This is a genomic window from Bacillus aerolatus, assembly GCF_009183655.1.
Taxonomy (GTDB): Bacteria; Bacillota; Bacilli; order Bacillales; family Domibacillaceae; genus Pseudobacillus; species Pseudobacillus aerolatus.
The window spans coordinates 1-51001 of sequence record NZ_WEIO01000015.1; the positions used below are offsets into that span (position 1 = coordinate 1).

The 51001-nt window shown below is 43.0% G+C and carries 53 protein-coding genes, 2 tRNA genes and 3 rRNA genes; 4 read left to right on the top strand and 54 right to left on the bottom strand.

What is annotated here, in order from left to right; all coding sequences use genetic code 11:
* The 16 genes from F9802_RS17845 to spoIIE all read right to left on the bottom strand — a co-directional run.
* Positions 1-117 (bottom strand): 16S ribosomal RNA (locus F9802_RS17845); the annotation flags it as partial.
* A 335-nt stretch (positions 118-452) separates the two neighbouring features.
* A complete protein-coding gene (gene lysS / locus F9802_RS17850) occupies positions 453-1940 on the bottom strand; it encodes a lysine--tRNA ligase (protein WP_152154402.1) in 1488 nt (495 codons plus the stop codon).
* A gap of 36 nt (positions 1941-1976) precedes the next feature.
* Positions 1977-2975, bottom strand: a complete 999-nt coding sequence (dusB, locus tag F9802_RS17855) for a tRNA dihydrouridine synthase DusB (RefSeq protein WP_152154404.1) — start codon at positions 2973-2975, stop codon at positions 1977-1979.
* Between the two features lie 2 nt (positions 2976-2977).
* Positions 2978-3202, bottom strand: a complete 225-nt coding sequence (locus F9802_RS17860) for a helix-turn-helix domain-containing protein (RefSeq protein WP_152154406.1) — start codon at positions 3200-3202, stop codon at positions 2978-2980.
* Positions 3154-3681, bottom strand: coding sequence for a 2-amino-4-hydroxy-6-hydroxymethyldihydropteridine diphosphokinase (gene folK / locus F9802_RS17865; RefSeq protein ID WP_152154408.1), 528 nt, complete (start codon positions 3679-3681; stop codon positions 3154-3156). Before folK ends, F9802_RS17860 begins: the two co-directional genes overlap by 49 nt.
* A complete protein-coding gene (folB, locus tag F9802_RS17870) occupies positions 3674-4045 on the bottom strand; it encodes a dihydroneopterin aldolase (protein WP_152154410.1) in 372 nt (123 codons plus the stop codon). Before folB ends, folK begins: the two co-directional genes overlap by 8 nt.
* A gap of 4 nt (positions 4046-4049) precedes the next feature.
* The gene (gene folP / locus F9802_RS17875) at positions 4050-4865 is read right to left on the bottom strand and encodes a dihydropteroate synthase (RefSeq protein ID WP_152154412.1); all 816 of its coding nucleotides are present in this window, start codon (positions 4863-4865) and stop codon (positions 4050-4052) included.
* Positions 4866-4968: 103 nt separating this feature from the next.
* Entirely contained in the window at positions 4969-5895 is a 927-nt protein-coding gene (gene cysK / locus F9802_RS17880; RefSeq protein WP_152154414.1) for a cysteine synthase A, read from the bottom strand.
* A gap of 146 nt (positions 5896-6041) precedes the next feature.
* Positions 6042-6932: an Hsp33 family molecular chaperone HslO gene (hslO, locus tag F9802_RS17885; protein ID WP_152154416.1), complete on the bottom strand. Its 891-nt coding sequence runs from the start codon at positions 6930-6932 to the stop codon at positions 6042-6044.
* A gap of 18 nt (positions 6933-6950) precedes the next feature.
* Complete coding sequence (locus F9802_RS17890; RefSeq protein WP_191992040.1) at positions 6951-7715, bottom strand: type III pantothenate kinase; 765 nt, start codon at positions 7713-7715, stop codon at positions 6951-6953.
* A 139-nt stretch (positions 7716-7854) separates the two neighbouring features.
* Positions 7855-9852: an ATP-dependent zinc metalloprotease FtsH gene (gene ftsH / locus F9802_RS17895; RefSeq protein ID WP_152154420.1), complete on the bottom strand. Its 1998-nt coding sequence runs from the start codon at positions 9850-9852 to the stop codon at positions 7855-7857.
* A 114-nt stretch (positions 9853-9966) separates the two neighbouring features.
* Positions 9967-10521 (bottom strand): hypoxanthine phosphoribosyltransferase, encoded by a 555-nt coding sequence (hpt, locus tag F9802_RS20020; protein WP_225435393.1) that lies wholly within the window; start codon positions 10519-10521, stop codon positions 9967-9969.
* 12 nt (positions 10522-10533) lie between these two features.
* Entirely contained in the window at positions 10534-11913 is a 1380-nt protein-coding gene (gene tilS / locus F9802_RS17900; RefSeq protein WP_225435394.1) for a tRNA lysidine(34) synthetase TilS, read from the bottom strand.
* An 84-nt stretch (positions 11914-11997) separates the two neighbouring features.
* Positions 11998-12963, bottom strand: coding sequence for a protein kinase domain-containing protein (locus tag F9802_RS17905; RefSeq protein ID WP_152154422.1), 966 nt, complete (start codon positions 12961-12963; stop codon positions 11998-12000).
* Positions 12935-13669 (bottom strand): vWA domain-containing protein, encoded by a 735-nt coding sequence (locus tag F9802_RS17910; RefSeq protein WP_152154424.1) that lies wholly within the window; start codon positions 13667-13669, stop codon positions 12935-12937. Before F9802_RS17910 ends, F9802_RS17905 begins: the two co-directional genes overlap by 29 nt.
* 86 nt (positions 13670-13755) lie before the next feature.
* On the bottom strand, positions 13756-16251 hold the full coding sequence (gene spoIIE, locus F9802_RS17915) for a stage II sporulation protein E (protein WP_152154426.1): 2496 nt from the start codon (positions 16249-16251) through the stop codon (positions 13756-13758).
* A gap of 200 nt (positions 16252-16451) precedes the next feature.
* On the opposite strand from spoIIE, the gene F9802_RS17920 reads away from it, so the two are divergent.
* From F9802_RS17920 to F9802_RS17930, 3 genes are all read left to right on the top strand, one after another.
* Positions 16452-16525, top strand: a tRNA-Met gene (locus F9802_RS17920).
* 308 nt (positions 16526-16833) lie between these two features.
* Positions 16834-16905, top strand: a tRNA-Glu gene (locus F9802_RS17925).
* A gap of 333 nt (positions 16906-17238) precedes the next feature.
* Positions 17239-17649, top strand: coding sequence for a VOC family protein (locus F9802_RS17930; protein ID WP_152154428.1), 411 nt, complete (start codon positions 17239-17241; stop codon positions 17647-17649).
* Positions 17650-17895: 246 nt separating this feature from the next.
* Here the strand turns inward: F9802_RS17930 and F9802_RS17935 are convergent, their stop codons facing one another.
* The 25 genes from F9802_RS17935 to metG all read right to left on the bottom strand — a co-directional run bounded on the left by F9802_RS17935 (position 17896) and on the right by metG (position 42220).
* A complete protein-coding gene (locus F9802_RS17935; protein WP_152154431.1) occupies positions 17896-18336 on the bottom strand; it encodes a S1 domain-containing RNA-binding protein in 441 nt (146 codons plus the stop codon).
* 82 nt (positions 18337-18418) lie between these two features.
* A complete protein-coding gene (locus F9802_RS17940) occupies positions 18419-18817 on the bottom strand; it encodes a septum formation initiator family protein (protein ID WP_152154433.1) in 399 nt (132 codons plus the stop codon).
* 16 nt (positions 18818-18833) lie between these two features.
* A complete protein-coding gene (gene yabQ / locus F9802_RS17945) occupies positions 18834-19445 on the bottom strand; it encodes a spore cortex biosynthesis protein YabQ (protein ID WP_152154435.1) in 612 nt (203 codons plus the stop codon).
* Positions 19442-19741 (bottom strand): sporulation protein YabP, encoded by a 300-nt coding sequence (gene yabP / locus F9802_RS17950; RefSeq protein WP_152154437.1) that lies wholly within the window; start codon positions 19739-19741, stop codon positions 19442-19444. The genes yabQ and yabP overlap by 4 nt, the downstream gene beginning before the upstream one ends.
* 122 nt (positions 19742-19863) lie before the next feature.
* Positions 19864-20124 (bottom strand): RNA-binding S4 domain-containing protein, encoded by a 261-nt coding sequence (locus F9802_RS17955; RefSeq protein ID WP_152154495.1) that lies wholly within the window; start codon positions 20122-20124, stop codon positions 19864-19866.
* 23 nt (positions 20125-20147) lie between these two features.
* Positions 20148-21611: a bifunctional methyltransferase/pyrophosphohydrolase YabN gene (locus F9802_RS17960; RefSeq protein ID WP_152154439.1), complete on the bottom strand. Its 1464-nt coding sequence runs from the start codon at positions 21609-21611 to the stop codon at positions 20148-20150.
* 35 nt (positions 21612-21646) lie between these two features.
* Positions 21647-23233, bottom strand: a complete 1587-nt coding sequence (locus F9802_RS17965; protein ID WP_152154441.1) for a putative polysaccharide biosynthesis protein — start codon at positions 23231-23233, stop codon at positions 21647-21649.
* A 365-nt stretch (positions 23234-23598) separates the two neighbouring features.
* Entirely contained in the window at positions 23599-24135 is a 537-nt protein-coding gene (gene spoVT / locus F9802_RS17970) for a stage V sporulation protein T (protein ID WP_152154443.1), read from the bottom strand.
* A gap of 171 nt (positions 24136-24306) precedes the next feature.
* Complete coding sequence (gene mfd / locus F9802_RS17975; RefSeq protein WP_152154445.1) at positions 24307-27822, bottom strand: transcription-repair coupling factor; 3516 nt, start codon at positions 27820-27822, stop codon at positions 24307-24309.
* Positions 27823-27933: 111 nt separating this feature from the next.
* Positions 27934-28164, bottom strand: coding sequence for an anti-sigma-F factor Fin family protein (locus F9802_RS17980; protein WP_152154447.1), 231 nt, complete (start codon positions 28162-28164; stop codon positions 27934-27936).
* A gap of 68 nt (positions 28165-28232) precedes the next feature.
* Positions 28233-28799: an aminoacyl-tRNA hydrolase gene (pth, locus tag F9802_RS17985; RefSeq protein ID WP_152154449.1), complete on the bottom strand. Its 567-nt coding sequence runs from the start codon at positions 28797-28799 to the stop codon at positions 28233-28235.
* Positions 28800-28957: 158 nt separating this feature from the next.
* Positions 28958-29581, bottom strand: coding sequence for a 50S ribosomal protein L25/general stress protein Ctc (locus tag F9802_RS17990; RefSeq protein WP_152154451.1), 624 nt, complete (start codon positions 29579-29581; stop codon positions 28958-28960).
* A gap of 242 nt (positions 29582-29823) precedes the next feature.
* Positions 29824-30783, bottom strand: coding sequence for a ribose-phosphate diphosphokinase (locus tag F9802_RS17995; RefSeq protein ID WP_152154453.1), 960 nt, complete (start codon positions 30781-30783; stop codon positions 29824-29826).
* A 16-nt stretch (positions 30784-30799) separates the two neighbouring features.
* Complete coding sequence (gene glmU / locus F9802_RS18000) at positions 30800-32173, bottom strand: bifunctional UDP-N-acetylglucosamine diphosphorylase/glucosamine-1-phosphate N-acetyltransferase GlmU (protein WP_152154455.1); 1374 nt, start codon at positions 32171-32173, stop codon at positions 30800-30802.
* 331 nt (positions 32174-32504) lie between these two features.
* Positions 32505-32798, bottom strand: coding sequence for a septation regulator SpoVG (gene spoVG / locus F9802_RS18005; protein WP_041101893.1), 294 nt, complete (start codon positions 32796-32798; stop codon positions 32505-32507).
* Between the two features lie 492 nt (positions 32799-33290).
* Positions 33291-33665: a RidA family protein gene (locus F9802_RS18010; RefSeq protein ID WP_152154457.1), complete on the bottom strand. Its 375-nt coding sequence runs from the start codon at positions 33663-33665 to the stop codon at positions 33291-33293.
* A 12-nt stretch (positions 33666-33677) separates the two neighbouring features.
* Positions 33678-34511: a pur operon repressor gene (gene purR / locus F9802_RS18015; RefSeq protein WP_152154459.1), complete on the bottom strand. Its 834-nt coding sequence runs from the start codon at positions 34509-34511 to the stop codon at positions 33678-33680.
* A 67-nt stretch (positions 34512-34578) separates the two neighbouring features.
* On the bottom strand, positions 34579-35448 hold the full coding sequence (gene ispE, locus F9802_RS18020) for a 4-(cytidine 5'-diphospho)-2-C-methyl-D-erythritol kinase (RefSeq protein WP_152154462.1): 870 nt from the start codon (positions 35446-35448) through the stop codon (positions 34579-34581).
* Positions 35449-35617: 169 nt separating this feature from the next.
* Entirely contained in the window at positions 35618-35794 is a 177-nt protein-coding gene (locus F9802_RS18025) for a small, acid-soluble spore protein, alpha/beta type (protein ID WP_152154464.1), read from the bottom strand.
* Positions 35795-36330: 536 nt separating this feature from the next.
* On the bottom strand, positions 36331-36585 hold the full coding sequence (gene veg / locus F9802_RS18030; protein WP_049666021.1) for a biofilm formation stimulator Veg: 255 nt from the start codon (positions 36583-36585) through the stop codon (positions 36331-36333).
* A gap of 183 nt (positions 36586-36768) precedes the next feature.
* Positions 36769-37647, bottom strand: a complete 879-nt coding sequence (yabG, locus tag F9802_RS18035; protein WP_152154497.1) for a sporulation peptidase YabG — start codon at positions 37645-37647, stop codon at positions 36769-36771.
* A gap of 272 nt (positions 37648-37919) precedes the next feature.
* Positions 37920-38795, bottom strand: coding sequence for a 16S rRNA (adenine(1518)-N(6)/adenine(1519)-N(6))-dimethyltransferase RsmA (rsmA, locus tag F9802_RS18040; protein WP_152154466.1), 876 nt, complete (start codon positions 38793-38795; stop codon positions 37920-37922).
* On the bottom strand, positions 38792-39349 hold the full coding sequence (gene rnmV / locus F9802_RS18045; RefSeq protein ID WP_152154468.1) for a ribonuclease M5: 558 nt from the start codon (positions 39347-39349) through the stop codon (positions 38792-38794). Before rnmV ends, rsmA begins: the two co-directional genes overlap by 4 nt.
* Positions 39350-39356: 7 nt before the next feature.
* Complete coding sequence (locus tag F9802_RS18050; RefSeq protein ID WP_152154470.1) at positions 39357-40127, bottom strand: TatD family hydrolase; 771 nt, start codon at positions 40125-40127, stop codon at positions 39357-39359.
* A gap of 89 nt (positions 40128-40216) precedes the next feature.
* On the bottom strand, positions 40217-42220 hold the full coding sequence (gene metG, locus F9802_RS18055; protein ID WP_152154472.1) for a methionine--tRNA ligase: 2004 nt from the start codon (positions 42218-42220) through the stop codon (positions 40217-40219).
* A gap of 439 nt (positions 42221-42659) precedes the next feature.
* On the opposite strand from metG, the gene F9802_RS18060 reads away from it, so the two are divergent.
* Entirely contained in the window at positions 42660-42944 is a 285-nt protein-coding gene (locus F9802_RS18060) for an AbrB/MazE/SpoVT family DNA-binding domain-containing protein (RefSeq protein WP_152154474.1), read from the top strand.
* Positions 42945-42981: 37 nt separating this feature from the next.
* Here the strand turns inward: F9802_RS18060 and rsmI are convergent, their stop codons facing one another.
* The 13 genes from rsmI to F9802_RS18125 form a co-directional block, all read right to left on the bottom strand.
* Positions 42982-43857, bottom strand: a complete 876-nt coding sequence (gene rsmI, locus F9802_RS18065; protein ID WP_152154499.1) for a 16S rRNA (cytidine(1402)-2'-O)-methyltransferase — start codon at positions 43855-43857, stop codon at positions 42982-42984.
* Complete coding sequence (locus F9802_RS18070) at positions 43850-44125, bottom strand: GIY-YIG nuclease family protein (RefSeq protein ID WP_152154476.1); 276 nt, start codon at positions 44123-44125, stop codon at positions 43850-43852. The genes rsmI and F9802_RS18070 overlap by 8 nt, the downstream gene beginning before the upstream one ends.
* Complete coding sequence (locus F9802_RS18075) at positions 44109-44855, bottom strand: tRNA1(Val) (adenine(37)-N6)-methyltransferase (RefSeq protein WP_152154478.1); 747 nt, start codon at positions 44853-44855, stop codon at positions 44109-44111. The genes F9802_RS18070 and F9802_RS18075 overlap by 17 nt, the downstream gene beginning before the upstream one ends.
* A 156-nt stretch (positions 44856-45011) precedes the next feature.
* On the bottom strand, positions 45012-45380 hold the full coding sequence (gene yabA, locus F9802_RS18080; protein WP_152154480.1) for a DNA replication initiation control protein YabA: 369 nt from the start codon (positions 45378-45380) through the stop codon (positions 45012-45014).
* 13 nt (positions 45381-45393) lie between these two features.
* Positions 45394-46221: a PSP1 domain-containing protein gene (locus F9802_RS18085; protein WP_152154482.1), complete on the bottom strand. Its 828-nt coding sequence runs from the start codon at positions 46219-46221 to the stop codon at positions 45394-45396.
* On the bottom strand, positions 46214-47215 hold the full coding sequence (gene holB, locus F9802_RS18090) for a DNA polymerase III subunit delta' (RefSeq protein WP_225435395.1): 1002 nt from the start codon (positions 47213-47215) through the stop codon (positions 46214-46216). Before holB ends, F9802_RS18085 begins: the two co-directional genes overlap by 8 nt.
* A 12-nt stretch (positions 47216-47227) precedes the next feature.
* Positions 47228-47668: a YaaR family protein gene (locus F9802_RS18095; RefSeq protein WP_152154486.1), complete on the bottom strand. Its 441-nt coding sequence runs from the start codon at positions 47666-47668 to the stop codon at positions 47228-47230.
* 15 nt (positions 47669-47683) lie between these two features.
* Complete coding sequence (locus F9802_RS18100; protein ID WP_152154488.1) at positions 47684-48013, bottom strand: cyclic-di-AMP receptor; 330 nt, start codon at positions 48011-48013, stop codon at positions 47684-47686.
* A 118-nt stretch (positions 48014-48131) separates the two neighbouring features.
* On the bottom strand, positions 48132-48779 hold the full coding sequence (tmk, locus tag F9802_RS18105; RefSeq protein ID WP_152154490.1) for a dTMP kinase: 648 nt from the start codon (positions 48777-48779) through the stop codon (positions 48132-48134).
* Between the two features lie 20 nt (positions 48780-48799).
* Positions 48800-50233, bottom strand: a complete 1434-nt coding sequence (locus F9802_RS18110; RefSeq protein WP_152154492.1) for an aminotransferase class I/II-fold pyridoxal phosphate-dependent enzyme — start codon at positions 50231-50233, stop codon at positions 48800-48802.
* 57 nt (positions 50234-50290) lie between these two features.
* A complete protein-coding gene (locus tag F9802_RS18115) occupies positions 50291-50482 on the bottom strand; it encodes a sigma factor G inhibitor Gin (protein ID WP_152154494.1) in 192 nt (63 codons plus the stop codon).
* Between the two features lie 148 nt (positions 50483-50630).
* A 5S ribosomal RNA gene (rrf, locus tag F9802_RS18120) occupies positions 50631-50746 on the bottom strand.
* Positions 50747-50877: 131 nt separating this feature from the next.
* Positions 50878-51001 (bottom strand): 23S ribosomal RNA (locus F9802_RS18125); the annotation flags it as partial.

Sequence of the window (51001 nt, forward strand, 5' to 3'; positions counted from 1 at the left end):
CTCACCCGTCCGCCGCTAACTTGAACTGGAGCAAGCTCCAGTTCAAGTCCGCTCGACTTGCATGTATTAGGCACGCCGCCAGCGTTCGTCCTGAGCCAGGATCAAACTCTCCAAAAAGATGTTTGACTTGCTCATGTTTTAAAAATAAGAATTAACTTACTGGCATGTATTTTGTTCAGTTTTCAAAGATCAATTGTTTCTCAGTCGTTTTTTTGCGACCTATTTAATATAACAAATCTCACTCTCGGTGTCAACAACTTTTTAAATTCTTTTTTGATAATTTAATGTCCGTTGTTAGCAACGAATATAAATATACCATCTCTTCTTCTTGTGCGCAAGATCTTTTTCTAAATTAATTCTGCTAATTCATAAAATCATTAATTTCAAATTTTCTGTGTTTGTTTTCCGTTATAAAAACAGCAAAGGACCGCCCGAGGCGATCCTTATCAAAGCTATTCTTTGTGTCTCATTAGTGGGAAAAGCAGCACGTCGCGAATGGAAGGAGAGTTTGTTAACAGCATAACGAGACGATCGATCCCAATGCCAAGTCCTCCAGTTGGCGGCAAACCATATTCTAATGCTTCTATAAAATCTTCATCCATTTCGTGCGCTTCATCGTTTCCTTGCTCGCGCTCTTTTAATTGCGCTTCAAACCGTTCGCGCTGATCGATTGGATCGTTCAACTCTGTAAATGCATTCGCATGTTCACGGCCGACAATGAACAATTCAAAACGATCTGTGAAACGCGGATCTTTATCGTTTTTCTTAGCCAGTGGAGAAATTTCAACTGGGTGACCATAAATGAAAGTAGGTTGAATAAGCTCTTCTTCCACTTTTTGCTCGAAAAACTCATTGACAATATGGCCATATTGCATTGTTTCTTTATATTCAATGCCGTGCTCTTTTGCCAGTTCACGGGCTTGTTCATCAGTCATCTCCTGCCAGAAATCCACACCGGTAAATTCCTTCACAGCGTCTACCATATGCAGGCGGCGCCACTGCGGTTTTAAATCAACTTCGTATTCCCCATATGTTACTGTTGTGCTGCCATGTACTTCTTGTGCTATGTGGGCTACTAAGTTTTCAGTCAAGCGCATGATGTCTTGATAATCTGCGTAAGCCTCGTACAATTCAATCATTGTAAATTCCGGGTTATGACGGGTAGACACACCTTCATTGCGGAATACGCGGCCGATTTCATACACTTTTTCCATACCACCAACGATTAAACGTTTTAAATGCAGCTCAATCGCAATACGCATGTAAAGTTCCATGTCCAGCGCGTTATGGTGCGTGACAAATGGGCGCGCGGACGCTCCACCTGCCAGTGAATGCATCATTGGAGTTTCTACTTCTAAATAACCTTGTTCATCTAGATATCGTCTCATTGCCTGAATAATGCGGCTGCGGGCGATAAACGTCTGCTGGCTGTCCGGACTTGTAATTAAGTCTAAGTACCGCTGGCGGTAGCGCTGTTCAACATCTTTCAATCCGTGGAACTTATCAGGAAGTGGACGCAAAGCTTTCGTTAAAAATTCAAAGTGATCGACTTTAATTGAAAGTTCTCCTACTTTTGTTTTGAAAACTGTACCGCTTACGCCGATGATGTCGCCAAGATCCGTCATGTTGAAAATTTCATACGCTTCGTCTCCGACGGCATCTTTACGGACGTAAATCTGGATTTGTCCAGTCAAATCTTGAATGTGGGCGAACCCAGCTTTTCCTTTCCCTCGCTTCGTCATGACACGCCCGGCAATTTTTACTTCCGCTTCTTTTTCTTCCAGCTCCTCTTTTGACAGCTGGTCGAATTCAGCGAGAATGCTTTGAGCTGTGTGCGTACGTTCGAAGCGTTTGCCAAAAGGATCAAGCCCTTTATCTCTTAATGTTTGCATTTTTTCTCTTCGGACCAGCAGCTGGTCGTTTAATTCTTCGTGGCTCATTCCATTCACTCCTATTTCTATGATCGCCCTTACAAGTTATCCGGCCTGGACAGCCGCTTCTTTTTCTTCCACTTCCTGAACAAAGTTGGACAGCAAGTTGACTAGTTCTTCTCTAGTATCGCATAAATTGATGTCTTTGCGTACACGGGCGTTGCCGCGAATGCCCTTTAAATACCAAGCAGCATGCTTTCTCATCTCGCGCACGGCAATATTTTCGTTTTTCAAAGCAATTAAGCGATCAAGGTGCAATAAACAAACATCTATTTTTTCACGTGCTGTAGGCTCTTCCATCAATTCACCTGTTTCCAGATAGTGCACTGTGCGATAAATCATCCAAGGGTTTCCGAGAGCAGCGCGGCCAATCATGACTCCATCCACTCCTGTTTCCTCGAGCATCCGCTTAGCATCCTGCGGAGTTTGTACGTCTCCATTGCCGATGACCGGGATATTGACTGATTGCTTCACTTCTTTAATAATGTCCCAGTTGGCATGGCCCTCATACATTTGTACACGAGTCCGGCCGTGAAGAGCGACTGCCTGCCCGCCTGCTCTTTCTACCGCACGAGCATTTTCTACAGCATAAATATGGTCTTCGTCCCAGCCCATGCGCATTTTTACTGTAACTGGTTTATCGACTGCCTCTGTAACAGCGGACACCATTTCATAGATTTTATTCGGATCGAGCAGCCATTTCGCTCCCGCATCACATTTCGTAATCTTCGGCACCGGGCAGCCCATATTGATATCAATAATATCGGCATTTGTGTTTTTGTCCACGAAGCTTGCCGCTTGTACTAAAGATTCTCTTTTGCCTCCAAAAATCTGCAGACTGAGCGGGTTTTCTCTTTCATCAATATAGAGCATGTCCATCGTTTTTTCGTTTTGAAAAACAATTCCTTTGTCACTGACCATTTCAGCGCAAACGAGGCCGGCACCAAATTCTTTTACCGTCAGACGAAATGCGGAGTTACAAATACCTGCCATTGGCGCCAGCACAACCCGGTTTTTCATTTCAATATTTCCGATCTTTAACATATTCATCCCCTTTCTATTTTTTTATCCGGCGGACGCAGTTCATCAGTTGATATGTGCAAGGCTTCTGATATGTCTTTCAGCAAGTCATCAGTTAATGCACGACTGCCTCTTTCAACTTCACCGAGCACAGAAACGGATATTCCCAGCTGATGAGCAAGTCCTTCCTGGGTAAAGCCTTTCAATTTCCTGAAAGCCCGGATTCGTCTTCCCCATTGATCTGTTTCCACAGGCGGACACCTTTCCTTTCTTGAACACTTGAAAGTGCGTCTTCAAGCGGTATATCAGTCCCTGGAAAGCAAATAGTTGAATCTATCTCTACTAAAGGTATAAGCACAAAAGCACGTTCGCACATTCTTGGATGTGGAACAATAAGTTTCTCTGATTTAATATTGTCTTGATTATACAATAAAATGTCAAGGTCTATTATTCTTGGGCCCCATTTGAATTCCCTTATCCGGCCAAGCTGCTGTTCGATGGACAGACACAACTCAAGCAGCGCTTCCGCTGATAGAGAGGTGGCCAGTTGAACAGCCATGTTTAAAAAAGCAGCTTGATCTGTATAGCCGACAGGGTCCGTTTCATAAATGGAAGAAAGCTTTTCTATTTTAATTTCCTCATGTGAGCGAAGCGAGCGGAGCGCTAGTTGTAAGTTCGCATCCCTATCTTCTATATTCGTACCGAGTGATAAAAAAGCTTTATTATTCATCTTCTGTCCTTCTCCTCGTTATTTCGACAGCCACATGATCGTAATGACCGGGAATCGGGGGATTCGGCTTGATTACTTTTATTGTACAAGCCAATACTGCAGGGAACTTTTTTAAAAGCGCAGAGGAAATGTGTTCAGCAATTGATTCGATTAGCTTGAACGTCTTATGCTCTGCAAATTCTTTGCATACTTGATAAACTTCCCCATAGTTAACCGAATCCTCCAAGTTGTCTGACTCTCCTGCTTTTTTTAAGGAAACTTCCAGCACAGCATCTATCCGGAATCGCTGGCCAAGTTGGTTTTCTTCTGGAAAAACACCGTGGTACCCGTAAAACTCCATGCCCGTTACATAGATTTTATCCATCGTTTCACCCTTTTCCTATTAAGGCATCCATCATTTTAGCCATCCGGCTGATTGGTTTAACATCATGGACACGGAGAATATGACAGCCTCTTTCAATACCGAAACAGCAGACAGCTCCTGTCCCTTCCATTCTTTCTTCCACCGGCAAATTGAGTACATGGCCGACGATTCTTTTTCTGGAAGCACCTAGCAGTACCGGGAATCCGAGAGCAGCTACTTTGTCTAAATGTTGCAGCATTAGTAAGTGCTGCTCCATATCTTTCGCAAAGCCGATCCCTGGGTCAAGAATAATTTGCTTTTCAGGCACGCCCGCTTTTATAGCAATATCAATGCTTTCATACAAATCGATCAATACATCGCGGATGAAAGATTCATAATTCATGTTATCTCTATTATGCATTAAAATGATCGGGACTTTTTTCTCGGCAGCCACTGCTGCGATTTCGGGATCTTTCTTTGCTCCCCAAATATCGTTAATAATGTGGGCTCCAGCTTCAACAGATTGCCGCGCTGTTTCAGCTTTATACGTGTCGATCGAAATAGGAACAGTTGTATGTGCAGCCACTGCTTGAATCACGGGCAGTACCCGTTCCAGCTCTTTTTCCAGCGGGATGGCAGAATAACCGGGGCGCGTTGATTCACCGCCGATATCAATAATGTCGGCTCCCGCCTCAATCATCTTTTGCGCATGATCAATAGCTGTACCTGTTTCATCAAATTGTCCGCCGTCGGAAAAAGAATCCGGCGTTGTATTTAGAATACCCATAATATATGTCTTTTTCGTAAAATCCAGATTGTATGGTCCTGCTGAAACGTTCATGGTTCTACTCCTTCCACCTTTCATTCTTTTCTATTTTAACATGACTGAACCGCGCAAAAATAAAAAAACAGGCTGATTTTCTCAGCCTGTTTTTTCAACTGTTTCATTCTCCATCAAAATCGTAAAGTGGAGTACTTAAATAACGCTCCCCATTACTAGGGATGATCGCCAGTACTTTCTTTCCTTTTCCGAGCTTTTCGGCTACTTGCAATGCAGCAGAGATCGCTGCTCCGGAAGAAATTCCGCCTAAAATTCCTTCTTCACGCGCAGCTTTGCGTGCCGTTTCAAACGCGTCTTCGTTTTCAATCGTAATGACTTCATCGTATATTTTCGTATCCAATACTTTCGGAACAAAGCCTGCTCCGATTCCTTGAATTTTATGAGGGCCTGGTTTCCCGCCGGAAAGAACAGGGGAATCTTTCGGCTCTACTGCATAAATTTTAATGTCAGGAAACTTTTGCTTCAACACTTCGCCGGCTCCCGTGATCGTACCGCCAGTACCAATGCCGGAAATAAACGCATCGAGCTGGTCCATCTGCTCAGCAATTTCTTTTCCCGTTGTTTTCCGATGAATTTCCGGGTTCGCTTCATTTTCAAATTGTTGCGGCATAAAGTAGCCATTTTCTTCAGCAAGTTCTTTTGCCTTACGAATCGCTCCGTTCATTCCTTCAGGGCCCGGCGTCAATACAAGTTCTGCCCCATAAGCACGAAGCAAATTGCGGCGTTCCATACTCATCGTTTCCGGCATAACAAGAATCGCCCGATAACCTTTTGCTGCTGCTATCATTGCCAGGCCAATCCCTGTGTTGCCGCTTGTCGGTTCAATGATTGTACCGCCTTTTGAAAGACCGCCTTGTTCCTCTGCTGCTTGGATCATCGCCAGCGCAATTCTGTCTTTTACACTGCTTCCTGGATTCATATATTCAAGTTTCAAATATACATCCGCACTATTCTCATTCACTAAGTTATTTAATTTTACTATCGGAGTCTGGCCGACTAGTTCAGCCACTGAATTTGCCACACGTACCATTTCATCCACCTCAATACCGAGTATTTTTATTGGTTATATAGAATTTACCAATATTCCTGTGAAAAGTCAATTGTTTTACTTCTTAATATACGGTTAAATTGCAAAAAAACCTGCAAAATATTTGAAGTTTGCAGGTTTTCTCTCTATTAATTTAATGAAGAATTAGCTTCTTCTTTCATTTGTTCAAGCTCATCTTTTGTAAAAACATATTTTTCGTTGCAAAAATGGCATTGGGCTTCTGCCTGTCCATCTTCATCAATCATCGCTTGTATCTCTTCTTTGCCAAGACCAATTAACGCGTCCCCGAACCGTTCTTTTGAACATGTACATTCAAAGCTGACTGGCATCGTTTCAAGAATCTTTACATTTTCTTTTCCTAAAATATAAAAAAGAATTTCTTCCGGAGTCATCCCTTTTTCAATCAGCTTGGAGATAGGAGTCATGTTCGTAATTTTTTCTTCAATAAGAGAAATGACTTCTTCTTCCGCTCCCGGCATGATTTGAATAATAAAACCTCCTGCCGCTAAAATCGAGTTGTCGGGATTAACGAGCACACCGACACCGACAGAAGATGGCAACTGTTCCGAAGCAGCAAAATAATACGTAAAGTCATCTCCGATTTCTCCAGAAACAATCGGCGTCTGGCCGCTGAAATGTTCACGAAGTCCGACGTCTTTTACAACTGTAAGCATCCCTTCTGTTCCGACCGCCCGCCGGACGTCAAGTTTGCCTTGTTCATTTAAATCAAAATGAGTTTGCGGATTTGTGACGTATCCCCGCACTTCTCCTTTTGAATTGGCATCTACAAGAATGACTCCGACCGGTCCGCCGCCTTCCAACTTAATGGTGATCTTTTCTTCACCTTTCATCATCGCGCCCATCATAACACCAGCTGTCATCGTCCGGCCAAGTGCAGCAGAGGCTGTCGGCCACGTATAATGTTTTCTTTGGGCTTCATTCACTGTTTGCGTTGTGTCCGATGCATACGCACGAACTTGACCATCAAAAGCTAATGCCTTTACTAGATAATCCTTCATGGAAAAGCTCCTTTCTTATCAAAGGTTGCGTTTATAAATAAGGCATAAGCCTTTAAGTGTTAGAAATGGATCAACTATATCAATAACTTGGGATTCTTTTCCGATTAACGGTGCAAGCCCCCCTGTTGCAATCACGGTCGGCTGTTTTTGGCTGTGTTCCTTCATCCGGTTAACAATCCCTTCCACTTGACCGACGTATCCATATAAAATACCGGCCTGCATCGCGGACACCGTATTTTTACCAACAATATGATCAGGCCTGATGATTTCAATGCGGGGGAGCTTCGCTGCTCTTGAATAAAGGGCTTCCGTAGAAATTGTGATTCCCGGAGCAATTGCACCACCCATGTAATGACCGTCTTCATCAATGTAGCAATAGGTAGTAGCTGTCCCAAAGTCTACAATAATCAGCGGGCTGCCGTATTCGTGAATACCGGCAACTGCGTTGACAATACGGTCTGCTCCCACTTCGCGTGGGTTTTCATATTTAATATTTAATCCGGTTTTCATTCCCGGACCGACGATCATCGGTTTTACACGAAAATACTTTCGGCACATTTCCTCAAGCGAAAACATAATAGGCGGCACGACCGAAGAAATGATAATGCCCGTAATCTGGTCAAGAGAAATTCCAACGTGCTGAAAAAGATTTTTGACCATCATGCCATATTCATCTTCTGTTTTATTGCGGCTTGTTTCAATCCGCCAGTGAAATTTTAACTCATCCTCTTCATAAACGCCCAATACAGTATTTGTATTCCCTACATCCAACACAAATATCAAAGCTCTCACCACACTCATCTAAACTTTTTATTGCTGCCATTCATCATATCACATAAAAGCGGCAACATCATTATGACATGCTTCCCGAAAACAAGCATTTTTAACGAAAAAAAACGCCGATTTTTATCGGCGTCTCTCGTTAAGCTTTTGGATCATCTTCCTGATCAAGCCGCTCTGGTGCTTTTTCTTCTAAAGGAAGCTGAATTTCTTTCGTTTCAGAAATTTCTTCTTTCTTCTGAACATTGACTGTTACTTGCTCGTCTTTAGAGATTTTGATCTTTCCTGTCTCTTCATCTGATTCATATTTACGCTCAGGCAATGAGCCATGATCAGCGAGATGTTTAATTTGGGCAGCATCCAGTGTTTCAATGTCAAGAAGCGTGTTTGCGATCAACTCAAGCTTGTCGCGGTTTTCAGTTAAAATAACTTTCGCACGTTCATAACAACCCTTAATAATTTTTTGAATCTCAAGGTCGATTTCATACGCAATCGCATCTGAATAGTTCTGTTCATTGTTAAAATCGCGTCCGAGGAAAACTTGGCCTCCGGAAGTTTGGCCGAACTGGAGCGGTCCAAGCTTATCGCTCATCCCGAACTCCGTCACCATCCGGCGGGCAATGCCTGTTGCGCGTTGGAAGTCGTTGTGAGCGCCAGTCGACACTTCACCGAAAATAATGTCTTCTGCTACACGCCCGCCAAGCAAGCCTGTGATTTTATCGAGCAGCTCCGGCTTCGTCATAAAGTAGCGGTCTTCTTTCGGCAGCATGACCGCATAACCGCCAGCCTGGCCACGTGGAACGATCGTAACTTTATGAACCATTTCTGCTTCATCAAGCACAAGACCAATCACTGTATGGCCCGCTTCATGGAAAGCGACAATTTTTCTTTCTTTTTGGGAAATGACGCGGCTTTTTTTAGCTGGACCGGCAATAACCCGGTCGGTTGCTTCATCAATATCACGCATATCAATTTTCTTCTTGTTACGACGGGCAGCTACAAGCGCTGCTTCATTTAACAAGTTTTCAAGATCTGCACCTGAAAATCCAGGTGTTCTCATCGCAATCGCTTTTAAATCCACTGCTTCATCAAGCGGTTTGTTGCGTGCATGAACATGCAACACTGCTTCACGCCCATTAACATCCGGGCGGTCAACCGTAATCTGGCGGTCAAAACGGCCTGGGCGCAATAAAGCAGGATCTAAAATATCAGGACGGTTTGTAGCAGCGATAATAATAATTCCTTCATTGGCGCTGAATCCATCCATTTCAACTAAAAGCTGGTTCAATGTTTGCTCACGCTCATCATGTCCACCACCGAGGCCAGCACCGCGCTGACGGCCAACGGCATCAATCTCATCAATAAAGATAATACACGGTGCGTTCTTTTTCGCATTTTCAAACAAATCACGTACACGGGAAGCACCGACACCGACGAACATCTCAACGAAGTCAGATCCGCTGATCGTAAAGAACGGAACGCCCGCTTCACCTGCTGCTGCTCGCGCAAGTAACGTTTTCCCGGTACCTGGAGGACCTACTAAAAGAACACCTTTAGGAATCCTTGCACCTAATTCAGAGAATTTGCGTGGGTCTTTTAAAAATTCAACGACTTCAACTAATTCCTGCTTCTCTTCATCTGCACCCGCCACATCTTTGAAGCGGACTTTTTTCTTTTCATCATTGTACAAACGGGCTTTGCTTTTTCCGAAATTCATGACTCGGCTGCCCCCGCCCTGAGCTTGATTCAACAGGAAGAAGAACAGAAGGAAAATAATCAAGAACGGAATAATCGTTGTGAAGAAAGATACCCAGCCGCTCGTTTCTTTGGCAGGAAGAATCTCTACTTTCGAACCTTTTGCTGCTTCGTCAATTCGGTTCAGCATGTTCTCGCTGTTCATCACGTAAGTAAGGAAAAACTCTCCTTCTTTTGCACCCTTGAGCTGACCGCGAATCTCATAAACTCCTCTTTCAGGCTGCAGTGAAAATGTATCCACCTGATCTTTTTCCAGATGGGAAACAAATTCGTTGTACGTTATATTCTTATTTGGTTCATTATTGTTGTTAAAATAACTGACAACTCCAATAATGACGAGAAAAACTAATAAATAAAATATGGTATATCGAAAAATCCGGCTCATCCCTTACCTCCTCCCACGGTAAAAATACTGTATTCAATACTATCATAGAAAATCTTGGTATTACAACTATTTGACATGCGGTTCGGCCTATTCATATATACTGCTCAACCTTTCTTATTCCTTGTCCGCTTCCGCATATATTTCAGGCTTCAGTATGCCTATATAAGGAAGGTTCCGGTATTTCTCGGCAAAGTCGAGTCCGTAACCTACAACGAAAGCGTCCGGCACATTGAATCCGACAATATCAGCTTTGATTTTTGCCTTTCTGCCGGTCGGTTTATCCAAGAGAGTGACGATTTTAATCGATTTCGCTTTTCTGTATCGGAAAAGCTCGACGAGATAGCTTAGCGTCAGCCCGCTGTCAATAATGTCTTCAATAATTAATATATCTCTTCCTTCAACCGACGTATCAAGGTCCTTCACAATCTTTACTTCTCCTGAAGAAGTAGTGGAGCGGCCATAGCTTGAAACATCCATGAAGTCCATTTCTAAATAAGTGTCCACACGCTTCAGCAAATCAGACATGAAAGGCATAGCTCCTTTCAGCACTCCAATAACAAGGGGGAATTTATCTTTGTACTCTTCTGTAAGCTCAAAGCCGAGCCCTTTAATTTTCTCTTGAATTTCTTCTTCTGTAATCAGCACTTTCTCGATATCCTGATTTAACAATTTGTTAGCCTCCTAGAAGTGATTGCGTATATAAATTAAAGTTAAATGGCTGCCAGTAGAGCCAGCTTGTTCATGCCTGGATTTCTTCATTCCCGGCACCCAAAGCAGTTCTCCCTCGCCATCTGTTATAATTGGCCACTGATCGCGCTTTGAGAGAACGATTTTTTCATCGATGAATAAATCCTTCAGTTTTTTCGAACCGTTCATGCCTTTTGGCTGAATTTTATCTCCTCGTTTTCTCGTGCGGACACAAAGCGGAAGTTTCACCTTTTGGTTAAGAACCATATATTCGGTTTCAGCCATTGCTTCCGGCTTATTCCTCGCCAATATAAATTGTCCTCCATACGGCCAGGAAATCCGGTCTCCTACATTCAATTCAAAAGCATATTCCTGCTTTTCTGTTGTGCTAAACCTAAAGACACACAGGTGATACTCCCGGCAGACTTTCAGCCCATGCGGCAAGTCCAAATTCCATGAAGGCCTGCCTTCTTTTAAAAGCTGTAAAATTTGCTGAATATGTACGAAGGAGAAGGGGGTTTTCCCTTTATAAAGATAGTTTAATATTAGATGAATCCCTCTTCTTTGTAAAGACAAAGGCATTGCATGGAAAGCCTCAATTTTGATCAAAGATTTAGTACCGTCTTTTTCCCATACATTATTCATTTTCTCTTTCGTTAATTCCTCTAAAAGTTCGTTATCAGCATTCATTTCTTCACTAAAACGCTGAAAATGCTCGTGAACCTGGGGGTTTTCCTTTTTCAAAAATGGAAGGAGATGACGGCGAAATCGATTGCGCGTATAATCCGATTTCTCATTGCTTGGATCCCGGCGCGGATTCAGCTCATGATAACTGCAATACTCCTCAATCATGTCTTTATCAAGAGAAAGGAGCGGGCGAATAATTTCCTTTTTTCCAAAAGGCCTTCGAACAGGAATGCCTCCGCGGCTGCCCGCTCCTTTTGCCAGTTGCATCATAATTGTTTCCACTTGGTCGTCCCCGTGATGAGCGAGCGCCAATTTGTCAGCCGAAAACTTTTGCATGCCTCTTTCGAAAAATTCGTAGCGGATGCGACGTGACACTTCCTGCAATCCCCCGCCGTTTTCCTCCATTTCCTTCGCTATATTGATCCTCTCTGCATAAAATGGAATACTTCTTTCTTCACAAAAGTGTTGAACAAACTTTAATTCTTTATAAGACTCTTCCTTTCTAAACATGTGATCGAGATGAAGAGCGAAAATTTCAATGCCTAATGACTCTCTCCTGTCCGCTAAGTAAGAAAGCAGCGATAACGAGTCCGGTCCCCCTGACACTCCAACAGCAATTTTCTCTCCTTCTTTAATTAACTGATGGCGATTAATAAAACTTTTGACTTTTACTTCATATGCCAGCATGTGTTCCTCTTTCTGCTCTTTTTTACTGACTATATTAACATTTCCTAAAGACAACAAACAAAAAATAATCATTTTAAATGTATATTAAATAAGCAGTTCAGCAAGTACATATAAGACATAAAGAGCAGCCACAAGTAAGACGGCTGTCATCGTAAGCAATCCCTGCTCTTTCCTCTGCTTCCGCTTAAGCGCGGTTCTTCCAGTCTTTTTGCGAGCTGCAGGTCTCGCTTTCAATGCTTCTTTCTTAATTGGCTCAGTCCCTAAAGCGGCGAGCAGCTCCTCGCGCATCATCCGGGCAGAGGAATACTCTCCTTGCAGCGCTTTAATTAAAACCGGAGCAAAAGCAGTAAGCTCTTTTTTTTGCCTCACTTTGTCTACTAACTGCTTCACTCCACTTTCGTTCCGCGGGAATCTTTCCGGATAAACAAGATTGACAGCCACCATAGCAGCGGCAAACAAATCATAGGACGGCTCCGCTTTTCGTGATCCAGCACGCCAGTATCCCCTGTCAAAAAACTCTGTGTATTCTTTGACGGCACGTCCCATTTTTGTCGTTCCGCCAACATCTATACAACGGAGGGCAAAAGGTGGTCCCGATACAATCAAATTATCTGGTTTAATATCACCAAAAATCCAGCCCGCTTCATGGAGCATATGCAGGTTTTCAAGCAGCTGCAAAAGCAATACACCAATCCACGACGAGCCCCTGGCCTGGATAAAAGCAGAAAGTGTCGGTCCCTCTATATATTCCATTACATAAAACGGCTGGACTCCATTGCGGCTTTCCCAGTCGTCAGCATCTAATAAAGAAGGCCCAAGGGAAGACCCCTGGACCTTAGCAAACGCCTTCAGAACGTTCATTTCAGCTGTAATGGATAGCTGGCTGCTGAATTTTAAAGCGGCTGTTCCGCCGCTCCCATTCACTAAGTAGACCGTACCCGCGGCTCCCTGGCCGAGCTTTCGTTCCACTAAATAAGCTTGTTTATGCCATTTTCCATGTATAACTGCTCCGCGGCCGACGCTAAACTGATTTTTCGATGTATTCATCATCTTTCGGCAACCAGCCTTTCCTGCTCCGCTTCGTCTTAAAGCGGGAAATAGCTTCCCGAATGGCCGGTCCGGTTGGCGTTAATCCACCAGGAGACAGTCTTGAAAACATGGTCGTAAGCGACTCCAATTTTGGCGTCCATTCAAGCAATTGTTCCGTTTCTTTTCTTTTCCCGGGAAATACGGATAAAGAAAATAAATTGCTGCCCATTCTCGCATTCATGCTTAATGATAAGTCGAGCAGTGCTTCTTTCACCGTCGGCAGCTTGTTTTTCATGCTCGCGCTCGTATCAACTAAGATCAATACTTCTAAGTTGGCTGTTTCTCCAAGTTCATCTACTACTTCCATCACTTCGCCGCGAGTTTCCGGCGGCAGCGCTTCCATTGTTGTCTCGTTATGCAAAATCTTTTTTAATTGTTCATTGACTACTCCTTGCAGCGTTTGGGTCATAGCTTGTCTCGTCACCATTTGTACGGTGTGCGAAAGCTGCTTTGCATAAACGGTCTGGCTAATGCCCCCGCCGGAAAGGGCAATTTGATCAATTTCCTGAAACCCCCGCTGATCCGCTGCCTCGTCGTCTACAATTCCGATAACATTTACTGTGATCCCCTGCTCCCGGGCCAGTGCTGCCATAGCAACCGGATCTTCCCCGTGATTTGAGCAGCCGTCTGTCAGCAATAAAATCTGCTTAATCGTACCTTGTTTCATCGTAACCCCTCCAACCTTAACGAGTTACCTTCATCCTCGCCGAAAAAGAAGGCATTTATACTTAGGGGAGGGGTAAATCCACCACTTCAGGAAATTTTCTTTTTCTTTTTTGAAAAACTCAAATGCATTGGTATGGAAGTCCACTTCGGCAAATTATGTTCCACCTTTGCTACAACTACAGTCATATCATCTTCAATTTCTCCAGATCTTGTTCTTATAACCTCTTCCATAAGCAAGTCGGCAATCATTTGCGGATCTTCTGTTTCAAGCTCTTTTATTTTCCGTTTCATCCACATATCATTATTTTCTACATTCCTCGGCCCTTCAAAAACGCCGTCGCTCATCATAATAATTAAGTCGCCGGATTTCAGCTGCTCACTCACTACATCCACTTCAAATTCCTGCAAAATACCGATCGGCAAGTTGCTCGCTTCCACCTTCATAATTTTACTGCCGCGTTTAATAAAGCTCGGGGTTGACCCAACCTTCAGAAAATTAGCCACCGCATCTTGTAAGTCAATAATGACTAAGTCGAGCGTGGAAAAAATTTCATCCGTCGTGCGCAAAGAAAGAATGGAATTCACCGATTTTATGGCTACTTTCTCTTCAATTCCTGATTTTAAAATTTGCTGAAGCAGCCGGAGCGTCTCATGGCTTTCATAATGAGCCCGTTCTCCATTGCCCATTCCGTCGCTGATAGCTACGGCATATTTTCCCGCACCAAGCTCGATCGTGGAATAACTGTCTCCAGACACTAACCCTCCGCCTTTAGCCGCGTGGGCTGCACCAGTTTCTACAGCAAACGCTTTTGCCGAACGGAAAGTCACATGGCAAACTCCGGCTGGCCCGCCTTCGCATTCTTCTTTATGAACGATTACGTTATCACCTAAAATATCTGAAAGCATAGGTGCTACTAGTTTTTGGCATTCACCATGGCTGTTACAGCTATAAGGAAGATTGATTTCAATATCTACATTACTTTTTTGCAAGCTATATATATCCACCTGCTCAATTTCCAAGCCAAACGATTCAATTGCTTCAAATATTTGTTCTTCCTGGTTGTGATGGTTTTCGCGCTCACGCTGAATCTCTTCCGCAAAATCGCTCATCACTTCAGAAACGCCGCGCAGTTGTTCCGCTACGAGTTTCCGGCTGTCATGTACTTGCTTTTTCAACTTTTGGTTCGCCTGGTAATAAGTCAACTGCTGCTGGATCGCTTCCTCAACCCGTTTGGGCCGGAAGCAGTGAGTGTCTAATTCCTTTGTAAGTTTTTGCGACAAACCTGCTTGTCCATCATCCAGTTCATAAAGCACATCTTTCATCAAATGGTACGTTTGGTGAAAGTTTGTCGTCCAGCATTGCTCTTTTTTAAAGCACGTCTGGCATGTTTTTTCCGTAACATGGCTCAAAAACATATCCAATTCGCGTTCTTCATAGTCATCAAGTGCATCTATATTGTATTGGGAGAAGCTTTTGGATAGAGCCTGAAACACGTCGGAAAACTGCTCTACCCGACTTGCTGTTACATCCCGCATCTTTCTTAAATACTGCTGCTGCTCATTTGAATATTCCGTTGTACCTGGGATGAGCTTAGACAGTTGATTAGTAAAGAACTTTGGTGTTAAAAACAAAAGTGCAATAGCTGCTATTGATTCATACAGCGTTTGCATGAGCGGTACTCCTTGATCTCCATACATTCCGGCCAGTAGTGTCGCAATAAGAAGCCCTCCTGCCGCCCCGGCTTTACGCCACTCTTTTAAAAGGCCTCCAAGCAAGCCGGCAAATGCAAGCAGACTCATTTGAAAAAAGCTTGATACACTCGCCAAACTAAAAATCAGCCCAGTCACTACCCCGACAGTCGATCCCACAGCTGCCCCGGAAATAAAGGAGAATATCAGCACTAAATACCTCGAAAAAATGTGTTCAATAGATAAACCGTACAACGTCCAGCCAATTGTGCCTGATGTAATAGATGCAAGCATAATAATTAAACTGACGATTTCTTCGGTTTTTAAAGTTTTTATTCGTTTTTTAAGTGATAAGAAGGGAATGGTCTGCATAAAAATAAGTGTGAGCACGAATGCCAGTGAGGATTCAATCACCGCCATTAATACATCATAAGGAACAAATTGCTGGCCGCTTTGAAAATAGGAAAATCCTGATTTCACCACCATAACGGTAAAGAAAACAAAAAACGGCAAAGATACAGTATCTTCTTTGTGAAAGTTTTTTAGTAAGCGATAGGAAACTAAGAAAATGACAATACAGGCAAAGGAATAACTTATTTGTTCAATAGACAGGGTTAACGCACCGGCAAGCAGGCCCATTAAAGCAAGCGGTGCACAATTTCGCCTTAGCATAAAGACGGCTGCAAAAAATGGCAGGGCGAACGGTGTCAAATGGGACAGGATTAGTGCGCGTCCTAACAAAAAGCCGATGAGTAACAAAACAAGTCCCTTTTCAATCATCAACACTTGCAAATGGGCGGAAAACTGCTTCAGCCCTTTGAACACTTCCACTTTTGTTTCCCCTAACCCTACATGATTGACCGGCTCCGCCAAACTTCTTTCCGCTTTCTCCATAGTTAACACTCCTATTCACGTTTCTTTGCTGCCATTATATAAAACTGCCATTTCAAAGTTTGTCAAAATGGGAGAGCTTGCCAAAAAAACCGTTCGACAATAAGAACAGCTGCTTCTTTTAAATACTATTAAAAAAAAGGATTGACATCTCTACATAATCTGAGTATTATAGTCATTGTGCTTGAATTACTATTTATTTTGGCGGCGTAGCTCAGCTGGCTAGAGCGTACGGTTCATACCCGTGAGGTCGTGGGTTCGATCCCCTCCGCCGCTATTAAAGAAAAGCGAAAGCGCCTGTTCAGCCTCGACAGGCATATGACAAGCGGGCGAAGTGGCGTTCTTCAGCCACATAGACTGATTGGCATATGACCCCGAGCGGCTAGGCGCTGCAGCTAGACAAGAAAAGCTGAGCCGACTGCTTTGGAGCGACAAGCATAAGACAGGCTGATGAAGTGGCGCTTTCCAGCCATGCAATCAGACTGACTTATGACCTCGAGCTCCAAGGAGGCAAAGCTAGACAAGAAAAGCGGGAGCACCTGTTTTAAGATCTTATTTCACAAAACACTGTGCTTCCTGTAAAAAGGCCCGTTGGTCAAGCGGTTAAGACACCGCCCTTTCACGGCGGTAACACGGGTTCGAATCCCGTACGGGTCATCGGCACAAAAAACCAGGTTTCCACGGATCCAAGCGGTCTGTCGGAGGTCTGGTTTTTTATTTTGGTCAATATTCGCCAGTTTTTTTAACGAATAAAAAAAGCGGCACTATTTGCCGCTTTTTCATGGAAAGCCTTCGATGTCTTTTACTTAAAACTTTTTGTGGAAGGAAGAAGCAGTTTGGTTTCATTATCCCTTATTTTTAATAAATTTTTTTCTTCATCTCACTGAAATACCATTTTAAAGTACAGAACTTATTTCCAATCTGGTTAAAAATTGACACCCCAGAGCACAGCGACTATATTTGTGATATTACCCAAAAGGAGTGGTTCATTTGAAAGGACAGGCTATACCTTATTTAACATTCAATGGCAATGCCCGGGAAGCAATTGATTTTTATGCGAAGGCATTTGAAGCGGAAGTACAAGGTATCCAAACGTTTGGGGAAGCTGATTTTCCGACCCCTCCTGAAGCAGCAGACCGTATTATGCACGCCCGCTTTGGCAAAGGCGACTTTCTTATTATGGTCTCAGACGCTTTTTTAGGACAGAGTGTCGAAACAGGAAACCATATCTCTCTCGCATTGACATTTGAAAATGAAGAAGAGATCCAAAGAGTGTATGATGCACTGCGCCAGGATGGCATGGTTCATATGGAACTGCAAGATACATTTTGGAATTCAAAGTTTGCCAAAGTTCAAGATCGCTTCGGTGTAATCTGGGATCTTGACTATCCAAAAGAATAACAAAAGCGCAAGCGCCTTGATCAGCCTTAGGCAAAAATGTTCTTTCCTCAATGTTAGCTGCAGGCGCTGGAGCTGGACGCCGATCCAAAACTCTCAAGATTATTCACACCTTGCAAATCTATAATTTCGTAGTCGATAACAAAAAGCTGCCTTAAAAGGGTCTGATGAACCTTTCAAGGCAGCTTTTTCCCTGCTGCTAAGTTTTTCTTGAAAATTAGCTTGGAGCTATAGTTAAATAGACAGCAATTAACCTCGTTTCGCTCCTCTTCCGCCACGGCGTGATTCCGTTTGGCGTTTCAAGGTGGACAGACGATCTTCACTATCCTTCAAAAAGCGGGCCATTTTTTGTTCAAAGTTCTCTTTCGGAGGCGCGTAGCTTCCTCCTCTTGGTCCTTTAGAGCGGTAATCATTGTTTTTCGGGCGGGAACGATAGGACTGCTGTTGCTGCGGCTGGTCTTTTGCTTTACGGATGGACAAACCGATTTTTCCATCGCTTTCCACATTAATGACTTTTACTTCCACTTCATCACCGACTTTTAAGTGGTCGTTGATATCTTTCACATAGTTGTCTGCAACTTCACTAATGTGCACTAATCCAGTCGAGCCCCCTGGCAGTTCAACAAACGCTCCGAATTTAGTAATCCCTGTCACTTTACCTTGTAACTTGCTGCCTACTTCGATTGACATAAAAAAAATGTTCCTCCTTAGAAATGATCAAGCTTTATCCTCTATTATATTACGTAAAAAAAAGGTGTCAATATACCCCTTCTTATTCTTTGTTCTTCCCGCTGTTTTCATCTGATTCAGGAATGTTAAATATAACCTCTCCTTCACGCGATAAAAGGTAGTTTTTTCTTGCCAGTTCGGCGATGTATTCATCATCTTCTAGTCGTTCCAGTTCTTCTTCATATTGTTTTTGCTGTTGCTTTAATTCTACAAGAGACGCTTCTGACTTTTCTTTTAGCAGCTTTTGTTCTTCCAGACGGGCAGTCTGTGAAAAAAGAGTAGACATAAGACCAACAGTAACAATAAGTGCTGCAATTGCAAAAGCAGCCAGTCTTCTGTATAGCTTTGTTTTATGCCTCGCCATAAATAAATCTTTTTTCGCACGGCTGAAGACAAAGGCGTTTTTCAAAGCAGTTACTTTTCGTTTGTTTAAACCGCTCATTTCCCTTCCTCCCGGCTCATTTTTTCCAGCGATTCGCTGTATTGATAGTTTTATTCTTGATAAATAAGAAAAATCCTGCCAATTTCTTATTTAAACTTGCAGCTTTTTTTTGTATCCTCGACGGAAACAACCGCCAAATAAAGATAACAGGCGAAAAAATAACCTTTCCTATAAATAATAATAGGTGAAGAGAGGTTTTGGCAAGGAACATCAATATTTTTCCGATAAAACTTATGATAGAGAGCACTGTTTTTATTAAAATCGTAACTGGCAAGATCAAGAGAAAGTAAACACACTTTTTTAGAAACAAGAAAATATTTACTATAATTAAGATAATCCGTTCGAGAAGCCGTAAATAAAGATACTTAAATAAAGCCTGATAAGCAGAAAAACCGCAAAGTAAGGCAAGGAAAATATATAAACGAATTTCACCAAAATTGATGCGGTACAAACAGTAAAAAATCAGCATGCCAAACGTACACCAGAACATAATATCAGTGAAAAACGATAGAACCCTTGAACGGTTCGGCCGCTTTAAAAACCGCTGATACGTGTCCAGCAGCATGCCAAACAAAAGTCCCATGGCCACCATTGCCGCCATCGTTTCAAATTGGACAGATAAACTCATTTAAACAGTTTGCTGAACAAGCCTTTTGATTTTTCCCCAGCTGACTGATCCGTATAAACAAGGCTGAAGATACGGCCTTTAATCGATACAAGTCCGCGATCCACATCCAGGTTTTTCATTTGCAGGTTTTCACCTTTGATGGCGAGCATGCCCATTACAGTCACAAGTAAAAATTCTTCACTGTCAAAGCTTTCTACTTGCTTTACTCCTGTGATTTCCATGACCTTTCTTCCTTGCATAACAACATCGTGGCCTTCAGCTGTGCGATTATTAATAGAATCATACATTTGATTCATGGCTCTCCTCCTTACTGCAAAGTACAAGCTTTGCCACTAAATGTATGCCCGTATAAGCTAAACTATGAGAGGGAGCTGAAAGAAAAAAGAAAACCTTTCATATTTGAAAGGTTTTACTGGTTTTACTCATTGATTCTTTCCTCTTTTAATAATTCATACATGCCTGCTGCTTCTTCTTTTTTCGTCGTTTCCTGCAACTTTTCTACCCGCACAGTGATAACACGCTGTCCTAACCGAATCGATAGCTCATCACCTGTTTTTACATTTGAACTTGCTTTTGCTGCTGTGCCGTTAATCGTAATTCTCCCCTGGTCCGCTACTTCTTTTGCCAGTGTTCTCCGTTTAATTAATCTGGATACTTTCAAAAACTTATCTAGTCTCATTGTCGACATGCTTTTCTCTCCCTTTACAATCCCATTTTCTTTGCTTCATCCCAATAATCATCAAGCTCATTCAGTTTAAATTCACTAAATGGCCGGCCGCTTTCTTTTACCCTTTTTTCAACATGAGAAAAACGGCGATAAAACTTCTCATTTGCTTTAGCCAGCGCTTCTTCCGGATGAATCGCATAAAAACGAGCTGCATTGACGAGTGCAAAGAGCACATCGCCAAATTCATCCAGCTGCTTACGGCCGTCTCCGCTTTGCACTTCATCAAGGAACTCCTGCCATTCTTCTGTTACTTTTTCAATGGCACCGCTTGGATCATCCCAATCAAATCCAGCTTTTGCCGCTTTCTTTTGAAATTCATGAGCGCGCATTAAAGCTGGCAGTCCTTTTTCCACCTCATCAAGCCGAAAAAGATCTTTATTTCCCTTTTCCTGCTTTTTAATTTCCTGCCAATTAGAAACGACATCTTCTGCGCTTTCTGCTTTTATATTCCCAAACACATGCGGGTGGCGGCGGATCATTTTCCGGGAAATAGACTCAATTACATCTTCGATTGAAAACATCCCTTCGTCTTCACCAACTTGGGCATGAAGCAGCACTTGCAAAAGAACATCGCCCAGCTCTTCAATCATGTGCTCATCATCTTCACGGTCAATCGCATCAAGTAGTTCGTACGCTTCCTCAATTAAATATTTTTTTAATGATTCATGCGTCTGCTCAAGGTCCCATGGACAGCCGTTTGGCCCTCTCAGTTCAGCAATAATTTGACGTAAAACAGAAAACTCCTTGTACGTATCTTCTTCTTTTTGAACAGGCGGCACATAAAGGGATGTAAGGTTGTTCAACTCCACTTGCCGGTCTAGCTCATACAGGGGCAGCTTCTTTACTTGTTGGCCAGTGCCGCCTGCTGCAGTAACGATAGTAACCTCATATTCATCAGGATACTTCTCCATCAGTGTCAGCTTCACATCGGAGGCAACGAAGGCATCATATACTTGGGCAATAACGACATGCTGAAAGATATTGATGTCTTCTTTTTTCAAAGCCGTGCCATCGAGAAACTGAAATCCTTCGATCGGATCTGCTCCAACAGAGGTGAACAAATCGTCGAGAAAGCTGTGTCCGCCAGCAATCGTGACTTTCAATTCTCTCGATCGGGCTTTTTCAAGCAGAAGCTGAACAGTTTTTTCTGCGACAATCGGATGGCCCGGAACTGCATAAATGATTTCACCTTGTTTCTGAGCGTATTCCGCCAACTTAGCCGCAATTTCTTCATAGACTGCTTCAAACTGATTATGCTTTTCGTAAATGCCGTCGAAGCTTTCAAAAAGAATGCCTTCCTTTTGAAGTTCAGTGACTACCGGATGATCGAGTGTCCGGGCAAAAATCGTGCTTGATTTTGTTAATAATCGATAGACGCCGAGCGGCAGCTGGTTAATATCGCCAGCGCCAAGGCCAACAATTGTAATCAATGAGATCATAAGCTTCTCTCTCTTTCCACTAAAGTTTGTTTCATTTAACTAACTCTTTTTCTCAACTTACTGCCGAAAGGAATTTGATGCAGTTCTTCTTCCGTGAATAGTTTTACTTTCGCTATCGTATAAATAAAAACAAACGCTCCGATGACGACGCTGCTTAACGCAATACCCGCCATCGCCAGCCGCCCATTTGCAACTGGTAACGAAATGTAATCAATCGCCCACCTCCATACTTGCAAGGCAGCTGTCATACACAAAGCGGCAAATACGGCTTTTCCGGCTGTTTCCCTTGTTAATAAAGCAGTTTTCCATTTTTTCCGGAGACTAGCTGTTAAAAAAACAACCATCCAGCAAAATGCTATCACTGTAGCCGCTGCCGCTCCGGTTGTTCCAAAAGCAGGAACAAACACCATATTTCCAATATACTTTAAAATAACACCCGTTAAAACGGCAAGAGCAGGAATAAAATCATTGCCGAGCCCTTGCAGAATGCCAGACAGTGTAAAAGTAAGAGAACCAAATAAAATAGCTGAGCAAAAAAGAGAAAGAACAAAGGATCCTTCGCTGTTTTCAAACAGCATCGCATTCACTGCATCCATAATATTTATCAAACCTGCAGCAGCTGCCAGGCCGAATGTAAAACTTACTTTTAACGCAAGTTGAATGCAGCTATCCAGTTCTTGGCGTAAATTTCTGCGATAAGCAGATGTAACTAGCGGGACGATCGTTAAAGCGAGTGAAGCGGCTACTGTTGTACCAAGCTGCAAAAGCGGCTGTCCGCGATCGTAAATACCTTTAGTAATTTTGGCTTCCCATTCACCAGCACCCGCTTTAATTAATTCATGATATAAATTCAATGAATCCATAAGCTGAAACAAGATGATCGCCATACCGGAAAGGCAAATAGCGGCACCTTGAATGAAAAGAGTCTTTGTTTCTTTTGTTTTTATCAAATTCCTCAGACGTAGCTTTTCCTTGTGGGTCGGTCCGCTCTTTCGCGTAAAATAAAATAAAACGGCCATTGCGGCCACGCCGCCGGCTAATGAACCGGCAAAAGCTCCCGTGCCTGCAGCATAAAGAGAAGCCCCTTGTTCAATGAGCAAATAGGAGAACAATAGGATAGCGCCGACCCGGACTGTCTGTTCAACCGCTTGGGACATTGCAGTCGGCACCATGTTTCCTTCACCCTGAAACATTCCGCGCCATACAGTTAAAAAGGGGATAAACAAAAAAGAAAAAGCCGTAATTTGAAGAAGCGGCTGCAAGGAGGAATCGCCCATTACATTGGATATCCATCTTGAGCCAAAAAAGACAGCTGCCCAGAGAAAAACGCTTATGCTGCCGGTTACGTAATAAGAAAGGCGAATCACTTCCTGTCTGCGCTGAGGATTCTCTGCTGACTCTGCTATTAGTTTCGAAATAATAACCGGAAACCCGTATGTCGCCAATGCAACCGCAATACCGTAAAAAGGGTACACTTGCTGATAAATATAAAAGCCGACATCTCCAACTATATTTTGAAAAGGAATACGGTACACGGCGCTTAAAATTTTTACAAAGATAGCCGCCATTGTTAAAATGACTGCTCCCCACATCAATGAATTCTTTTCCCTTGATGGCAACATACACCACCCTGCCCTTCTAAACAAGCTATAACCAACTTAATGCATTTACATAGAAAAGCGCAAGCGCCTTGATCAGCCCCGACAAGCAAATGTTCTTTCACCAAGGAAGTCCGTCTTTTGACTTCCTTGGTGAAAGGTTATTTGACCTCGAGGGGCTAGGCGCTGGAGCTGGACATAAGAAAAGCGGAGCCAACTGCTTTGGGGCGACAAGCATGTGTCAGGCTGACGAAATGGCGCTTTTCAGCCATACAGTCAGACTGGCATATGACCTCGAGCCCCAAGGAGGCGTAGCTGAACAATTAGAAAAGCGCAAGCGCCTTATCAATGAAAAAAGGAAGCAGCTTTTCTTCTGCTTCCTCTCCGTGTTAGCTGTCCATCTGTTTTGCTAAAAAGCTGGCAGCCGTTTCTGCTGACTTTTTTTCCACGTCTCCCATAGAACGGTCACTTGAAAAAATAACGACCACGCCAATCGGATCTCCGCCTGAAATAATTGGTGACAAAGTATAAGATTGAATTTTTTCTTCACGCCCGTCTACTAATGACACTTGCGACTGTGGATGATTCAGTACGCTTTGCCGCTCATCCATTGCTTTTTCAAGTAATTCGCCGATATTTTTATTTACATATTCTTTCTTAGATACTCCCGCCGAAGCAATGATTGCGTCGCGGTCACAAATTAAGACGGCACTGTTTAAGCTGTCATTCAATGCCTCTGCATACTCTTCGGCAAAATCGCCTAGTTCACTAATAGGGGAATATTTTTTTAAAATGACTTCTCCATCACGATCCACAAAGATTTCTAATGGATCTCCTTCTCTTATCCTTAACGTACGGCGGATTTCCTTCGGTATAACAACCCGCCCTAAATCGTCAATTCGACGAACTATACCAGTTGCTTTCATCTTATGCTGCCTCACTTTCGTCAGATGATTAATTGACAATGAATCAACGACGCCAAATCGATGTCACTGCCCTGTGTTGTTATTATCTTTCATCCGGGAAATTCTATACATTTCGTTGAGTTTTTTCTAATTTTTTGAATGGCAGCACACAAAACCGGATAAAAATGACTATTATTTTTTTGCCTGCTCTAAATTTTTAATAATGTCAAAAGCAATCGCAAACCATGTATCAATAGACATTTTTTTAATATCAATCGTCATTTTCAGCTTATTCTCGTCCATACCAAGCCCGATCGACCGGCCGTGCTTGTTGCAAACATTGAATACTTTCGAACCATCTATTTGCTTCGTTCCTTCTTCACCCATCAATATATAAACGGTATCTTTTTCTTGCTTAATTAGTTCAAGCTGCGTGGCCGCTGCATATACTTTCATTTCTGCCACTTTAAACAGATCTTCCACTTCACGCGGATAATCACCGAAACGGTCAGTCATTTCTTCTTTTAGTTCAGCTGCTTCTTCCAGTGATTCGATGCTTCTAAACCGCTTGTACATTTCAATTTTTTGACGGCTGTCTTTAATGTACGTATCGGGGATATAAGCATCGATGGAAATTTCTACTTCAAACGACGGAATTGTTTCTTTCGTTTCCGTTCCCTGCTTTTGTTCAATCGCTTCTTTCAGCATTTGCGAATATAAATCAAAACCGACAGAATCAATAAAACCGTGCTGTTGGGAGCCGAGCAAATTTCCCGCCCCGCGGATCGATAAATCACGCATCGCAATTTTAAAACCGGAACCAAGCTCGGTAAATTCTTTAATCGCCTGCAGGCGCTTTTCCGCTGCTTCTGACAGTACTTTGTCTTTACGATACATAAAATACGCATAAGCCACACGATTAGAGCGGCCGACACGCCCACGTATTTGATACAGTTGGGATAATCCCATCCGGTCTGCGTCATGAACAATTAACGTATTCACGTTTGGAATGTCTACACCCGTTTCAATAATCGTCGTTGTTACAAGAACATCAAACTCTCCCTCTAAAAAGCTTAAAATGACAGTCTCAAGCTCTCTTTCTGTCATTTGGCCGTGAGCATATGCCACTTTGGCATCCGGAACGAGCATAGCAATTTCATCGGCTTTTCGCTCAATGTCTTCTACACGGTTGTATAAGTAGAATACTTGTCCTTCCCGGGCAAGTTCCCGCTCAATCGCTTCCCTTATTAAAGTAGGATTATACTCTGCCACATACGTTTGCACTGGAAAACGGTTTTCCGGCGGTGTTTCAATTACTGACAAATCACGGACGCCAAGCATCGACATGTGAAGTGTTCGCGGAATAGGTGTTGCCGTTAACGTTAAGACGTCGACATTTGTTTTCAGCTGTTTAATTTTTTCTTTATGTGTCACTCCGAAGCGCTGTTCTTCATCGACAATCAACAAACCAAGGTCGCTGTATTGAATATCTTTCGATAAAAGGCGGTGTGTGCCAACAACAATGTCCACTGTGCCGCTTTTAAGACCTTTAATCGTTTCTGTCTGTTGCTTCCGTGAACGAAAACGGCTTAACAGCCCAATCTCGATTGGAAAGTCACGAAAACGTTCGCTCATCGTTTCGAAATGCTGCTGGGCAAGAATGGTTGTAGGTACGAGAAATGCCACTTGCTTCCCATCGGCAATTGCTTTAAAAGCAGCCCGGATGGCTACTTCTGTTTTACCATAACCAACATCTCCACAAAGCAGACGGTCCATCGGCCGTTCTTTTTCCATATCATACTTGATCTCTTGGATGGAACGAAGCTGGTCTTCCGTTTCTTCATAAGGGAAAGCGGCTTCAAATTCCCGCTGTATTTCAGCGTCCGGTGAAAACGCGTAGCCTTTTGCCGCTTCTCTTTCGGCGTAAAGCTTAATTAAATCATCAGCAATATCCTGGACAGACGATTGAACTTTGCTCTTCACTCGCTTCCATTCATTACCGCCCAATTTGTATACTTTCGGCTCTTTGCCTTCTGAACCGACATATTTCTGAACAAGTTCAATTTGCTCAACCGGCACGTAAAGCTGATCTGTTCCCTGATATTTAATATTTAAATAGTCTTTGTGTACGCCTTTGATTTCAAGCGTTTCAATACCTAAATATTTTCCGATCCCGTGGTTAACATGAACGACATAGTCACCAGGCTTCAATTCGGAATAGCTTTTAATCCGCTCAGCGTTAGACAACTTCTGACGCCGCTTATTTCTTTTCGGCTTTTTATTAAAAAGCTCTTGTTCTGTAATAATGACCAGCTTCAAAGCTGGAAATTCAAACCCAGCTGTCAGAGAACCACGGCTGACTTGTACAGCTTGTTCAATCACCACATTTTTGTCTAGTGAACTAGCGGCTTCAATCTCATAGTCTGCCAAAATGCGTTGGATTTTAGTTATCCTCTCTTCATTTTCACCGAGAAACACGACTGTCATGCCAAGCTTTTTCCAACGTTCCACTTCTGTGTGAAGCACGTTCATTTGTCCGTGGAAGTCTTGCATAGGCCGAGAAGAAAAATTAACAATATTCTCTGGCTGCGTGTGAGCTACTTGGCGTAAAAACAGGGAAAGATAGATAATCGGCTGGCGAATAGCGGTCACTGCTTCTGAAAATTGATAGGATAGCTTTACATCATGAACGATTTTTCCTTCATCCAGCAGGGATGTATACCATTCCGCTTCTTCCTGCTCAAGAGAATCATTCATTTCCCTGATCCGGCTGATTTCATCAAAAAACACAAGACCGTCATCCGGTAAGTAATCGGTCAGATTCATAGGTTGGTCGTACATTAAAGCAGTATACTTGGATAGACCTTCTATTGGCATACCTTGTTTCAGCCGATCTATTTCAAAACTGATGTTTTCTTTCATCAACTGCTGCGCTTCTGCCTTCTTCACTTTTTTCAATGACGCTTCTAACGCTTTTTCAAGCCGCTGGGATAAGGTCATAAGTTGTTCTGAGGCATATGGCGTTTCCGTAACAGGACTGATGTGAATAACGGTCTTGCTCTCAATCGACCGCTGATTTTCCATGGAAAACGTTCGAATAGAATCTACTTCCGTATCAAACAGTTCGATACGTACCGGGTGATCCATCGTCAGCGGATAAATATCAATAATGCCGCCACGCAAACTGAATTCTCCCGGTGCATAGACCATATCCGCACGTTGATAACCCATTTGTACTAGCTGGTTAATCGTCTCATCAAGATCAATCTCTTCTCCAGTTGTAATCGTTTTTTGCAAGCTAGCCCATTCACTTTTCGGCGGCAGCAGTTTGCGTAGTCCAGAAATAGGAACAATGTAAATACCTTTTGCTTGATGAACCATATGATTCAATACTTCAATCCGTTGGGCCCGCAATTCAGGGCTGGCAACACTGATTTCAGCTGCTATCAATTCATTTGCTGCGTATAAATATACTTCTTGCTCATCTAAAAACTGCAGCAAGTCATCGTATAGCTTTTGTGCCTGCAGCAAGTTGTAAGTGACTACCACGGTTGGCTTGTTCGTTTTCTCGTAAGCAGCAGCAATAAGCAATGCCCGGGATGACCCCGAAAGACCTGCAGCCAGCTGCTCTTTTAACCCCCCCGACAAGCCATCGAAAATAGACTGGATCTCGTTATTTTGCAAGAGAATCTGTTGTAAACTGTTCACGCTTTCTTCCTCCCCCTTATATTGTCCATTCAGCCAAAACCTTTCTTTTTCTGCTTGTCTGTACCGGCAATGTAAACAGAAAAATGCTTTGGATCGCTGTCCAAAGCTGCTTTAATGTATAAAATAATCATATTGGTGAAAGTCAGGATTTCTTTGAAGAGACTCCTGGCAATCTTCACATATTGTCGTAATGGTTATATTTCCTTCAGAGTCATATTGAACCATTTCCGTTCTTTCATGCTCCGTCAATGCATGAATGCCAAGCTGCCGAGTGGATATAACCGTTTGTTTGAGGCTCCCGACTTTCGTTCCGCAATGGCGGCAAACGTAATGAATGGACATGTGCTTCCTCCTTCGCTGCCAACTTCTATTATGTTAACGTTAGTATAGGCAAAGAAGAAAGCATTTATTCATGGCTGTATATTATACTCATTCATTACTTCAAGAAACGGCCTTTCCAGCCACGCTTCCACTGCATCTGCACTCTTTGAAATGACTTCTTTCATATTTTTCTGCTCGTCTATTGTAAATTTGCCCAACACATAATCGGCGATGTTCATAGGCACATTGGGGCGGTCAATCCCGATGCGTATACGGTTAAAGTTTTGAGTGCCAAGATGGGCAATGGTCGACTTAATTCCATTATGGCCGCCTGCACTGCCTTTTTGTCGGAGACGGATTCTGCCGACCGGCAAGTCCAAGTCATCATAAATAACGACAACATCCTCCACTTCAATATTGTAATAGCGCATTACTTCACCGATGCTCTCCCCGGATAAATTCATATATGTAAGCGGCTTGAGCAAAATGGCTTTTTCCGTTCCTTTTCGCACAGTCGTATAGACACCTTTGTGCTTTGCTTCTGTCAGCGGTGAGCCGAAACGCTCTGCTAGTTCTTCAATTACATCAAAACCGATATTATGTCTTGTGCCCGCGTATTTTGCTCCCGGATTGCCAAGACCAACGATTAATTTCATTTTTTGCACCTCAAATTTCTTCTTCATGAGTTAGTTTAAGTATAACGCACATGAATGAGAAATTATACGCTTAATTGTTCTCGTTTTTCTTTCTTCATGCGAAAAAAGAGGCCAGCTCGAGTGAGAAATTGAGCCGGCCTCTATAATTTAATTCATTCTTATTCTGCTTCAGATTTCTTATCGTCTTCTGCCACAGGAGCTTCTGCATTGCTTTCTTCTTCCGCAGCTTCTTCCACACGCGGAGTAAGAACAGAGACGATCATTTCATCATCTTCATGGTTGATCGTAAACGAATAGTTGCCTCGAACATCGCCGACAGATAAACTGTCCCCAATATTTAAGTTAGAAATATCTATTGTAATATTTTCAGGGAATTCACTGACTTTCGCCGTAACAGAAACCTCAAACAGTGGCTGCTGGACAACTCCGCCCTCTTTTGATCCCGGTGCTTCTCCTTCCAAGTCAACCCGGACGGCTGAAGTGATCTCCGAAGATAGATCCACGGCAAAAAAGTCAGCATGAACAATGTAATTTTTAATTGGATCCTGTTGATAATCGTGAAGAACGACGTTGTGTTTTTTTCCATCCATGTTTAAAGAAATAACACCATTGCGGCCCACTTCTTTGATGACTTTATAAAAATCGCCTTCATTTACAAAGACGGATTCCGCTTCCACACCTTTCCCATACACCACAGCAGGAAAATTGCCTTGTGCACGAAGCTGGGTTTTGCTTGACCGTTGAAAACCATCACGTTTTTTTGCTTCAAGTACTGAACTCATTAGAGAAACTCACCTTCCCATATCATAATTTTTGTCTATATATTTCGTCCTAAATTATGTATACCCTTATTGTTTAGTCTTTAAACATGAAAAAAAGGCCGAAACCGGCCTTTTTCTTTGTCTAGCTGCAGCGCCTTGCCCCTCGAGGTCAAATAACCTTCCCCCAATGAAGTCAAAGGGCAGACTTCTTTGGGGAAAGAACATTTGCTTGTCGGGGCAGAACAGGCGCTTTCGCTTTTCTATTAATCAAATAGTGTGCTGACGGATTGCTCTTCATGAACGCGAATAATCGCTTCGCTGATTAAAGGAGCTACGGACAGTTCTACAACCTTATCGATTTTTTTCTCTTGTGGCAGGGCAATGGAGTTAGTGACGACAAGTTCTTTAATATTAGAGTTTTCAATGCGTTCGATTGCCGGACCTGATAATACTGGATGTGTACAGCAGGCATACACTTCTTTCGCTCCGTTTTCAACGAGGGCATTAGCGGCAAGTGTAATCGTGCCAGCTGTATCGATAATATCATCAATCAAAATCGCAGTTTTTCCCTCAATATTTCCAACGATGCTCATCACTTCCGCTACGTTTGGTCTTGGACGACGCTTATCAATGATCGCGATTGGTGCTTTTAAGCGCTCAGCCATTTTACGCGCACGCGTCACTCCACCGTGGTCAGGGGATACGATAACAACGTCATCACCGCAGAAATTCTTTTCTTTAAAATAATCGGATAAAATCCGCACACCCATTAAATGATCGATTGGCATATCAAAGAACCCTTGAATTTGCGGCGCATGCAAATCAAGCATAATGACGCGGGTTGCTCCCGCAGTTTCCAGTAAGTTTGCTACAAGCTTCGCTGTAATTGGTTCACGGGCGCGGGCTTTGCGGTCCTGGCGTGCATAACCGTAATAAGGAATAACAAGGTTAATCGTTTTAGCAGAGGCACGTTTCAGCGCATCAATCATAATAAGCAGTTCCATCAAGTTTTCGTTGACAGGAGCACTTGTCGACTGGACAACATACACATCACAGCCACGGATACTCTCTTCAATATTAATTTGAATTTCTCCGTCGCTGAACTGTTTGACTGAGCACTTTCCTAATTCCACGCCAATAATCTCTGAAATTTCTTCAGCAAGCTTACGGTTGGAATTAAGAGAAAATATTTTTAATTTCGGGTCTAAATACTGGTTATGCATGGATGGACCTCCGCTTTTATTTTTTGTTATTTAACTTCTGAACGTAGTTTTCTTTATTTACCTGACGGGCACGGGCAATTGACAACGCTTCTCCCGGCACATCAGTTGTAATAGTGGAGCCTGCTGCAACATATGCTCCTTTTCCTACTGTAACAGGAGCGACAAGATTGGAGTTGCAGCCTATAAATGCATCGTCTTCAATTTTCGTTAAAAATTTATTTTTCCCATCATAATTCACTGTAATCGAACCGCAGCCGATATTGACGCCGCTTCCCACTTCTGCATCGCCAATGTAACTTAAATGTGAGGCTTTGCTGCCTTTGCCAAAGATGGCTTTCTTAATTTCAACAAAATTACCGATCTTTACTTCATCACCGATGTTAGAAGCCGGGCGGATATGAGCAAATGGTCCAATAGCAACGCGGGAACCGATTTCACTGTCAGCAGCAACAGAATGGCGGATAGATGTACCATCACCGATTTGGCAGTTGCTGATTTCGCTGTTCGGTCCTACTTCACAGTCCGTGCCGACCGACGTACTTCCAGCCAAAACTGTTCCCGGATAAATCACTGTGTCTGAACCAATAACTACGTCAGGGCCAATAAACGTATTTTCCGGACTGATTAATGTAACACCGCTGCGCATATGCTTTTCATTGATGCGCTCACGCATAATTTTTTCCGCTTGGCTCAATGCCACGCGGTCATTAACGCCGAGTGTTTCACTAAAGTCTTCTGTTTGATAGGCAGCCACTTTTTCTCCAGCTTTTTTCAAAATTTCAATGACATCCGGCAAATAATATTCACCTTGCGCATTGTCGTTCGATACTTTTTTTAAGGTTTCGAACAAGTAACGGTTATCGAAACAGTAAGTGCCTGTATTGATTTCTTTTACTTGACGTTCTTCATTCGTTGCATCTTTATGCTCGACGATCTTTTCGACCATTCCCATTTCATTGCGAATAATCCGGCCATAGCCATCCGGCAATTCTGTGTAAGCCGTTAAAATAGTTGCTTTCGCCTGCTGTTCCTGGTGATAGTTCACAAGCGCTTCCATCGTAGATGATTTAATGAGTGGTGTATCGCCGCATACAACGAGCGTACAGCCTTCTTTTTCTCCAAGATTACCTTCCGCCTGCATGACGGCATGAGCAGTGCCAAGCTGCTCCTGCTGCAAAGCAAATTCACTTTTGCCGCCTAGGTAGCCTTTCACTTCTTCTGCTCCGTGGCCGACAATTGTAACAATTTCTGTTGTATGTAAATCAGATATTTGATCAATCACATGTTCTACCATCGGTTTACCGCACACAGGATGCAGCACTTTGTAAAGCTTTGACTTCATGCGCGTGCCTTTGCCTGCTGCAAGAATGACAGCATAAATATTCGTCATTGAGGGTCCCCCTATAACTTTTTGTCCTTATTGAATATATCTTAAAAGGGCTTCCATTTCAAGACAGCTAAAAAAACGACAAATTATTGTCAAGAAGAAAGGAGTAGTTAGCGAGATAGAAGTTAACAAGAGGGGGGGACAGAATGAATAAAAGCGCAAGCGCTTTGATTAAAATGTTCTTTCATCAATGTCCGGCTGCAGGGGCTGGGTGCTTACGCTTGCTGTAGACATGCTCCATCAGCGAAGTTATCCACCATGCGATTATTTTGTAGTTTCTTAAGCAATGAAAAAAGAGCCATACATTTGAAGTAGGCTCTTGTTGCGATTAAACTTATGAAGCTCCTGCTTCTTCTAGTTCCACTTCTTCCAATTCCCCTAGACGGTGATACTCAGCTAAAACAGCATCTTGGATTTTACCGCGTGTGTTGGAGTTGATTGGATGGGCAATATCGCGAAACTCGCCATCTGGCGTCCGCTTGCTCGGCATCGCCACGAATAATCCGTTGTTTCCGTCTATTACACGAATATCGTGGATAACAAATTCATTGTCCAATGTAATTGAAGCAATCGCTCTCATTCGGCCATCCGTATTTACGCGTCTTAATCTCACATCAGTTACTTCCATTCTGTTCACCCCTTTTTTCCCCTATATAGAAAGCCTAAACTACTTATTCAATAATATTTCAAATATTCCTTCTTTTTTTCAAAAAAAAGTTATTTTATTTTCCCAAAACAAAAGCGCAAACGCGTACGCTGATTTCGCTCTCTCTGTCGGAGTCAAAGAACGACTCCTCGTCGAGAGCTATAAATCCGCTATTGCGCTGACCGAGCGCCTTCCGCTTTTCTATAAAGAAGTCTGCTTTTTGACTTCATTGAGGTAAGGTTATTTGACTTCGAGGGGCTAGACGCTGGAGCTGGACGTATGAAAAGCGGAGCCGACTGTCTTGGAGCGACAAGCATATGACAATCTGGCGAAGCGGCACTTTTTGCCGCACAGCCAGATTGGCATATGACCTCGAGCCTCAAGGAGGCAGAGCTAGACACAGACTCACTCAAATAGCAAATTTATCCGTAAATCAAGAGATTTATAATTTCCTAAACAAAAAAACACTCGTGATTATTTCACGAGTGCAATTACTTCGATTTCTACTTTTACGTCTTTAGGCAGTCTTGATACTTCCACGCAAGAGCGTGCTGGTTTGTGCTCTCCAAAGTATTGGCTGTACACTTCATTTACTGCTGCAAATTCTTCCATGTCAGCAATAAAGACAGTTGCTTTTACTACTGTATCAAGCGAAGCACCAGCTTCAGTTAAAACGGCTTGAAGGTTTTTAAACACTTGATGAGTTTGTTCTGTTACATCCCCGCCTGTTAATTCTCCTTCCGCCGTCAGCGGGATTTGACCTGAGCTGTAAAATAAGTTATTTACGATCATTCCTTGTGAATATGGGCCAATAGCGGCCGGTGCTTGATTAGTCGATACTGTTCTCATGTTAATCTCCCCTTATGAAAAATGAATATTTTTTGAGAAATAATTTCCTTCCACTACTGAAATAGCGGGTGTACGAACATTCACATCCTGCAACTTAACGAGGGATATGTAATCTTCCACAAGTCTTTCTTCATCATGCTCCGCTTCCACTAAAACGGCAATCCCTGCCACGGAAGCGTTAAACTCAGCCAGCAAACTAATCATCCCGTTAATTGTGCCGCCTGCTTTCATAAAATCATCAACGAGCAGCACTTTGGAGCCTTCTTTCAAGCTGCGTTTTGCCAGCACCATTGCCTGTATCCGCTTCGTAGAACCAGAAACGTAATTAATGCTGACAGTCGGCCCTTCTGTTACCTTGCTGTCTCTGCGGACAACGACGACCGGGACATTTAAGTGCGAAGCGATCGCATGGGCGATAGGGATCCCTTTCGTTGCCACTGTCATAATTGCATCAATTTCCATTCCTGCGTAAGCCGAGGCAAGCAGCTTGCCTACCTGGTGAAGCACTTGCGGATGACCAAGTAAATCCATCATGTACAAATAACCACCCGGCAGCAGCCTCTCCGGCTTTTCAATTTGCTCACAAAGATTATCAATAAATTTCCGTGCTTCTTTTTCACTGACTTTGGAAAAATATTTGACACCGCCGGCTGCTCCGGGGACCGTTTGCAGCGTACCGATTCCGCGCTGTTCAAATGTTTCTTTTACGATAGCTAAGTCTTCACTAATGGACGACTTGGCCGATCCGTACCGTTCAGCAAAGAAGGTCAGGGAAACGAGCTGCTGCGGGTGCTCTAATAAATAATGCGTCATATCAATTAACCGTTCACTACGACGAAATTTCATGATTGTTTCTACCCTCCCAAGGAGTACATCCGAATATTTAATTTTAAATATATCTTAATATACGGATTCAATCAACAGAAACTCCCTCTCCCAAAAGACGAACTGCATATACTTGATCACAAAATCCCCTTAATCCATTATAAACCCTATTCATTCTGGAGTCATGCTGAATGAGTCCAAAAACAGTTGGGCCGCTGCCGCTCATGAGTACTGCATCTGCTCCAAACCGCTCCATCTGCTCTTTAATTTGAGCAACTTCCGGATAAAGCTTTAATGTGACGGACTCCAACACATTTCCAAGATGTCCGCACATGTTAGCATAATCTTTTGTTTCAATTGCTTCCACCATTGCTTTTGTATTCGGATGACGAAGCCCATCAATTTTCAAGTTTTTATATACTTCGGCTGTAGAAACGCCGATCGTCGGCTTGGCTAGGACAACCCAGCAATTAGGCGGAGCGGGAAGACGCTGTACTTTTTCTCCTCTCCCTTTCGCAAGAGCTGTCCCGCCATATACACAAAAAGACACATCCGAGCCGATTTCTGAACCGAGTTTGGCTAGTTCATCGAGGCTTAATCCGAGATTCCACAATCGGTTTAAGCCTTTTAATGTAGCTGCGGCATCACTGCTCCCACCGGCCAAACCTGCAGCTACAGGGATAACTTTTTCAATGCCAATCGCAACGCCTGAGCGGATGCCGTGCCTTTCCTTTAACAGCCTCGCTGCCTGGAAAGCTAAATTGCGGCTGTCGTCAGGAACGAAGCGATTATGGGATATAATTTTAATTTCATCTTTCGAGAGCGGCTCCAGCTCAATCCGGTCTGCTAAATCCACTGTCGTCATGATCATTTCTACTTCATGATAACCGTCAGCTCGTTTATGCAGAACATCGAGTGTCAAATTAATTTTCGCCGGTGCTTTCATCATTATCTTCACAATAGGCCACCTACTTTGTGCACATTACAGTTTAGCTTATTTTATCATAAAGTCGAATACGATTTGTCAATATGGTGTCCCATCATAGAATTTTCTATTTAAAAAGAAAAAAAGAACCGGAAGAAGTTCCGGTTCTTTGGCGGCTTGTCATTAGAAGTTACATAAAGCGTCAGCGCTTGTTTGCGAGCTGGTTTTCTGCAAGTTCAATTGCACGCTTAACCATGTTGCCGGCATCTCGGGTCGTAATTCCGCCCCATCCTTCTCTTTGAACTGTTTCATAAAATCCTAACTCTTTCGCAAGCTCTTCTTTCAATTGGTCAGACATTATTCCTCGTCTTCTGCCCATTTGTTGTCCTCCTTTTGCCGCCGCACTTATAGCTTAACCAGCTCTTCTAAAACGATTAGCGGAAAATGAAGGGAATACAACAAAAGCGCAGAGCACCCGCTTATCGGCGACAAGCATAAGACGAGCCGGCTAGAAGGTTGTTCTTTAACCTTCTGGACGGATTGGCTTATGACCTCGAGCCGATGGTGCTCGGAGCTAGACGGCAACAAAAGCGCAGGCGCCTTGGTCAGCTCCGACAAGCAAATGTTCTTTCACCCATGTCCAGCTGCGCCTCCTTGGGGCTCGAGGTCATATGCCAGTCTGACTGCATGGCTGAAAAACGCCATTTCGTCAGCCTGTCATATGCTTGTCGCCCCAGAGCAGTCGGCTCCGCTTTTCTATAAAGAAGTCCGCTTTTTGACTTCATTGGTGAAAGGTTATTTGACCTCGAGGAGCTAGGCGCTGGAGCTGGCTATTTACAAAGTAATCCACAACAAGATTATTTTGTAGCTTCCTAAAAATACAAAAAGCAGTAAACAATAATGTTTACCGCCAAATTAAACTGCGCTTCCTGCTGCATCTTCAAATGTTAATTCTACTGTTTCTGTCAACACATCTGCATAACTGTATGACACTCTTTCGAACGCGTTCTCATCTTGATCCAGTTCTACTACAAAGACTGCCTGATACGTCTCAGCTAAAACCCCGGACCGCTCAATTGTTTTCCGGCGTCCTCCGTTAGCTTTCAACAGGAGTCTTTTTCCTAAATTTGAATCAAGAGACTTTTTAATGTCGGCTAATGTTTTTGGCATCCGCTTCCACCTCACTATCTCTATAATAACATGATTCAAATAGCAAGTCAAATAAATAAAATATTTTATCAACCAATACCCCCTTTTGTCAACGTTTTTTATTTTACAAAAACCTGCTTTTTTCATCATATTCTTAGCGTACCCAATATTTCAATAACCATGACAATATATTCCCGGCGTTCTTCATTCTTCTTCAGGTTGCTGAAAAGGCATGCCCAGCCTGAGCACTCCTTTCGTTTCAATTCCTCCAAGCCCTTTGTCACCGGTCAGTGTATTTCTAAGCACCTCGCGGACATCTATGAGCTCATTAAACGGAGTAAAGCCAATCTTCGATGAAATATATACAGGGTCCAATGCATGGATGTTGACGCGGAATGGGGAGCTTGCAAAGTTGGCCCCCGCCCGGATGAGCGACTCAAAATGAGATTGGCATGCCCCTGCAAAAATCACGAGCTGATCGAGATGGGGAACTTTTTTTCTCGCCAGACGCACCGTTTGAACAAAATATTTGGAATGGCGGTACGCCCCTATATCCGATTTGCTCCCTTTTGCTTTAGAATAAGAGTCATGTCCGGTAATCACTAATATATCCGGTCGATACTCGTCAATTAAAGTCAATATTTTCTTTGGCATTTCTTCTTCAAGACAATGCACCCCGTAGACCGGAAGACCGATTTTCTCATAAGCAGCCAAGCACTTTTTTAAATAATTTGAATCGCCATCCATGTGCAGCACTCTGCCTGGTATTTGAAATACATCATTTTCAACCCTGTAGCATTTCGTCGCCCGATACTCTTGCCTTTCTTTTATCAATTCCAACTCTTGCCTGAATAAGTGCAGTGATTGTTCCTCGCGCGCTTTTGTTGCACGAGTCATCCGCTCCCGCCGACTAGGATCCACTTCTAACAAATCCGAGAATGGGGCATCTGCAATCAGCCGATAATCTTCCCCTGATAAAATCGCTATCTTCCCTTCTGTTGTCTCTTGGATATCCATTACCCGGAACAAAATATCATTTCCATAAGATGGGCGACTGACAATCGATTGAATACGAATCACCATGTGATCATCCCCGTTGCTATTTACTCTTCTACCTATCCTATGCAGCGAAGCGATCATTGGGGAATAATAATTGCCGGCAAATAAAATGATTTCCTTAAACAACTTGTGAATTAATGAACAAATCCAGCAAATTGTCGAATAACCAGCTAAATGCGTGATTAAACCTTTCACTTTGTGATCACCGGCCCATTTCCGTGAGCAAATCACCTAAAGTGATGAACATCAGTTATAACAATAAAAATATCCGCCCGAAATCATCTGGGCGGATACTTTTAGCCGAAAGCAGGATAAAGTGCATTAGCGAGACGGGCGAATTCTTCTAGTGAGAGCGATTCGCCCCTTCTTGAAGGATCAATATTTGCCTTGCTGAGCGCTTCAAGGATGGAGTCTTTTTTTGCTTTGCCTTCAGGCAGCTGATTCGTTAAGTTATTTAAAATCGTTTTCCGGCGCTGGGCGAATGAAGAACGCGTGACGGTAAAAAAGAATTTTTCATTATCAACTTCGACAGCCGGATGTTCTCTTCGCAATAATTTAATAACAGCGGAGTCCACGTTTGGCTGCGGCATAAAGACCGTTTTTGGCACAATAAAAGCGGTTTCCGCTTCCATGTAATATTGAATGGCAATCGACAGCGAACCGTATTCTTTCGTACCAGGGCGTGCGGAGATGCGGTCAGCCACTTCTTTTTGAAGCATGACGACAATTCCTTTAAAAGGTACCCCTTCTTCAAGCAGTTTCATAATGATCGGCGTAGTGACGTAATAAGGCAAATTGGCCACGACCATCAAATTGTCAAGTTCTACAAATTCCTGTTCAACAATTTGGGCCACATCCGCTTTCAATACATCTTCATGAATGATGTTTACATTATCATAAGGTGAAAGCGTATCTGCCAAAATCGGCAAGAGCCGCTGATCAATTTCAAAAGCGACTACTTTTCCGGCTGTCCGGGCCAAGTGCTCCGTGAGCGCTCCAATTCCCGGACCAATTTCAATGGCACCAGTGTCTTTCGTCAACTCGGCTGTGTCAGTAATTCTGCGCAATATATTCGGGTCAATTAAAAAGTTTTGTCCTAAGCTTTTTTTGAAAGAAAAACCGTATTTTTGTAAAATCTCTTTCGTTCGCGTAGGAGTTGCAATGTCTTTCATTTTTTTTCCTCCTGTAAAACCTCTTTTAAAGCGTGTGCAAACTGTTCTTTTGTAATTTGGAACATTAACAGCCGCTTATACAGCTGCTTGCCGTTCGTATAGCCAATTCTCAGCTTTTCGCCGAGCTTTTCTCTTCTTTCTTTTGCTTTCGCTCCACCAATTAATCCAGCATCAACAAGATCCTCTTTCGTAATTTGCTCCACCGCTTCTATTTCTACAAGCTGCGCGTCTTTTAAGGCTTGTCTAATGGCTTTTATTGATGCGTGTTCGACGCCAACTCCTCTGCCTCTTTTCTCTATCGCTTCATGCTTCGGTAAAAAAGCGTGCTTACAGTCTGGCACGTGCCGGGAAACGATATGCCTGATCCGCTCACCCGGATAGTCCGGATCTGTGAACACGATCACTCCCCTTTTTTCATGTGCCAGCTTGATTCTCTCGATGGCAGCCGGTGAAACAGCCGATCCATTCGTTTCTATCGTATCAGCCTCTACTGCTCTTTTAATGGCTGTTGTATCATCTTTGCCTTCAACGACAATAATTTCTTTAATTTTCATTTGTCACTCACCGCTCAAGTTTAAAAAGCTTCCGGGCATTTTCAGTTGTAGATTGTGCCACTTCTTCGTAGGAGAGGCCCTTCAGTTCGGCGATTTGTTCAGCAACCAATTTTACATAAGCAGGTTCATTGCGCTTGCCGCGGTAAGGATGAGGTGCCAAATAAGGGCAGTCCGTTTCAATAAGCAGCTTTTCGAGCGGAATGTCTGCTGCCACTTCTTTCGGCTTTTTGGCATTTTTGAACGTGACAGGACCGCCGAGAGAAATATAAAAGTTCATATCTATGCATTCGCGGGCTGTTTCAACGCTGCCGCTAAAGCAATGCATAATTCCCCCCACCTCTTCAGCGTCTTCTTCTTTTAATATATCAACAATGTCTTGTGTAGCTTCTCTGTTATGAATGATAATAGGGAGCTTTACTTTTTTAGCCAACTGAATTTGCTTTCGGAATACTTCTTTTTGAATGTCTTTTGGTGACTTATCCCAGTGGTAGTCAAGCCCCATTTCTCCTAACGCCACTACTTTCGGATGCTCCGCCAGCTCTTCAAGCAAGAGTAGGTCATCGTCAGTCATATCGATAGCATCCACTGGATGCCAGCCGACACTTGCATATAAAAAATCATGCATTTCAATGAGATCCAGCGCTTTATGAATGGTTGGACGGTCAAATCCAACAACGACCATATTGCTCACGCCCGCTTCTTTTGCCCGTTCAATTACCTCATCGATATCATCATTATATTGTTCGGCGTTTAAATGCACGTGTGTATCAAATAACAAATTGTTCACCCTTTCTAAAAGAAAAACATAGACGTTCCCGTCGAATTATTGTTCCACGTGAAACATTCTATGTTTTTCAATCAACTAATTTATTTAATCCGTGATCCGTTTGGCAAGCTTTCATCAACACTTGCCAATGATAAAACACCATCTGCTTTTCCGGCAAGAATCATGCCTTGCGACAGCTCTCCCCGTAATTTAACCGGCTTTAAGTTGGCGACAACAATCACTTTGCGCCCAATGAGCTCTTCCGGTTTGTAAAACTCGGCGATGCCCGAAACAACTTGGCGTTTTTCAAAGCCCAGATCCAGCTGGAGCTTTAATAGTTTGTCCGCTTTTTTCACTGGCTCTGCTGCAATAACAGTCGCTGAACGCAAATCAACATTCATAAAATCATCAATTGTTATTTCTTCTGCAAGCTCTACTTTTGACTCTTCTTGCTTTTCTTCTTTCGCCGGAGCCCCTTGCATTTTTTCTTTAATATAAGCAATCTCTTCTCCCATATCAAGACGAGGGAAAATCGGCTCTCCTTTTTTGACGACAGCTGTGCCTTCTTTTATCGCGCCGAACTGCGCCAGGCTATCCCATGATTTCAAGTGTTCATCTTGAATATTAAGCTGTTCAAAAATCTTCTTCGGTGTTTGTGTCAAAAATGGCTGTAAAAGGACAGCCGTTCTTCTTAATGAGTCTGCCAGGTGAACCATTACGTCACCGAGTTTATCTTTTTCTTCCGCTTTAGCTAGTACCCATGGCTGCGTTTCGTCTATATATTTGTTCGTGCGGCTGACAAGCTGCCAGACGGCCGACAGCGCAACGGAAAATTCCATTTTTTCCATTGCTTCTTCATATTGTTCTACAACGTCCGTATTCATTTGAAGAAGCTGTTCGTCGAATTCCCCTTTTGAGCCATTGTAAGCAGGGATGACTCCGTCAAAATATTTATTGACCATCGCAACTGTCCGATTGAGCAAGTTGCCTAAGTCGTTGGCCAAATCATAGTTAATACGCTCGACAAATCCTTCCGGCGTGAACACACCGTCCGAACCGAAAGGCACTTCGCGAAGTAAGTAGTAACGGAGAGCATCTAGCCCGTAACGGTCAATTAACGTGACCGGATCTACGACGTTCCCTTTTGATTTCGACATTTTTCCGTCTTTCATAAGCAGCCAGCCGTGCGCAAATACTTTTTTAGGAAGCGGCAAATCAAGCGCCATCAGCATAATCGGCCAGTAAATTGTGTGGAAACGGACAATTTCCTTGCCAACGAGATGTACATTTGCCGGCCAGTACTTTTGGTACTTCTCATCATGATCTGTTCCATAACCGAGAGCAGTAATATAATTGGATAAGGCATCAATCCAAACGTAAATGACGTGCTTCGGATCGCCCGGTACTTTCACACCCCAGTCAAATGTGGTCCGTGATACAGCTAAGTCTTCCAATCCCGGCTTAATGAAGTTATTGATCATTTCATTTTTGCGGGATTCCGGTTGAATAAATTCCGGGTTTTCTTCATAAAACTTGAGCAAACGATCCGCATATTTACTCATTTTAAAGAAATATGATTGCTCTTTTACTTTTTCCACAGGACGGCCGCAGTCGGGACAATTGCCGTTTTCCAATTGACGTTCCGTAAAGAAAGATTCACAAGGTGTACAATACCATCCTTCATATTCATCAAGGTAAATATCGCCTTGGTCTAACAGTTGTTTGAAGATTTTCCCAACAATATCTTTATGACGGGTTTCTGTCGTTCGGATAAAATCATCATAAGAGATATCCAGCTTGTTCCACAGTTCCTGAATGCCTGAGACGATGTTATCGACATATTCTTGCGGAGTCACGCCCGTTTCTTCTGCTTTTCGCTGAATCTTTTGCCCGTGTTCATCTGTTCCTGTTAAATACATGACATCGAATCCGCGCAGCCTTTTATAGCGCGCCATCGCATCGCCTGCCACCGTTGTATAAGCATGTCCAATATGAAGATTTCCACTCGGATAATAAATAGGCGTTGTTAAATAAAATGTTTTCTTTTGATTGTTCAATTCATAAACCTCCTTGAGAAGCTGATTCTTATGTAGAAAAGCCCTCACCCGACGGTTGAGAGCTTTCTTTTACACCATTACATTACCCTTACTGGGCACTCAATACTAAATTTTATTGACATTATTACTTTTATATAAAAGAAATATACATAGCTTGCGGCGGAAGAGCCACTTCCTTTATTTTCTCTTATTCGGCGGCAATTGTAAATATTAAACTCTATCGTCTGTCGTCATTTTAACACATTCGACATTTAACTAATAGCATTCGACATTATTTTCACTTTTCACTTTCCAATTATTAACTAAATGCTTTGAAAGCTTGATTTATCAACGTTTTATCGCTTTACATTCCTTGGTAAAATTACATTTTCTTGTTGACGATGATGGGAATAGCTGGTATGATAAAAAAGTAAATAAAAAAAATGTCGAAAAATGACGAGTTAACGTCTGACTTTTTTAATAAACAAATTTGGAAGGAGAAAAAAAGATGAAATCAACAGGTATTGTTCGTAAAGTTGACGAGTTAGGACGGGTAGTGATTCCAATTGAGCTTCGCCGTACATTAGGTATTGCGGAGAAAGATGCATTAGAAATTTACGTAGATGATGACAAAATCATCCTGAAGAAATACAAACCGAGCATGACTTGCCACGTTACAGGAGAAGTTTCCGATGATAACATTAAACTTGCCGGCGGAAAATTAATTCTTAGCCGTGAAGGTGCAGAACAGCTGATGAAAGAAATTTCCGATTCTTTTGCTTCCGTAAAATAATTGTTCACAAAAAACGAGCCTCCGCAGGCTCGTTTTTCTATTCTACATGATAAGCTTGATAAATGTCCCTTTTCCCCGTCTTCCGGTCAATTGCTGTTTGTTTGATAGCATCTTTAGATGTAAAATTTCTTTCTTTAATATAAAAGTTGACATGTTCCACGATGGAAAAAGAAGTCCACCAGTCTTCCGTTTCCAGTTCTTCTACCGCTTCATTTCCTTCAACGATCAGGCAAAACTCACCTAAAATTTCTTCTGCTTTTGACCAGGCAAGTGCTTCTTCCACTGTTCCACGCAAAAACTCTTCAAATTTCTTTGTCAACTCCCGGCATAACACGATTCGGCGGCCGGCACCTAATACTTCCGCCATTAAAGCGAGCGTGTCTTTCAGCCGGTGCGGCGATTCATACAGAATAAAAGTGTCCTGCATCTTATTCAATTCTGTCAGCTGCCCTTTTTTTTCTTTTTTGCCGCGGCTTAAAAAGCCGTAAAAGTAAAATGGCTGGGGAGCAAGTCCGGAAGCAATCAAAGCTGTCAGCGCCGCATTAGCTCCCGGCAGGGGAATAACCGCCAATTCTTCCTCTATCGCAGCCGCTGTCAGTTCGTAACCTGGATCAGAAATAGACGGCATGCCGGCGTCACTGACGAGCGCCACTTTCTCTCCCTTTTTGATTCGCTCGAGAAGATGCCTTCCACTCGTTTCTTTGTTGTGTTCATGATAGCTAGTCACCGGGGTGGCGATGTCAAAATAGTTGCATAGCTTTTTTGTGTTGCGCGTATCTTCAGCAGCAATCACATCCGCTTCCTTCATTATGCGAATCGCGCGGAAAGTCATATCCTCTAAGTTGCCGATTGGCGTAGGAATTAAATAAAGTGCTCCCTTTTCTTCATTGGCAAAGCTTTTTTGTTTAGCTATCATAACGGCTACCCCCATTTTGCAAATAATTGATTTTTTGTTTCCTTGTCAGCTGCTTAAACGCATATTCTGCCTGCATCGCTTCCGTTACTGTATTGAATAATTCAGAATGGATAAGCCGCACCGGTCCTCTGCCTCGTGTATATTTCGCACCTTTGCCAGAGTTATGCGCTTTTATTCTTTTCTCCAAATCCGTCGTGTAACCGCCATACAATGATTGGTCTTTGCATTCCAGTACATAGAAAAAATGATTAGTGCTTTTCTCCATATAACATCTCTCTTACTTCCTCTGTGTATTCGCTCTGTTCATCGTATACAAACAGCGGCGGCAATATTTTTAAGTCGGGCGCTCCGTCTTTTATTCCCTCTATTAAAACAGTATTTGCTTCTTTGCCCTGCTTCGGATAAACAAAACGAAGGCGCTTTGGTTCCAGCCGGTACTTTCTCATTAACGTGACTAAATCAAGAAGCCTTCCCGGCCGGTGAACGAATGCTGCTTTTCCGCCTTGCTTTAACAGCTGACTGCTCGAGCGGATACAATCCTCAAGCGTACAATAAATTTCATGCCGCGCAATTGCCAAATGTTCGTTCAAATTAATTTCTTTATTAGACGGCGTGATAAAGTAAGGCGGGTTACAAGTGACGACGCTATGTTTTTCATATCCCAGCTGTACTGGAGCTTCTTTTAAATCCCCATGCACCATAGAGATTCTGTCACCCAATCCATTATATTCAATGCTGCGGATGGCCATATCATATAACCGCTCCTGAATTTCTACACCAATGATCGGCACCGTTGTTTTCGTGCTCATTAACAGCGGCACAACTCCATTCCCCGAGCATAAATCGACGACCGATCCTCTCTTCAGCGGAAGATAAGCAAATCTGGCAAGAAGCACAGCATCCAGGGAAAACGCAAAGACGGACGGACTTTGAATAATTCGCAGTTCTTCCGCCAACAAATAATCGAGCCTTTCATCATCTTTCAATAAAACCATTCTTTACTTCCTCCCAATTCCACTTTCCTTTCATAAAAAAGAGAGACTGCCCCGACAGGCCTGACTGCTGCTTCATTTAAAAAGGCTTGCATGGCTTCTTAAATGATTAGCAGTTCCGGCACTGGCCTTCATGGACAGCCTCGACACAACGATCTATTATTTTTTATTTAAAAACGATAAACAAAACAAGCAATCTTCGTCTTTACGCGGACTGCCGAAATGAACATTGCAAATATGAAATCCTTCTTGATAAAGTCTTGCAAGGTTGTCGTAACCTTCGCCTATATCCATCAGCTTTGAAGAGGCTGTGCTAGTATTTTCTTCATCTGTTTCTTGTCCGGCTCGTCTGCGGGAAAGTTCGAGTTCCTCCAGCCGACGCCGTAAATGTTCATTTTCCAGTCTTAATGAATGATTTTCTTCCAGCATTTCTGCCAAACTGTTTTTTAAATCACCGAGCCGTTTGTACAGCTGGCCAATTTGCAATTCCATATCGATGACTGAATCGAAAAATTCTTTTTTATCCACCCATTCCACCCCACTACTCTGTGGCTCGTGCTGATACAGCACCTTCTGACGCGATTTCATCAATGGTGAATTCAAGAATCCGCTCATGATCGAATACCTCCACTTGAAGCACCCGTTCTAAAATATTCAAACCCACGACTTTCCCGGCTCCATGAGGGGTGTTTACTTTTGCGCCGATATCTGGAAGAAGTTCTTTAGCTGCTTCGTATTCATCGTTCTCGTATTTCAAGCAGCACATTAAGCGGCCGCATAAACCTGAGATTTTGGTGGGGTTTAATGAGAGATTTTGATCTTTCGCCATTTTTATCGAGACTGGCTCGAAATCTCCCAGAAAGGTCGAACAGCAAAGCATTCTACCGCACGGGCCAATTCCGCCAAGCATTTTGGCTTCATCGCGGACACCGATTTGCCGAAGCTCGATTCTCGTCCGAAAAATGGCGGCCAAGTCTTTTACGAGCTCGCGGAAATCTACCCGTCCATCCGCTGTAAAATAAAATATGACCTTATTGCGGTCAAATGTATATTCAACGTCAACAAGCTTCATATCCAATTTATGCTCGGCAATTTTTCCGCAGCATATTTCAAAAGCTTCTTCTGCCGCTGTCTTGTTTTCATCAACAATTAAGCGATCTTTTTGATCAGCTTTGCGAATTACTTTTTTCAAAGGAAGAACGATATCGTTGTCTTCCACCTTTTTCGGTCCGACGACCACTTCACCGTGTTCTACGCCTCTGGCTGTTTCCACAATGACATGATCGTTTTTTTCAATGCCGAGATCCATTGGATCAAAATAATATATTTTACCCGCTTTTTTAAAGCGTACTCCTACTACATCATACAAAGGATGCTCCCCCCTGCAACTTTAGCACAAGCTGCTCCATCAACAGCTGTGGATTCATATTGGCATCTAGCTTGCGCTTTGCTTCTAAAATGGCTGTCATTTGCTCTGTTGTCCTTGTGCCGGAAGAATGAAGAGCTATGTTTTTGAGCAAGGCAAGCTGATCCGGAAAAGCAAGGCCGTGCTCTTCTCCCGCCTGTATAGATAATAAATCCTTAAAAAGCAGCAACAAAAGATCCAGCGCGAGACTCACTTGTTGTTTATCTTTAAAATGCCCGTTAAAGTCCTCCTGTAATTTCACCATTGCTTCCAACGGGTTTTTCTGAAGGACTTCATACAATCTTAACACTATTTTACGTGACTGTGCAAACCACTCTTCGCCGCTGAGATTGAGTGCTTCATCAAAATTATTCGTCAATCTTGACACGAGGGCAGCCATCGGCAAAGGAACCCCTTCTCCTGTCAACTTGTCTTTAAGAAAAGCTGGCGGTAATGGTTTAAAAGAAAGGAGCTGGCAGCGGGAAATAATTGTTGGAAGCATTCGCTGCGACTGCTCAGTCAACAGCAGGGCCACTGTATCAGATGTCGGTTCTTCTAAAAATTTCAGCAGGCTGTTGGCGGCGCTGGCCGTCATTTTGTCCGCATGATTAATGATGTAGATTTTTCTTTTCGCCTCTACTGCCGTTTTGCTAAACTCCTGCTGCAAAAAAGAAATTTGCTGTTTTTTGATCGATAAGCCATCCGGTTCAATGACGTGAACGTCCGGGTGGTTGCCGCTGTCAATACGCCGGCAATTGCGGCACTCGCCGCAAGGAGTCTTGCCTTCTTCTTTGCACAGCAGGGTTTTAGCAAAAAAGAAAGATGTTTTCTTTTTTCCTGTTCCTGGATCTCCATCAAATATATAAGCATGAGCCACGCGATCTTTCACTAAGCTGTTCGTTAACATTTTGAGCACAATAGGCTGCAGTTCATTTAAATCTTTCCATATATCGGACAATTTCATCCCCGCCTATGTGTATAAATTTATAATTAATCCTTTAATTTCACCGATTTGGTCGAGTAAATCAACGGATGATTTTTCTTTCTTCATCACATTTTCTGTCAGTTCAATCAATTTCTCATCAATCATTTCAACAAGGTTTAACTTCCGGCCTTCGCCAAATTGATTCCACGTATGAGAACCTTTCAAGCTCATTCCGAAATCCACGGCCTCTTTGATAAACCGGCGCACAAGCGTCTTATATTTGGCCATGTCTTGGAATGTTCGGGAGCGTGCCAGCCTTTCCCCTGCTCCTTCAATGTCACCGAGCAGCTTCGCCAGCTGTTCATTCTGCATTTGGTGGCTCTGCTGCTGGACAAAGCTCGCAAACTTCGCTTGTCCCGCCTGCCCGGATTTTTGATCAGCCCGCGGCTTATCGATATTAAAGTTCATATCTTTGTTGATCTTCATCGCAGATTTCCCCTATTAAAATTGATGGAATTGCTCTACCGGCAAGACAAATACAGTAGCTCCGCCTACCGGGACTTCTACGGGATAAGGAACGTAAGAATCAGCATTGCCTCCCATTGGTGAAACGGGCGCCACCATTTGATCACGCGATTGGCAGTTATCTTTAATAATAGCGAGCGCCCGGTCAAGCCGGACATCATCTGTACCGATAATAAACGTCGTATTGCCCGCTTTTAAAAATCCGCCTGTCGTGGCGAGCTTCGTTGCCCGGAAATTATTTTCAATTAAAGCTTGTGACAACCTGTGACTATCCTGGTCTTGAACAACGGCTAAAATTAACTTCATCCCTTTTCCTCCTCATAGTTCCCTCTTCTTTCTATTATACCAAGAAAAAGACTGTTTTTTTGAATTGTACATACATTATTAACAAAAAAGAACCCCTTTCTCAGGAATTCTTTCGAAGTTATTTTTTAAGAGACAATTCGCTGACTTTTTCCATAATCAGCTTGAGGCTTTCGCGATACACCGATTCAACCGGAGCTTCCGCATCTACAATGACTATCCGGCTGGAATATTTATTCCTCAGCTGCAAGTAACCTTCCCTTACTTTCTTGTGAAATGACAAAGCTTCCAAATCTAACCGGTTCACTTCCCGTTCTTGATGGGCTTTAATTCGTGCCAATCCTACTTCCGGACGAACATCGAATAACAAAGTCAAGTCAGGCATAAATTCTCCGATGGCAAATCGGTTAATCTCATACACTTCTTCTATGCCTAACCCCCGCGCATAACCTTGGTAAGCAAGGGAACTATCAATGAAGCGGTCGCACAAAACAATCGCTCCTTCTTCAAGGGCCGGCGTAATTTTTTCCACGAGGTGCTGTCTTCTTGCCGCGGCATATAATAAAGCTTCCGTTCGTCCATCCATTAAAGTGTTTTCTCTATTTAAAATTACTTCCCGTATTTGTTCGGAAATAGAAATTCCTCCCGGTTCGCGGGTAGCAGTTACTGTTTGGCCTTCTTCAGCAAGTCCTTTTATCAGCATTTGAATAATACTCGTTTTGCCGGCTCCCTCCGGCCCCTCAATCGTAATAAACAGTCCCTTTTTCATATATTCCTCCGTACAGTCTCTTATTTATTCAATCCTTCTTCAGAAAAAACAGCCAGTTTGTTTTCAGTTAACCGCTGTCCTCCTTGAATATGTACTTGCTGAGCAAGCAGTTCTTCAACTATTATTGCTTGTTCTTTAGAAACTCTTTCCCCGGCCATGATTAAGGAAATCCCCGGCGGATAGGGAATAATCGTTTCCGCAGCGATCCTGCCCGCTGCTTTTTTTACATTTACCCACTTCGTTGAACAATGCTCCTGTTCTTTATAAGATAGAACGAGCGAAGAAATTTTCTCCTCATGTAACAACGGCATAATCATGGGAATGCGTTCTTCCCTGTCTTCTATTATAAGACTTACAATCTTTTTTTCTGCGTGAAATAAAAAATCATTGTGTCCTTTTTTAACTAAAGGCAAGGTACACAGCACTTGGGATGCATCGGCCAATTCCGTATAAATACCGGCTTCCTCTAGCCTTTCCTGCAACTCATAGCCGCTGTAACCTCGTTTCCTGAGCGCCAATTTTAAGGGATCATCCGGAAAAAGCGTCTCGATATTTTTCAGTTGCAGCAAGGAAACGAGTTTCTCTCTCATCTGCCTCGTAGAAGCTAAATCCTCTTCTGTGATACTCGCTAAATAAGCACGGGCTAAGTCTAAAGAAGCCATAATGGGATAAGACGGACTGCTCGATTGGAGAGCTTGTAAATAAAATTCCAGTTTCGCAAGTGGAACTTCCTTCGAATGGACATGAAGATAAGAACCCATCGTCATCGCCGGCAGCATTTTGTGAGCCGAATGAACGACGATATCAGCCCCCATCGTCAAAGAGCTTGGCGGGAACGGCTTTTGCAAAATAAAATGAGGACCGTGAGCCTCGTCAATTAATACAAAAGAACCGTTCTGCTTTGCCAACTGAATAATGGCTTTAAGCGGTGCCGCCATTCCGTAGTAATTTGGGTAAGTTAAAATAATCGCTTTTACAGAGGGATAGCGGCTGTACGCCTGTTTTACCGTATCAAGACTGACTGCCCCAGCTGTCTGCATCCGTGTATCGTACTCTGTATCTAAAAAGACCGGCTGTAACTTTGTCAGCTTCAGTGCGTTGACAATCGATTTATGACAGTTGCGCTGAACAAAGACTGTATCTCCTTCTTCACAAACAGCCATCACCATCGCCAAGTTACCAACTGTGCTGCCGTTCACTAAAAAATAACTTTTTCTCGTATGGTACAACTCTGTTAACAGCTGCTGTGCTTCCAAAATGCATCCCTCTGGCGAATGAAAATCATCCAGCCCCGAAACTTCTGTTGCATCATAACGCAAAAATGCTTGAAAATCTTTTAACTGCCCATTCACTCCTACCAAGCCATTTTTATGACCCGGCACATGAAAAGACAGCGGCTGCTGTTTTGCATACTGTTGCAACGCGTTAATAAGCGGAATCTGTTCTTGACTCACTTGACATCCTGCCTTTACTATACTTTTCTCTTAGCCTAACATACCATACTTGCTTGATCACGAAAAAACGGATGGCTTTCCTATTTTTCTTAACTTCGCCACAAGGTCTGCATACCTTTCTTCTTCCGGCTCAGTCTGTACGATTTCCCTTTCGCATTCCCAGCAAATGAAAGCCGTGTACACATACATCCCTTCCTTTTTTTCTTCCTCACACACCATACACGTTTTTCCCTTAAATAAATCTTTCATCTTCTCCACCTCCTAAAACCTAGTGTGTCCGCTATTTACTAAAAATATACGAATCTATTGATAATAGAAAAAAGAGTTGAAATATTGCCTTGATCTTGAAAAATTTCACTCACAAAAAAAGAACAGCCTCCGCTGTTCTTTATCATTTGCCTGGCAGCGTCCTACTCTCACAGGGGGAAACCCCCAACTACCATCGGCGCTGAAGAGCTTAACTTCCGTGTTCGGGATGGGAACGGGTGTGGCCTCTTCGCTATCGCCACCAGACTGTATAAAATTGAAAGAGTTGTTCTTTCAAAACTGGATAATATGTTGTATAAGTAACCGGCAATACCGTGCCATTTGGTGTTATTCATTTGTTCCGTCCAGGCGTGTTTCCGCGCCTGAACGTTTCGTTTTTGGTTAAGTCCTCGATCGATTAGTATTCGTCAGCTCCACGTGTCGCCACGCTTCCACCCCGAACCTATCTACCTGATCATCTTTCAGGGATCTTACTAGCTTGCGCTAAGGGAAATCTCATCT

Bases quoted from the DNA above. Each gene is read 5' to 3' on its own strand.
- lysS (WP_152154402.1), bottom strand. From the start codon at position 1,940: ATGAGCCACGAAGAATTAAACGACCAGCTGCTGGTCCGAAGAGAAAAA.
- dusB (WP_152154404.1), bottom strand. From the start codon at position 2,975: ATGTTAAAGATCGGAAATATTGAAATGAAAAACCGGGTTGTGCTGGCG.
- folK (WP_152154408.1), bottom strand. From the start codon at position 3,681: ATGAATAATAAAGCTTTTTTATCACTCGGTACGAATATAGAAGATAGG.
- folB (WP_152154410.1), bottom strand. From the start codon at position 4,045: ATGGATAAAATCTATGTAACGGGCATGGAGTTTTACGGGTACCACGGT.
- folP (WP_152154412.1), bottom strand. From the start codon at position 4,865: ATGAACGTTTCAGCAGGACCATACAATCTGGATTTTACGAAAAAGACA.
- cysK (WP_152154414.1), bottom strand. From the start codon at position 5,895: ATGGTACGTGTGGCAAATTCAGTGGCTGAACTAGTCGGCCAGACTCCG.
- hslO (WP_152154416.1), bottom strand. From the start codon at position 6,932: ATGAAGGATTATCTAGTAAAGGCATTAGCTTTTGATGGTCAAGTTCGT.
- ftsH (WP_152154420.1), bottom strand. From the start codon at position 9,852: ATGAGCCGGATTTTTCGATATACCATATTTTATTTATTAGTTTTTCTC.
- tilS (WP_225435394.1), bottom strand. From the start codon at position 11,913: ATGCTGGCATATGAAGTAAAAGTCAAAAGTTTTATTAATCGCCATCAG.
- F9802_RS17905 (WP_152154422.1), bottom strand. From the start codon at position 12,963: ATGATGAATACATCGAAAAATCAGTTTAGCGTCGGCCGCGGAGCAGTT.
- F9802_RS17910 (WP_152154424.1), bottom strand. From the start codon at position 13,669: ATGAAACAAGGTACGATTAAGCAGATTTTATTGCTGACAGACGGCTGC.
- spoIIE (WP_152154426.1), bottom strand. From the start codon at position 16,251: ATGGAGAAAGCGGAAAGAAGTTTGGCGGAGCCGGTCAATCATGTAGGG.
- F9802_RS17935 (WP_152154431.1), bottom strand. From the start codon at position 18,336: ATGTCAATCGAAGTAGGCAGCAAGTTACAAGGTAAAGTGACAGGGATT.
- F9802_RS17940 (WP_152154433.1), bottom strand. From the start codon at position 18,817: ATGAGCGGTTTAAACAAACGAAAAGTAACTGCTTTGAAAAACGCCTTT.
- yabQ (WP_152154435.1), bottom strand. From the start codon at position 19,445: ATGAGTTTATCTGTCCAATTTGAAACGATGGCGGCAATGGTGGCCATG.
- yabP (WP_152154437.1), bottom strand. From the start codon at position 19,741: ATGAATCAAATGTATGATTCTATTAATAATCGCACAGCTGAAGGCCAC.
- F9802_RS17955 (WP_152154495.1), bottom strand. From the start codon at position 20,124: ATGAGACTAGATAAGTTTTTGAAAGTATCCAGATTAATTAAACGGAGA.
- F9802_RS17960 (WP_152154439.1), bottom strand. From the start codon at position 21,611: ATGATCTCATTGATTACAATTGTTGGCCTTGGCGCTGGCGATATTAAC.
- F9802_RS17965 (WP_152154441.1), bottom strand. From the start codon at position 23,233: ATGTTGCCATCAAGGGAAAAGAATTCATTGATGTGGGGAGCAGTCATT.
- spoVT (WP_152154443.1), bottom strand. From the start codon at position 24,135: ATGAAAGCAACTGGTATAGTTCGTCGAATTGACGATTTAGGGCGGGTT.
- F9802_RS17980 (WP_152154447.1), bottom strand. From the start codon at position 28,164: ATGTCCATTCATTACGTTTGCCGCCATTGCGGAACGAAAGTCGGGAGC.
- pth (WP_152154449.1), bottom strand. From the start codon at position 28,799: ATGAAATTAATCGTTGGTCTTGGCAATCCGGGAGCAAAATACGCGGGC.
- F9802_RS17990 (WP_152154451.1), bottom strand. From the start codon at position 29,581: ATGAGTTCAGTACTTGAAGCAAAAAAACGTGATGGTTTTCAACGGTCA.
- F9802_RS17995 (WP_152154453.1), bottom strand. From the start codon at position 30,783: ATGCATAACCAGTATTTAGACCCGAAATTAAAAATATTTTCTCTTAAT.
- glmU (WP_152154455.1), bottom strand. From the start codon at position 32,173: ATGACGAATATTTATGCTGTCATTCTTGCAGCAGGCAAAGGCACGCGC.
- spoVG (WP_041101893.1), bottom strand. From the start codon at position 32,798: ATGGAAGTAACTGATGTGAGATTAAGACGCGTAAATACGGATGGCCGA.
- F9802_RS18010 (WP_152154457.1), bottom strand. From the start codon at position 33,665: ATGAGAACAGTATCGACTAATCAAGCACCGGCCGCTATTGGCCCATAT.
- purR (WP_152154459.1), bottom strand. From the start codon at position 34,511: ATGAAATTTCGTCGTAGTGAACGGTTAATTGATATGACGCATTATTTA.
- F9802_RS18025 (WP_152154464.1), bottom strand. From the start codon at position 35,794: ATGGGCAGAAGACGAGGAATAATGTCTGACCAATTGAAAGAAGAGCTT.
- veg (WP_049666021.1), bottom strand. From the start codon at position 36,585: ATGCCAAAAACATTAGCCGACATTAAAAAGTCTCTTGATTCAAATTTA.
- yabG (WP_152154497.1), bottom strand. From the start codon at position 37,647: ATGGTGATTCGTATTCAATCGATTGTCAGTCGCCCATCTTATGGAAAT.
- rsmA (WP_152154466.1), bottom strand. From the start codon at position 38,795: ATGAAAGACATTGCAACTCCTACGCGAACGAAAGAGATTTTACAAAAA.
- rnmV (WP_152154468.1), bottom strand. From the start codon at position 39,349: ATGAAAATTAAAGAAATTATTGTCGTTGAAGGCAAAGATGATACAACA.
- F9802_RS18060 (WP_152154474.1), top strand. From the start codon at position 42,660: ATGAAATCAACAGGTATTGTTCGTAAAGTTGACGAGTTAGGACGGGTA.
- F9802_RS18070 (WP_152154476.1), bottom strand. From the start codon at position 44,125: ATGGAGAAAAGCACTAATCATTTTTTCTATGTACTGGAATGCAAAGAC.
- F9802_RS18075 (WP_152154478.1), bottom strand. From the start codon at position 44,855: ATGGTTTTATTGAAAGATGATGAAAGGCTCGATTATTTGTTGGCGGAA.
- F9802_RS18095 (WP_152154486.1), bottom strand. From the start codon at position 47,668: ATGAAGATCAACAAAGATATGAACTTTAATATCGATAAGCCGCGGGCT.
- F9802_RS18100 (WP_152154488.1), bottom strand. From the start codon at position 48,013: ATGAAGTTAATTTTAGCCGTTGTTCAAGACCAGGATAGTCACAGGTTG.
- tmk (WP_152154490.1), bottom strand. From the start codon at position 48,779: ATGAAAAAGGGACTGTTTATTACGATTGAGGGGCCGGAGGGAGCCGGC.
- F9802_RS18115 (WP_152154494.1), bottom strand. From the start codon at position 50,482: ATGAAAGATTTATTTAAGGGAAAAACGTGTATGGTGTGTGAGGAAGAA.